General features: G+C 63.6%; 63 protein-coding genes and 1 pseudogene (2 of these 64 cut by a window edge). 43 read left to right on the forward strand and 21 right to left on the reverse strand.

Going from position 1 to position 54406, the window contains the following annotated elements; genetic code table 11:
- From tkt to NKH19_RS04110, 7 genes are all read left to right on the forward strand, one after another.
- Positions 1–1980, forward strand: partial view of a transketolase gene (gene tkt / locus NKH19_RS04080; RefSeq protein WP_352871928.1) — the 3' portion only. Its footprint begins 12 nt before the window's first position; only the last 1980 of its 1992 coding nucleotides appear in the window; the start codon falls outside the window, past its left edge; the stop codon is at positions 1978–1980.
- Between the two features lie 153 nt (positions 1981–2133).
- Positions 2134–3144: a type I glyceraldehyde-3-phosphate dehydrogenase gene (gene gap / locus NKH19_RS04085; RefSeq protein WP_352871930.1), complete on the forward strand. Its 1011-nt coding sequence runs from the start codon at positions 2134–2136 to the stop codon at positions 3142–3144.
- Positions 3145–3361: 217 nt separating this feature from the next.
- Positions 3362–5251 carry a potassium/proton antiporter gene (locus NKH19_RS04090; RefSeq protein ID WP_352871931.1) on the forward strand — a complete coding sequence of 630 codons (1890 nt, stop codon included), beginning with the start codon at positions 3362–3364 and terminating at the stop codon, positions 5249–5251.
- Between the two features lie 144 nt (positions 5252–5395).
- Positions 5396–6592 carry a phosphoglycerate kinase gene (locus NKH19_RS04095; RefSeq protein WP_352871932.1) on the forward strand — a complete coding sequence of 399 codons (1197 nt, stop codon included), beginning with the start codon at positions 5396–5398 and terminating at the stop codon, positions 6590–6592.
- Positions 6593–6754: 162 nt separating this feature from the next.
- On the forward strand, positions 6755–7780 hold the full coding sequence (locus NKH19_RS04100; RefSeq protein WP_352871933.1) for a class I fructose-bisphosphate aldolase: 1026 nt from the start codon (positions 6755–6757) through the stop codon (positions 7778–7780).
- Positions 7781–8030: 250 nt separating this feature from the next.
- On the forward strand, positions 8031–8771 hold the full coding sequence (locus NKH19_RS04105; RefSeq protein ID WP_352871934.1) for a DUF899 domain-containing protein: 741 nt from the start codon (positions 8031–8033) through the stop codon (positions 8769–8771).
- A 59-nt stretch (positions 8772–8830) separates the two neighbouring features.
- A complete protein-coding gene (locus tag NKH19_RS04110; RefSeq protein ID WP_352871936.1) occupies positions 8831–9547 on the forward strand; it encodes an SGNH/GDSL hydrolase family protein in 717 nt (238 codons plus the stop codon).
- A gap of 25 nt (positions 9548–9572) precedes the next feature.
- On the opposite strand, the gene NKH19_RS04115 is transcribed toward NKH19_RS04110, so the two are convergent.
- Positions 9573–9752, reverse strand: a complete 180-nt coding sequence (locus NKH19_RS04115; protein ID WP_352871938.1) for a hypothetical protein — start codon at positions 9750–9752, stop codon at positions 9573–9575.
- A 98-nt stretch (positions 9753–9850) separates the two neighbouring features.
- Positions 9851–10798, reverse strand: a complete 948-nt coding sequence (locus NKH19_RS04120) for a ring-cleaving dioxygenase (protein ID WP_352871937.1) — start codon at positions 10796–10798, stop codon at positions 9851–9853.
- A 310-nt stretch (positions 10799–11108) separates the two neighbouring features.
- Between NKH19_RS04120 and NKH19_RS04125 the strand changes: the two genes are divergently transcribed.
- From NKH19_RS04125 to NKH19_RS04140, 4 genes are all read left to right on the forward strand, one after another.
- Positions 11109–11276 carry a hypothetical protein gene (locus NKH19_RS04125; protein WP_352864666.1) on the forward strand — a complete coding sequence of 56 codons (168 nt, stop codon included), beginning with the start codon at positions 11109–11111 and terminating at the stop codon, positions 11274–11276.
- Positions 11277–11371: 95 nt separating this feature from the next.
- Positions 11372–11962: a DJ-1/PfpI family protein gene (locus NKH19_RS04130; RefSeq protein WP_352864669.1), complete on the forward strand. Its 591-nt coding sequence runs from the start codon at positions 11372–11374 to the stop codon at positions 11960–11962.
- 74 nt (positions 11963–12036) lie between these two features.
- Positions 12037–12438, forward strand: a complete 402-nt coding sequence (locus tag NKH19_RS04135) for a hypothetical protein (RefSeq protein WP_352864672.1) — start codon at positions 12037–12039, stop codon at positions 12436–12438.
- 80 nt (positions 12439–12518) lie between these two features.
- The gene (locus NKH19_RS04140; RefSeq protein ID WP_091578656.1) at positions 12519–13238 is read left to right on the forward strand and encodes a helix-turn-helix transcriptional regulator; all 720 of its coding nucleotides are present in this window, start codon (positions 12519–12521) and stop codon (positions 13236–13238) included.
- Positions 13239–13302: 64 nt separating this feature from the next.
- On the opposite strand, the gene NKH19_RS04145 is transcribed toward NKH19_RS04140, so the two are convergent.
- From NKH19_RS04145 to NKH19_RS04155, 3 genes are all read right to left on the reverse strand, one after another.
- Positions 13303–13998 carry a DUF1013 domain-containing protein gene (locus tag NKH19_RS04145; protein WP_352864675.1) on the reverse strand — a complete coding sequence of 232 codons (696 nt, stop codon included), beginning with the start codon at positions 13996–13998 and terminating at the stop codon, positions 13303–13305.
- A gap of 277 nt (positions 13999–14275) precedes the next feature.
- Complete coding sequence (locus tag NKH19_RS04150; RefSeq protein WP_352864678.1) at positions 14276–14416, reverse strand: DUF1127 domain-containing protein; 141 nt, start codon at positions 14414–14416, stop codon at positions 14276–14278.
- 182 nt (positions 14417–14598) lie between these two features.
- On the reverse strand, positions 14599–15609 hold the full coding sequence (locus NKH19_RS04155) for an NAD(P)H-quinone oxidoreductase (RefSeq protein ID WP_352864680.1): 1011 nt from the start codon (positions 15607–15609) through the stop codon (positions 14599–14601).
- Between the two features lie 113 nt (positions 15610–15722).
- Here NKH19_RS04155 and NKH19_RS04160 point away from each other — a divergent pair, with 113 nt between their 5' ends.
- The 3 genes from NKH19_RS04160 to NKH19_RS04170 all read left to right on the forward strand — a co-directional run bounded on the left by NKH19_RS04160 (position 15723) and on the right by NKH19_RS04170 (position 17547).
- Entirely contained in the window at positions 15723–15914 is a 192-nt protein-coding gene (locus NKH19_RS04160) for a DUF1192 domain-containing protein (protein ID WP_023757432.1), read from the forward strand.
- Between the two features lie 90 nt (positions 15915–16004).
- Positions 16005–17252 carry an MFS transporter gene (locus tag NKH19_RS04165; RefSeq protein WP_136618343.1) on the forward strand — a complete coding sequence of 416 codons (1248 nt, stop codon included), beginning with the start codon at positions 16005–16007 and terminating at the stop codon, positions 17250–17252.
- Between the two features lie 31 nt (positions 17253–17283).
- A complete protein-coding gene (locus NKH19_RS04170; protein ID WP_352864683.1) occupies positions 17284–17547 on the forward strand; it encodes an ArsR/SmtB family transcription factor in 264 nt (87 codons plus the stop codon).
- Positions 17548–17576: 29 nt separating this feature from the next.
- Here NKH19_RS04170 and NKH19_RS04175 read toward each other — a convergent pair.
- The 3 genes and pseudogenes from NKH19_RS04175 to NKH19_RS04185 all read right to left on the reverse strand — a co-directional run.
- Positions 17577–17690, reverse strand: a pseudogene (locus NKH19_RS04175) (transcriptional regulator); the annotation flags it as partial.
- Positions 17691–17695: 5 nt separating this feature from the next.
- Positions 17696–18352 carry a glutathione S-transferase family protein gene (locus NKH19_RS04180; RefSeq protein ID WP_352864685.1) on the reverse strand — a complete coding sequence of 219 codons (657 nt, stop codon included), beginning with the start codon at positions 18350–18352 and terminating at the stop codon, positions 17696–17698.
- Between the two features lie 118 nt (positions 18353–18470).
- On the reverse strand, positions 18471–19307 hold the full coding sequence (locus NKH19_RS04185) for an alpha/beta fold hydrolase (protein ID WP_352864688.1): 837 nt from the start codon (positions 19305–19307) through the stop codon (positions 18471–18473).
- A gap of 99 nt (positions 19308–19406) precedes the next feature.
- Between NKH19_RS04185 and NKH19_RS04190 the strand changes: the two genes are divergently transcribed.
- The 3 genes from NKH19_RS04190 (at position 19407) to NKH19_RS04200 (ending at position 20831) form a co-directional block, all read left to right on the forward strand.
- A complete protein-coding gene (locus tag NKH19_RS04190) occupies positions 19407–19928 on the forward strand; it encodes a winged helix-turn-helix transcriptional regulator (protein ID WP_352864691.1) in 522 nt (173 codons plus the stop codon).
- A gap of 78 nt (positions 19929–20006) precedes the next feature.
- A complete protein-coding gene (locus NKH19_RS04195; protein ID WP_352864693.1) occupies positions 20007–20240 on the forward strand; it encodes a hypothetical protein in 234 nt (77 codons plus the stop codon).
- 159 nt (positions 20241–20399) lie between these two features.
- Complete coding sequence (locus NKH19_RS04200) at positions 20400–20831, forward strand: GlcG/HbpS family heme-binding protein (protein ID WP_352864695.1); 432 nt, start codon at positions 20400–20402, stop codon at positions 20829–20831.
- Positions 20832–20904: 73 nt separating this feature from the next.
- On the opposite strand, the gene NKH19_RS04205 is transcribed toward NKH19_RS04200, so the two are convergent.
- From NKH19_RS04205 to NKH19_RS04215, 3 genes are all read right to left on the reverse strand, one after another.
- Positions 20905–21306, reverse strand: a complete 402-nt coding sequence (locus NKH19_RS04205) for a hypothetical protein (RefSeq protein ID WP_352864698.1) — start codon at positions 21304–21306, stop codon at positions 20905–20907.
- 243 nt (positions 21307–21549) lie between these two features.
- On the reverse strand, positions 21550–21732 hold the full coding sequence (rpmF, locus tag NKH19_RS04210) for a 50S ribosomal protein L32 (RefSeq protein ID WP_008834724.1): 183 nt from the start codon (positions 21730–21732) through the stop codon (positions 21550–21552).
- 140 nt (positions 21733–21872) lie between these two features.
- A complete protein-coding gene (locus NKH19_RS04215) occupies positions 21873–22634 on the reverse strand; it encodes a transglycosylase domain-containing protein (protein WP_352864701.1) in 762 nt (253 codons plus the stop codon).
- Positions 22635–22711: 77 nt separating this feature from the next.
- On the opposite strand from NKH19_RS04215, the gene NKH19_RS04220 reads away from it, so the two are divergent.
- The 3 genes from NKH19_RS04220 (at position 22712) to NKH19_RS04230 (ending at position 27164) form a co-directional block, all read left to right on the forward strand.
- A complete protein-coding gene (locus NKH19_RS04220; RefSeq protein WP_352864703.1) occupies positions 22712–23629 on the forward strand; it encodes a polyprenyl synthetase family protein in 918 nt (305 codons plus the stop codon).
- A gap of 160 nt (positions 23630–23789) precedes the next feature.
- Positions 23790–24596: a class I SAM-dependent methyltransferase gene (locus NKH19_RS04225; RefSeq protein WP_352864705.1), complete on the forward strand. Its 807-nt coding sequence runs from the start codon at positions 23790–23792 to the stop codon at positions 24594–24596.
- 231 nt (positions 24597–24827) lie between these two features.
- Positions 24828–27164, forward strand: coding sequence for a response regulator (locus NKH19_RS04230; RefSeq protein WP_352864708.1), 2337 nt, complete (start codon positions 24828–24830; stop codon positions 27162–27164).
- Here NKH19_RS04230 and NKH19_RS04235 read toward each other — a convergent pair.
- The 5 genes from NKH19_RS04235 to NKH19_RS04255 form a co-directional block, all read right to left on the reverse strand.
- Positions 27133–27507 carry a Stf0 family sulfotransferase gene (locus tag NKH19_RS04235; RefSeq protein WP_352864710.1) on the reverse strand — a complete coding sequence of 125 codons (375 nt, stop codon included), beginning with the start codon at positions 27505–27507 and terminating at the stop codon, positions 27133–27135. The two genes, NKH19_RS04230 and NKH19_RS04235, sit on opposite strands and share 32 nt — an antisense overlap.
- On the reverse strand, positions 27497–28123 hold the full coding sequence (locus NKH19_RS04240; protein ID WP_352981884.1) for a Stf0 family sulfotransferase: 627 nt from the start codon (positions 28121–28123) through the stop codon (positions 27497–27499). Before NKH19_RS04240 ends, NKH19_RS04235 begins: the two co-directional genes overlap by 11 nt.
- A gap of 2 nt (positions 28124–28125) precedes the next feature.
- Positions 28126–28980: a lytic transglycosylase domain-containing protein gene (locus tag NKH19_RS04245; RefSeq protein WP_352864716.1), complete on the reverse strand. Its 855-nt coding sequence runs from the start codon at positions 28978–28980 to the stop codon at positions 28126–28128.
- Between the two features lie 6 nt (positions 28981–28986).
- A complete protein-coding gene (gene ispG, locus NKH19_RS04250) occupies positions 28987–30237 on the reverse strand; it encodes a flavodoxin-dependent (E)-4-hydroxy-3-methylbut-2-enyl-diphosphate synthase (RefSeq protein ID WP_352864718.1) in 1251 nt (416 codons plus the stop codon).
- 333 nt (positions 30238–30570) lie between these two features.
- A complete protein-coding gene (locus tag NKH19_RS04255; protein WP_013529217.1) occupies positions 30571–30750 on the reverse strand; it encodes a YdcH family protein in 180 nt (59 codons plus the stop codon).
- A gap of 240 nt (positions 30751–30990) precedes the next feature.
- Here NKH19_RS04255 and NKH19_RS04260 point away from each other — a divergent pair, with 240 nt between their 5' ends.
- Complete coding sequence (locus tag NKH19_RS04260) at positions 30991–31194, forward strand: YdcH family protein (RefSeq protein ID WP_023757446.1); 204 nt, start codon at positions 30991–30993, stop codon at positions 31192–31194.
- 23 nt (positions 31195–31217) lie between these two features.
- Here NKH19_RS04260 and NKH19_RS04265 read toward each other — a convergent pair whose 3' ends face one another.
- A complete protein-coding gene (locus NKH19_RS04265; protein ID WP_352864721.1) occupies positions 31218–32006 on the reverse strand; it encodes an IclR family transcriptional regulator in 789 nt (262 codons plus the stop codon).
- 121 nt (positions 32007–32127) lie between these two features.
- Between NKH19_RS04265 and NKH19_RS04270 the strand changes: the two genes are divergently transcribed.
- The 14 genes from NKH19_RS04270 (at position 32128) to NKH19_RS04335 (ending at position 45336) form a co-directional block, all read left to right on the forward strand.
- On the forward strand, positions 32128–33000 hold the full coding sequence (locus NKH19_RS04270; RefSeq protein ID WP_292643047.1) for a transporter substrate-binding protein: 873 nt from the start codon (positions 32128–32130) through the stop codon (positions 32998–33000).
- 174 nt (positions 33001–33174) lie between these two features.
- On the forward strand, positions 33175–33840 hold the full coding sequence (locus tag NKH19_RS04275; RefSeq protein ID WP_352864724.1) for an amino acid ABC transporter permease: 666 nt from the start codon (positions 33175–33177) through the stop codon (positions 33838–33840).
- Position 33841: 1 nt separating this feature from the next.
- Positions 33842–34492, forward strand: coding sequence for an amino acid ABC transporter permease (locus NKH19_RS04280; protein ID WP_352864726.1), 651 nt, complete (start codon positions 33842–33844; stop codon positions 34490–34492).
- A gap of 2 nt (positions 34493–34494) precedes the next feature.
- Complete coding sequence (locus NKH19_RS04285; protein WP_352864728.1) at positions 34495–35289, forward strand: amino acid ABC transporter ATP-binding protein; 795 nt, start codon at positions 34495–34497, stop codon at positions 35287–35289.
- A gap of 37 nt (positions 35290–35326) precedes the next feature.
- Entirely contained in the window at positions 35327–35788 is a 462-nt protein-coding gene (locus tag NKH19_RS04290; RefSeq protein ID WP_352605817.1) for a RidA family protein, read from the forward strand.
- Positions 35789–35811: 23 nt separating this feature from the next.
- Positions 35812–37017: an aminotransferase class V-fold PLP-dependent enzyme gene (locus NKH19_RS04295; RefSeq protein ID WP_352864731.1), complete on the forward strand. Its 1206-nt coding sequence runs from the start codon at positions 35812–35814 to the stop codon at positions 37015–37017.
- A gap of 235 nt (positions 37018–37252) precedes the next feature.
- A complete protein-coding gene (locus NKH19_RS04300) occupies positions 37253–38242 on the forward strand; it encodes a sugar phosphate isomerase/epimerase family protein (protein WP_352864733.1) in 990 nt (329 codons plus the stop codon).
- A gap of 44 nt (positions 38243–38286) precedes the next feature.
- Positions 38287–39339: a sugar ABC transporter substrate-binding protein gene (locus NKH19_RS04305; RefSeq protein WP_352864736.1), complete on the forward strand. Its 1053-nt coding sequence runs from the start codon at positions 38287–38289 to the stop codon at positions 39337–39339.
- Positions 39340–39408: 69 nt separating this feature from the next.
- Positions 39409–40923: a sugar ABC transporter ATP-binding protein gene (locus NKH19_RS04310; protein ID WP_352864739.1), complete on the forward strand. Its 1515-nt coding sequence runs from the start codon at positions 39409–39411 to the stop codon at positions 40921–40923.
- Between the two features lie 9 nt (positions 40924–40932).
- Complete coding sequence (locus NKH19_RS04315) at positions 40933–41901, forward strand: ABC transporter permease (protein ID WP_352864741.1); 969 nt, start codon at positions 40933–40935, stop codon at positions 41899–41901.
- Entirely contained in the window at positions 41898–42773 is an 876-nt protein-coding gene (locus tag NKH19_RS04320; RefSeq protein ID WP_352864744.1) for a MurR/RpiR family transcriptional regulator, read from the forward strand. The genes NKH19_RS04315 and NKH19_RS04320 overlap by 4 nt, the downstream gene beginning before the upstream one ends.
- Positions 42770–43663 carry a ribokinase gene (locus NKH19_RS04325; RefSeq protein ID WP_352864748.1) on the forward strand — a complete coding sequence of 298 codons (894 nt, stop codon included), beginning with the start codon at positions 42770–42772 and terminating at the stop codon, positions 43661–43663. Before NKH19_RS04320 ends, NKH19_RS04325 begins: the two co-directional genes overlap by 4 nt.
- 102 nt (positions 43664–43765) lie before the next feature.
- The gene (purE, locus tag NKH19_RS04330; protein WP_352864750.1) at positions 43766–44263 is read left to right on the forward strand and encodes a 5-(carboxyamino)imidazole ribonucleotide mutase; all 498 of its coding nucleotides are present in this window, start codon (positions 43766–43768) and stop codon (positions 44261–44263) included.
- Positions 44260–45336 carry a 5-(carboxyamino)imidazole ribonucleotide synthase gene (locus tag NKH19_RS04335; protein ID WP_352864753.1) on the forward strand — a complete coding sequence of 359 codons (1077 nt, stop codon included), beginning with the start codon at positions 44260–44262 and terminating at the stop codon, positions 45334–45336. Before purE ends, NKH19_RS04335 begins: the two co-directional genes overlap by 4 nt.
- A 14-nt stretch (positions 45337–45350) precedes the next feature.
- On the opposite strand, the gene NKH19_RS04340 is transcribed toward NKH19_RS04335, so the two are convergent.
- A complete protein-coding gene (locus NKH19_RS04340) occupies positions 45351–45773 on the reverse strand; it encodes a lysozyme inhibitor LprI family protein (RefSeq protein WP_352864755.1) in 423 nt (140 codons plus the stop codon).
- Positions 45774–46002: 229 nt separating this feature from the next.
- Between NKH19_RS04340 and ykgO the strand changes: the two genes are divergently transcribed.
- From ykgO to NKH19_RS04355, 3 genes are all read left to right on the forward strand, one after another.
- The gene (gene ykgO, locus NKH19_RS04345; RefSeq protein WP_006327841.1) at positions 46003–46128 is read left to right on the forward strand and encodes a type B 50S ribosomal protein L36; all 126 of its coding nucleotides are present in this window, start codon (positions 46003–46005) and stop codon (positions 46126–46128) included.
- A gap of 111 nt (positions 46129–46239) precedes the next feature.
- The gene (locus NKH19_RS04350) at positions 46240–46845 is read left to right on the forward strand and encodes a tetratricopeptide repeat protein (RefSeq protein WP_352864759.1); all 606 of its coding nucleotides are present in this window, start codon (positions 46240–46242) and stop codon (positions 46843–46845) included.
- A gap of 132 nt (positions 46846–46977) precedes the next feature.
- The gene (locus tag NKH19_RS04355; protein ID WP_352864761.1) at positions 46978–48045 is read left to right on the forward strand and encodes an alpha/beta fold hydrolase; all 1068 of its coding nucleotides are present in this window, start codon (positions 46978–46980) and stop codon (positions 48043–48045) included.
- 27 nt (positions 48046–48072) lie between these two features.
- Here the strand turns inward: NKH19_RS04355 and pyk are convergent, their stop codons facing one another.
- Complete coding sequence (gene pyk, locus NKH19_RS04360; RefSeq protein ID WP_352864763.1) at positions 48073–49509, reverse strand: pyruvate kinase; 1437 nt, start codon at positions 49507–49509, stop codon at positions 48073–48075.
- On the reverse strand, positions 49506–49952 hold the full coding sequence (locus tag NKH19_RS04365) for a DUF1036 domain-containing protein (protein ID WP_352865123.1): 447 nt from the start codon (positions 49950–49952) through the stop codon (positions 49506–49508). Before NKH19_RS04365 ends, pyk begins: the two co-directional genes overlap by 4 nt.
- A gap of 286 nt (positions 49953–50238) precedes the next feature.
- Between NKH19_RS04365 and NKH19_RS04370 the strand changes: the two genes are divergently transcribed.
- From NKH19_RS04370 to NKH19_RS04380, 3 genes are all read left to right on the forward strand, one after another.
- Positions 50239–51036 (forward strand): N-formylglutamate amidohydrolase, encoded by a 798-nt coding sequence (locus NKH19_RS04370; protein WP_352864765.1) that lies wholly within the window; start codon positions 50239–50241, stop codon positions 51034–51036.
- Positions 51037–51046: 10 nt separating this feature from the next.
- Positions 51047–51355 carry a DUF1244 domain-containing protein gene (locus NKH19_RS04375; protein WP_352864767.1) on the forward strand — a complete coding sequence of 103 codons (309 nt, stop codon included), beginning with the start codon at positions 51047–51049 and terminating at the stop codon, positions 51353–51355.
- 99 nt (positions 51356–51454) lie between these two features.
- Entirely contained in the window at positions 51455–52630 is a 1176-nt protein-coding gene (locus NKH19_RS04380) for an MFS transporter (protein ID WP_352864769.1), read from the forward strand.
- Here NKH19_RS04380 and NKH19_RS04385 read toward each other — a convergent pair.
- Positions 52594–53502: a LysR family transcriptional regulator gene (locus NKH19_RS04385; protein ID WP_352864771.1), complete on the reverse strand. Its 909-nt coding sequence runs from the start codon at positions 53500–53502 to the stop codon at positions 52594–52596. The two genes, NKH19_RS04380 and NKH19_RS04385, sit on opposite strands and share 37 nt — an antisense overlap.
- Positions 53503–53616: 114 nt before the next feature.
- Between NKH19_RS04385 and NKH19_RS04390 the strand changes: the two genes are divergently transcribed.
- Both NKH19_RS04390 and NKH19_RS04395 read left to right on the forward strand, forming a co-directional pair.
- Positions 53617–53826 carry a DUF680 domain-containing protein gene (locus NKH19_RS04390; RefSeq protein ID WP_352864773.1) on the forward strand — a complete coding sequence of 70 codons (210 nt, stop codon included), beginning with the start codon at positions 53617–53619 and terminating at the stop codon, positions 53824–53826.
- Between the two features lie 69 nt (positions 53827–53895).
- A protein-coding gene (locus NKH19_RS04395; protein ID WP_352864775.1) for an SDR family oxidoreductase crosses the window boundary here: on the forward strand, positions 53896–54406 show its 5' portion. Its footprint extends 449 nt past the window's final position; 511 of the gene's 960 nt are visible here — the first part of the coding sequence; it begins with the start codon at positions 53896–53898; the stop codon falls past the right edge of the window.

Below are 54406 nucleotides of genomic sequence, written 5' to 3' on the forward strand. Positions count from 1 at the left end.
GAACAACATGACCGGATGGCCAATGCGATCCGCTTTCTCTCCATGGATGCCGTCGAGAAGGCGAATTCCGGCCATCCCGGCCTGCCCATGGGCTGCGCCGACATCGCCACGGTACTGTTCACGCGCTTCCTGAAATATGATCCCAAGGCCCCGCACTGGGCCGACCGCGACCGTTTCATCCTGTCGGCCGGCCATGGCTCGATGCTGCTCTATTCACTGCTGCATCTGACCGGCTACGAAGACATGACCATCGACCAGATCAAGCACTTCCGCCAGTTGGGATCGAAGACCGCCGGACACCCCGAATACGGCCATGCCGCCGGCATCGAGACGACGACCGGCCCGCTCGGCCAGGGCCTCGCCAATTCGGTCGGCTTCGCGCTCGGCGAGCGCATCATGAACGCCGCCTTCGGCAACGACCTCGTCGATCACTACACCTATGTGCTGGCCGGCGACGGCTGCCTGATGGAAGGTGTGTCCCAGGAAGCCATCGCGCTTGCCGGCCACCTCAAGCTCAACAAGCTGATCGTCTTCTGGGACAACAACAACATCTCGATCGACGGTCCGGTGTCGCTGTCCGACAACACCGATCAGGTCGCCCGCTTCCAAGCCTCCGGCTGGAATGCCAGCCATATCGACGGCACCGATCCGGAAGCCATCGCCTATGCCATCGAAGCCGCCCGTCATTCCGACAAGCCGACGATGATCGCCTGCAAGACGACCATCGGCTTCGGTGCGCCAACCAAGGCCGGCACCAACAAGGCGCACGGTTCGCCGCTCGGCGCCGAAGAGATCGCCGGCGCGCGGAAGTTCTTCAACTGGGATTCGCCGCCTTTCGATATCCCGGCCGACATCCTCGACGCCTGGCGCACCGCCGGCAGGGCCGGCGTCAAGGCGCGGACCGACTGGGAAGGCCGCCTGGCCAAGGCCGACGCAAAGCTGAAGGCCGAGTTCGAACGCCGAATCGATGGCAAGCTGCCATCCAATTTCGACGCCGTCATTGCCGACTACAAGAAGAAGCTCGCCGCCGACAAGCCGAAGGTCGCCACCCGCAAATCGTCCGAGATGGCGCTGGAAGTCATCAACGGCGCCGTGCCCGAGACCATCGGCGGTTCCGCCGACCTGACCGGCTCCAACAACACCAAGACCAGCCAGACCAAGAACATCACGTCGGACGATTATGGCCAGCGCTATGTCCACTACGGCGTCCGTGAGCACGGCATGGCGGCCGCGATCAACGGCCTGACGCTGCATGGCGGCCTCATCGCCTATGGCGGCACCTTCCTGTGCTTCTCCGACTATGCCCGTCCGTCGATGCGGCTGGCATCGCTGATGGGCATCCGCTCGATCTTCGTCATGACCCATGATTCCATCGGTCTGGGCGAAGACGGCCCGACCCACCAGCCGGTCGAGCATCTGGCCGCATTGCGCGCCATCCCCAACCACAATGTCTTCCGCCCGGCCGACGCGGTGGAAACCGCCGAGTGCTGGCAGATCGCCCTTGCATCGGAAAAGACGCCGTCGACGCTGGCGCTGACCCGCCAGAACCTGCCGACGGTGCGCAACGAATTTGTCGCTGAGAATCTCAGCAGCCAGGGCGCCTATGAACTGGCCGCGGCCAGCGGCGAGGCGGCGGTGACGATCTTCGCCACCGGCTCCGAGGTCGAGATCGCGCTCGGCGCCCGCGACCTGCTGGAAAAGCATGGCCATCCCACCCGCGTCGTCTCGGTGCCTTGCTTCGAACTGTTCGACCAGCAGAGCGCCGACTATCGCAAGAAGACGATCGGCAACGCACCGATCAAGATGGCGATCGAAGCCGGCATCCGCCAGGGCTGGGATCATCTGATCGGCTCCGACGGCATCTTCATCGGCATGACCGGCTTCGGCGCTTCGGGCACCATCGAACAGCTTTATCCGCATTTTGGCATCACCGCCGAAGCTGCGGCCAAGGCGGCGGAAGCCCGCCTGCATGCCAATTAGGTTCAAAGCCGGCGAAATCGCGCAACGCGGTTTCGCCGGGCTGGCCCAACCTAATCGATTTAAATCCACGTCGCCGCGGCTGGATTCTTTCCGCTTCCGCCGCTATGAAACCGCGGACCCATTGTCTGCCGTCCAGCTCCCAGGGAGAGAATAATGACCGTCAGAGTTGCCATCAACGGATTCGGCCGCATCGGCCGTAACATCCTGCGCGCCATCCATGAATCCGGCCGCAAGGACATCGACGTCGTCGCCGTCAACGACCTCGGCCCGGTCGAGACCAACGCGCACCTCCTGCGCTATGACAGCGTGCACGGCCGTTTCCCGCATGAAGTCTCGGTATCCGGCGACCAGATCACCGTCGGCAAGGAGACGTTCAAGGTCACCGCGATTAAGGATCCGACGCAGCTGCCGTGGAAGGAACTCGGCATCGACATCGCGCTCGAATGCACCGGCATCTTCACCGCCCGCGACAAGGCCGCCGCGCACCTGACCGCCGGCGCCAAGCGCGTGCTGGTCTCGGCGCCCGCTGACGGCGCCGACCTCACCGTGGTCTACGGCATCAACCACGACCAGCTGACCAAGGACCACATCATCATCTCGAATGCGTCGTGCACCACCAACTGCCTGGCGCCGCTGGCCGCCGTGCTGCACGAGACGGTCGGCATCGAAAAAGGCATGATGACGACCATCCATTCCTACACCGGCGATCAGCCGACGCTGGACACCATGCACAAGGATCTCTACCGCGGCCGCGCCGCCGCGCTGTCGCAGATCCCGACCTCGACGGGTGCCGCCAAGGCGATCGGCCTGGTGCTCCCGGACCTCAAGGGCAAGCTCGACGGCATCTCGATCCGCGTGCCGACCCCGAACGTCTCGGTCGTCGATTTCAAGTTCATCGCCAAGCGTGCGACCACGGTGCAGGAGATCAACGACGCGGTGATCGCCGCCTCCAACGGCAAGCTCAAGGGCATCCTCGGCGTCACCCATCACCCGAACGTCTCGATCGACTTCAACCACGATCCGCGGTCCTCGATCGTGGCGCTCGACCAGACCAAGGTGATGGACGGCAACTTCGTTTCGGTGCTGTCCTGGTACGACAATGAATGGGGGTTCTCCAACCGCATGGGCGATACAGCAGTCGCCTTCGGCAAGACCATCGCCTGATCGCGGACCCGTCTTCTCGATACTTGAAACGCCCGGCTTCGTCCGGGCGTTTTTCATGAGCGTGCCTTGCGCCTTCACAATTGGTGTCCTAAGCGCCAAAACATCCAAAAATCAGCGGCATAGAGTAAAAAACCACCCCGCCGCCTTGCACTGGTCATGTCTTCGCCCCACTCTGCCGTAAAGCGAGAGAAAGAGGAATTCGAGGGGCAAATCACGGATGGAGCATGCGATCTATCTCGTCACGCTGGTCGGTACAGCGCTTGTCGTCGCCGCCGCCTTTTCGAGCCTGATCGCCTTCCGCTTCGGCGCCCCTCTTCTGCTCCTGTTTCTTTGCATTGGCTTGGCCACCGGCACCGACGGTCTCGGCATCCATTTCGACAATGCCCGCATCGCCTATTTTGCCGGCTCACTGGCGCTCGCCGTCATCCTGTTCGATTCCGGCTTCGGCACGCCACTCAACGCCTTGCGGCAGGCGGCAGGCCCGGCCCTGTCGCTGGCGACCTTCGGCGTACTTGTCACCACCGGCCTGTTCGGCGCCGCCGCCCACTATCTGCTCCACCTGACCTGGCTGGAATCCTTCCTGCTCGGCGCCGCTGTCGCCTCCACCGATGCCGCGGCCGTGTTCTTCCTGCTGCGCGCGGGCGAGATCAATCTGCGCGAACGCGTGCGCTCTACGCTGGAGGTGGAATCCGGCACCAACGACCCGATCGCCATCTTCCTGACCATCACCTTGGTCGAGGTCATCGCCGCCCACGCCAACCCAGAGACAAATGTCCTGGTCACCAGCCTGTTCCTCGGCTTCCTCCTCAACATGGGTCTCGGCGCCATCGTCGGCGTGCTCGGCGGCCTCGCCATCGTACGCCTCGTCGACCGGCTCAATCTCGACCACGGCCTGCTGCCGATCTTCGTATTGACCTTGTCGCTGATGGTGTTTGCCGCCGCCGGCGCCATTGGCGGCTCGGGCTTCCTGGCGGTCTATATCGCCGGCCTCATCGCCGGCAACTTCGACATCCGCGCCGTCACCATCCTCAAGCGCTTCCAGGACGGTATGTCATGGTTGGCGCAGATCATCATGTTCCTCATCCTTGGCCTGTTCGCGACGCCGTCGCAGTTTCCGGCGATCATGGTGCCGGCGGTGCTGCTCGGCCTGTTCCTGATGTTCGTCGCGCGGCCGATCGCGGTCTGGCTGTGCCTGGTCCCATTCCGCCTGCCGCGTCCCGAGGTCGCCTTCGTTTCCTGGGTCGGCCTGCGCGGCGCGGTGTCGATCCTGCTCGCCATCACCCCGCTGCTCGGCGGCCTGGAAAACGGCCGTGTCATCTTCAACACCGCTTTCATCATCGTGCTGGTGTCGCTGGTCATCCAGGGCTGGACGGTCGGGCCGCTGGCCCGCCGCCTCGGCCTGATCGTGCCGGCGCGCCTTGGACCGCTGGACAAGGTCGAGCTGGAATTGCCGGGCTCGGCCCATCACGAGCTTCTCGCCTATCGCGTCGCACACGGCAGCCCGGTGGCGCGCGGCGAGCGCATCCCGCGCTGGGCACGGCCCTCGCTGGTGCTGCGCGACGGCCGCTCGATGCGCTTCCAGGACATGGGCCGGCTCGCCGCCGGCGACCAGGTCTACATCTTCGTGCCGGATCGCTATCCGCGCCTGCTCGACAAGCTGTTCGCCAGTCGCGCGGTGGTCGATCCCGAGGACGCCGATTTCTTCGGCGCTTTCGCCGTCGATCCGGCACGCTCCGCCGCCGAACTGGAAGTGGCCTATGGGCCCGGCCTCACCGACGCGGAGCAGCAACTGACCGTCGGCGCGCTGGTCACGGCGCGGCTCGGCGGCCATGCCGAATATGCCGACCGAGTGCTCCTCGGCCCGATCGAACTGATCGTTCGCGACGTCGACGACAAGGGCAAGATCACAGGCCTCGGCCTTTCCTTCGAGCCGACCGCGCCGGTGGCGCGGGTGCCGGTTTTCCTCAGCGCCGGCGAAATCGGCGACCGTCTCTCCGCCTTCATCCGCAACTGGCGCAAGCCTACCGAGACGCGGGCGGACGAGGCGCGGGTGGACGAGACGCCGACCCCGGAACCCGCGCCCGAAAAGGCGGCGCCCGGAAACTGACAGCTTCGATTGTCGGCGCTGCCCTTCATCCGGCCACGGCACAAAATCGTGCCGCCTTCAAAAATTCGTTTCGAACCCGGCCTAAGCCTTGCATCGTCGTTGGCGCGGGGTATGGTCCCCCGATTTTTCGCGAAAGGAACCCGAATGGCCGCCTTCAAGACACTCGACGACATCGGCAGCATCAGCGGTAAGCGCGTGCTGGTGCGCGTCGATCTCAACGTGCCCGTCACTGAGGGCAAGGTCACCGACGCCACCCGAATCGAACGCATTGCACCGACAATCGCCGAACTGTCCGGCAAAGGCGCCAAGGTCATCCTGCTTGCCCATTTCGGCCGGCCCAAGGATGGCCCCTCGCCCGAATTCTCGCTGGAGCCGATCGCCAAGGCGACGGCCGACGTGCTCGGCCGCCCCGTTGGCTTCGCCAGTGACTGCGTCGGCGACACGGCGGCAAGCGCCGTCGCCGCCATGAACAAGGGCGATGTGCTGCTGCTTGAAAACACCCGCTTCTACAAGGCCGAGGAAAAGAACGATCCGGCCTTCACCGAACGGCTCGCCGCCAATGGCGACATCTTCGTCAACGATGCCTTTTCCGCAGCGCACCGCGCCCATTCGTCGACCGAGGGGCTGGCGCATCTGTTGCCGGCCTTTGCCGGCCGCACCATGCAGGCCGAACTCGAAGCGCTGGAGAAGGGTCTGGGAAAACCGGTCCGTCCGGTCGTTGCCATCGTCGGTGGCGCCAAGGTTTCGACCAAGATCGACCTGCTGATGAACCTGGTGAAAAAGGTCGACGCGCTGGTCATCGGTGGCGGCATGGCCAACACCTTCCTTGCCGCGCGCGGCACCGATGTCGGCAAATCGCTGTGTGAGCATGATCTCGCCACGACCGCCAAGCAGATCATGATCGAGGCGGCCGAGGCCGGCTGCGCCATCATCCTGCCGGTCGACGGCGTCGTTGCCAAGGAATTCAAGGCGGGCGCGGCCTGCGAGACCGTCGCCATCTCGGATGTGCCGGCGGACGGCATGATCCTTGATGTCGGCGCCAGAACCGTGACGACCATCGGCGAATGGATCGACCGCGCCGCGACGCTGGTGTGGAACGGCCCGCTCGGCGCCTTCGAGATCGCGCCCTTCGACCATGCGACGGTGGCGGCGGCCAGGCACGCTGCTCAACGCACCAGAGCCGGCAAGCTGGTCTCGGTCGCCGGCGGCGGCGATACGGTGGCGGCGCTCAACCATGCCGGTGTCGCCGACGACTTCACCTATGTCTCGACCGCCGGCGGCGCCTTCCTGGAATGGATGGAAGGCAAACCGCTGCCCGGCGTCGATGTGCTCAAACGCTAGACACGCTTGGCGTCGCGGAACGCGGCAAACAAACAAGCCGATCAACACATGGAGAACGGGCGGGATCGTCCGGGACTTTCAATCGATTCGAGCTTTCCGATGCCCTTCCTTTGGCGGTAGACTTCCCTTAAGCGCGGAACGAACCCCTTCAGGAGAAGCAGAATGAGCGAACGTCTCGAAGACATTGCCGCCGCGATCGTCGCCGATGGCAAGGGCCTGCTGGCCGCCGATGAAAGTTCCGGAACCATCAAGAAGCGCTTCGACGTCATCGGCGTCGAATCGACCGCCGACAGCCGCCGCGACTACCGCGAGATGATGTTTCGCGCCAGGGACGCGATGACCCGCTACATTTCCGGCGTCATCCTCTACGACGAGACGATCCGCCAGAAGGCCGCCGACGGCACGCCGCTGGTCGACATCATCAAGGCGGCCGGCGCCATACCCGGCATCAAGGTCGACGCCGGCGCCAAGCCTCTGGCCGGCTTTCCCGGCGACACCATCACCGAGGGCCTCGACGGCCTGCGCGAGCGCCTTGCCGACTATTATAAGCTCGGCGCCCGCTTCGCCAAATGGCGCGCGGTGATCGACATCGATCAGGCCAAGGGCGTGCCCTCGGCCAACTCGATCAACTCGAATGCCCACGCACTCGCCCGCTATGCGGCACTTTGCCAGGAGGCCGGCATCGTGCCGATCGTCGAGCCGGAAGTGCTGATGGACGGAGCCCACGACATCGACACCTGCTATGAAATCTCAAAGGCCACGCTGATCAAGCTCTATGACGAACTCCATGCGGCGCGCGTGGTCCTCGAAGGCACCATCCTGAAGCCCAACATGGTGCTGGCCGGCAAGAAATCGGGCAAGGTGAGCAGCCCTGAAGAAGTCGCGGCAAAGACCATAAAACTGTTTCGTGAGACCGTACCGGCAGCCGTGCCGGGCATCGCCTTCCTCTCCGGCGGCCAGGAGGACGAGGAAGCGACCGCCAACCTCAACGCCATCAACGCCATCGGCCCGCACCCATGGAAGCTGACCTTCTCCTACGGCCGCGCGCTGCAGGCCGCGCCGCAGAAAGCCTGGAGCGGCAAGGCGTCGAACGTCGCCGCCGGCCAGGCCGCCTTCTCCCATCGCGCCCATATGAACCATCTGGCGGCGCTTGGAAAATGGAAGGCGAGCCTCGAACGGGCCGCCTGATCACAGCGCTTCCATATTCCTTCGAACCCGGGCCGATGCGCCCGGGTTTTTATTTGCGGCCTTGCCGGGCTTGGGATGGAGCCTCCCCGTCCCTATCTCCTTTACGGCGCTGGAGCCCGAAAAATGGAATCCGGTTTTCTCGGACAAACGGAAACCGTTTGTCCGAGATCATGCTCAGACAAACAACCGGCGATGTCGGTTTGCGCCCATCCCGAACGTCCTTGGGGGTGGCACGGACACGGAGAGGGTCATGCATCGCAACAAGGTCGTTTCGCGCGAAGACTGGTTCCGGGCGCACAAGGCGCATCTGGCGCGCGAGAAGGAACTGATACGGCTTCGCGAGCGGATCGCGGCTGAGCGGCGTGAACTGCCCTGGCTGAAGATCAGGAAGGACTATGTCTTCGAGACCGAGCAAGGGCCGAAGAAACTGACCGACCTGTTTGCCGGCAACAGCCAACTGATCGTCTACCACTTCATGTTCGGGCCGGGCTGCGACCATCATTGCGAGGGCTGCTCGTTCCTTGCCGACCATATCGACGGCGCCAATCAGCACCTAAGGCATCACGACGTGTCGCTGGTCGTGATCTCGCGCGCGCCGCTGGCGGAACTTCTGCCCTACAAGCGGCGCATGGGCTGGAAGTTCGACTGGCTGTCGTCCTATGCCTCGGATTTCAACTTCGACATGCAGGTCTCGTTCACCGACAGGCAGATCGCCGCCGGCGACACCACCTACAATTTCGAGACCCGTCCCCGGACATCGAAGGAGCTTCCCGGCACCAGCGTTTTCTACAGGAACGAAACCGGCGACATCTTCCTCACCTTCATGTCGCGCGCCCGCGGCGGCGAGGCGCTGATCGGCACATATGACTATCTCGACATGACGCCGAAGGGCCGCAACGAAAACGGCCCCTATCACGGTTTGATGGACTGGGTGCGGTTGCACGACGAATATCAGGACCGGCGGGCGGCAAAGCCGAATTGCTGCGACTGAAGGCTTTCAACCGGGCACAAACTTGCGCTAAGGCTGCCCCGATCGTTAACGGTATTGCCATGCGCTTCCCGGCCCTCCTCACCTGGCTCGCTTACCCGGTATATGTCTGGCAAGGCCTCGGCGTGCGCCGCCGCACGACGCGCATGCTGCCGGCGCAGGGGCCGGTCATGCATGAAATATCGGGCACGGCGCCGGCGATCTCGCTTCTGGTGCTGGGCGATTCCTCCGCCGCTTCGGTCGGCATCGGCAATTCGGAAAACGGACTTGCCGCGCAACTCGCCGTGCTGATTGCGCAAAACACCGGCCGCGCCGTGCGCTGGCGAGCCGCCGGCTTCAATTCGGCGACGTCAGGCCAGATCCGCGACCATGTCCTGTCCAATCTGTCGGCCGATCCATGGACGCACATCGTGCTCGCCATCGGCACCAACGACACCAAGAATTTTCATTCCGTGCCGCGCTTCAAGAAGGAATTCGGCGGCCTGCTCTATGCGCTCCGTGCCAAATGGCCGGAGGCACGGGTGGTGTGGTCGCCGGTGCTGGAGTTCACGCGAGCGCCGGCGATGCCGCCGCTCCTCGGCAAGATCCTCGAGATCCGCGCCACCGAAATGAATCGGATGGGCGAACGCCTCTGCCTGGAGCGCGGTGCGGTGCCGGCGGCGCGCCTGCCCATCACAAATCCCGAGGCGGGCTTTGCCTCCGACGGCTTTCACGCCTCGGAAGCAGGCTACCGCGCCTGGGCCGAGCATCTCGTCGACCCGGTGCTTGCCAGAGGCTGACGCGGCCGCCTTGGCCGGTGCTGGCCTAGGTCCAGTGCCCAAGCACAGCTGTTATGGAAATCGCGGCCATTGCCAGCAGCGCCAGCTTCCAGAAGTCGCCGCGCCGTTTCAGCCCCGGCCAGCCGAGCGGCTTGATCAGTTGGATGACCATGATGCCAACAATGACGAGCGCGAGGAGTTTCGACATGCCGCCTTTGACCAGCAACGCGGCCGGCTGTCAAAGCGCGTCCTTAGTCGCCTGAGAAGAATGGGCGCCGCGATCCCGAACCGGAACGCGGCGCCCACCTTCGACCAGGGAGCGATCTACTTCAGCGGCTTGAGGCCGGCCTCGATCGAGGCGCGTTTCGCTTCGAGGAAAGGCGGCAGGGCGAGGCTTTCGCCCAGCGTTTCCAGCGGCTCGTCGGCGGTGAATCCCGGCCCGTCGGTGGCGATTTCGAACAGGATGCCGTTCGGCTCGCGGAAATAGAGCGAACGGAAGTAATAGCGCTCGACCTCGCCGCTCGACGGCAGACGGAATTCGACCAGCCGGGCAGTCCATCGATGCAGCGTCTCCTGGTCCGGCGCCCTGAAGGCGACATGGTGAACCGCACCCGCACCTTGCCGCGCCGGCGCCAGCCCTGGCTGCACCAGGACATGCAGCTCCGCCGCCGGCCCACCCTCTCCCATTTCGAAGACGTGAACCTGGCCCTCCGGCGACGCATACTTGCGTGCCTCGCGCATGTTCATAACCTTGGTCACCACCGCCTCGGTGTTGGTGATATCAGGAACGCTGATGACGATCGGCCCGAGCCCGCGGATCTGATGCTCGGCCGGCACCGGGCTTTGCGCCCAGGGATGGCTGTCGCCCTTGCCGCCGTCGCTGACGAGCCGAAGGCGCTGGCCTTCGGGATCCTCGAAATCCAGGCTGGGGTAGCCGCCGATGTCGGCGATCTCTCCTGTCGCGATGCCTTCGTCCGCCAAGTGCTGCTTCCACCAGGCAAGGCTGTCCTGGCTGCGGACCCTGAGGCTGGTCCGCACGATGCTGTGCGTGCCGCGCTTCTCGCGTCCGACAGGCCAATCGAAGAAGGTGAGATCGGTGCCCGGTGTGGCTTCGCCATCGGCATAGAAGAGGTGATAGGCCGAGGTGTCGTCCTGGTTCACCGTCTTCTTGACCAGCCGCAGGCCCAGCACCTTCGTGTAGAAGTGAAGATTGCCCGGCGCATTGGCGGTGATGGCGGTCAGATGATGGATTCCTGTCAGTTGCAAGCTCATGGTCGTCTCCCTGTTTTCGGGGAAGAATTTTCTCCCTTCATATCAGAACCGCGGCCACATCGCTGAAGACCATGCGTGCCGACAGTCCGTCGTTGAAAGCTGAACAGCAGCGCCTTGACCAGCACCCTTGCGATGAACGGTCGCCAACCAAGAGCCTGCCGTGGTCTCGGTCTGATGTGGTGAGAAAACGATGCTTTTCCTGCCGGAGGTTCCGGTCGGAACTATTGTCGTGTGCCCTGCCACCCTCCTGACAGACTGCTGTCAGGAGGGGTATGCGATAGTGTCTCCATACACAGAGAGGAGACTAGCCATGAACGGTTTTACCATTCTGCGCGGCATGCAGCACTATGTCGGCAAGATCCGCACGATGCGCAACGAGATCCGCACCCAGCGGTTCATGAACTCGCTGCCGGAGGACATTCGCAAGGATATCGGCTGGCCGGACATGTATGCCGACCGTCGCTTTCGCGGCAATTGAGACGAATTTCGACCCGGCGGCTGGACGTGGGCGCGTCAACGCCCAGATAAAAAGCCCAGCAGCAAGGTTTGGCGCGCGAGGAATGGAGCGAGCTTATGCCTGAACGAAAGACAATCGGCTTTCTTTTCATCGAAGGCTTTGCCGACTGGGAATACGGGCTGCTGGCGGCCTCGGCGGTCGAATGGTTCGGCGCCCGCGCCGTATCGCTGACGCCCGACGGCAAGCCGGTGACCGGGATCAGCGGATTCCGGCTGACGCCCGATCGCTCGGCAGAGGCGGATAAGAATACCGATCTCGACGCCGTCGCCGTCATCGGCTCCGATCAGTGGTTTGGCAAGGCACCGCCGGATGTTACCGACCTGCTCCACGCCGTTGCATCGCGCGACGGCGTGGTCGGCGGTATCTGCGCCGGCACGCTGGCGTTGGCCCGCGCCGGCCTGTTCGAGAAAGCCAGGCACACCAGCAATGGCCGCGACTGGATCTATGGACATGAGGCCGGCTATGCCGGCGACAGCAATTATCAGGATGTGCCGTATGCCGTGGCCGACGGCAAGATTGTTTCCGCGCCCGGTTCGGCGCCAGGCACCTTCGCACTCGCCTTTCTCAACACACTCTATCCGGAAAGAGGCAGCGATCTCGCCCAGATGCGAACGCTGTTCGCCAAGGAGTATGCTGAAGCCTCCTGACAGTATGCTGTCAGGAGGGACGTGCGATGGTGCGAGCCTCAGAGACTGCGCATCGGCGGTCGAAAGGACGATCGATGAAGAGTTGGAGCGACAGGCTGGACACATCAGGCAGCAACGGCGTGAAGCCGACGCCGCCGCGCACGATGGCCGATGTCGTCGAAGGTCAGTCGATGCTGGTGCCGACGCCGCGTCAGGTCGATGATTTCATCCGCTCGATTCCCGAAGGAGTCGAGTTGGACGTGCGTGCGTTGCGCACGGCGCTCGCCATCGAGCATGGTGCCGAAGTGACATGTCCTGTCACCATCGGCTATCATCTGCGCAGGGTTGCGGAGGCCGCCAATGAGGATCTCGAGCGCGGCATGACGCCGAGGGACGTAGCACCCTTCTGGCGCGTGCGTGATGCGAAGACGCCGACAACGAGTAAACTTCCTTCGGCGCGGCATTCGTCGCCACGCAGCGCAAATGCGAAGGGCTGACGCCGTAATGCATGTCGTCTGGAAGTGGACCCGGTCCGGGAGCCACGGCATGCATGGGAACAACACTGGGGAAGCAAACGATGCGCCGCGCCGACAGGCTCTTTCAGATTGTGCAGCATCTGCGTGGTGGCCGTCTGGTCACCGCTCAGAAGCTCGGCACGTGGCTCGAGGTTTCCGAGCGAACCATCTACCGCGATATTGCCGACCTGCAGTCGACCGGCGTGCCGATCGACGGCGAGGCCGGCGTTGGCTACATGATGAGAGAGGGTTTCGACCTTCCGCCGCTGATGTTCACACGTGACGAGATCGTCGCGCTGGTTGCCGGCGCCCGCATGGTGCGTGCCTTTGGCGGCGCCGCCATGGCGCGCGCCGCCGACGAGGCACTGGTCAAGATCGGCGCCGTACTGCCCGACGCCGAAAAGGACCGCATCGCCCGCACCGAGATCCATACGCCGATGTGGGTGGTCAGTGATGCCGCCCGTGAGGCGATCGACCTGATCGAGCGCGCGGTCGAAAAGCGCCAGGTGCTGACCATCGACTACTCGGACGAGGCCGGCCGCGGCACCGCCCGCGATATCCGTCCGCTTGGCTTGTGGTTCTGGGGCAAGGTGTGGACGCTGGTCGCCTGGTGCGAGATGCGCGATGACTTCCGCGCCTTCCGCATCGACCGCATCGCCTCGGTGGTGATCGCCGGCCGCATCTTCAAGCCGGAGCGCGGCAAGCAGCTCGCCGACTTCTACCGGGCCGTGGAGCGCAGCGAGGATTACGGCATGGCGCCGGATCGCGCCGCGCGGACCTGAGACCTGACGCACCCCACAAAAAAGCCCGCTCGAAGCGGGCTTTTTCTTGGAATGTCGGACAATCTTACTCGTCGTCGTCGTTGTCCGTGTTCTTCGACTTCAAGGCCGAGAGCTTGGCGAACACGGCGTTTGCGTCGAGTTCGGCATCCTCGTCCTTCGGCTTCTCGGGAGCCGGCACCAACCGCTCGGTCAGGGCCGCCGGCAGCAGCGTGTCACCGACCGGCTGCGCCTGTTCGCGACCGCGTGAGGCACGGTTGACTTCCATGTCGAGGTCGATCTGCGAGGCAAGGCCCAGCGTCACCGGATCCATCGGCTGCAGATTGGCCGAGTTCCAATGCTTGCGCTCGCGGATCTGCTCGATCGTCGACTTGGTGGTGCCGACGAGGCGCGAGATTTGCGCGTCCTTGAGCTCGGGATGGTTGCGCACCAGCCAGAGAATGGCATTCGGCCGGTCCTGCCGCTTCGACAGCGGCGTGTAGCGCGGACCCTTGCGCTTGGATTCGGGCACCCGCACCTTGGGCTCCGAAAGCTTCAGGCGCTGGTTCGGGTCTTTCTCGGCGCGCGCGATCTCGTCGCGGGTCAGCTGGCCGGTCATGATCGGATCCATGCCCTTGATGCCTTGCGCCGATTCGCCGTCGGCGATCGCCTTGACCTCGAGCGGATGCAGCCCGCAGAACTGCGCGATCTGCTCGAAGGAAAGCGCGGTGTTGTCGACCAGCCAGACGGCGGTCGCCTTGGGCATCAGCAGCGTATTGGCCATTTAAAAATCCTTCTCGTTCGCCCGCGTTCCCGCGCGGGCGGTGGTTTGGAGCCACCAAAATGGGAAATTCGCGGCCTGTATAACCGTTCCATTGTTGTTTCGCAATGTTTTTGGAAGCAATGACTGGATGGCGCTCGCGCCAATGCCGCGAGCGAAACTGCGCCCAAAACGACAAAACCCGCCGGACTGTGTCCAGCGGGCTCGGAACCGCGACGGGAATCCCGTCTGACGCGGCTCTGGCTTGCCAGGCGTGACCTTCGCGGGTCACGCTCGACGGTTAGATGGCCCTGCGGGCGATCTTTTCGATGTCGGCGCGGTTGATGCCGAGGTCGCTGAGCTGACGTGCGTTGAGGCGGTTCAGTTCGCGGACGGTCTCGTTGTACATACGCCAGTTACGGTAAGCGCGGATCGGGTTCATGATAGTCCTCCAAATCGGTGTTCGTTTTCGATGGTGCTCAAATAGGCGTCATCGATGAGGACTTGAATGGCTGATTTTGCATAGCAATGATGCAAATGCTGCATTGCAGCATTAAGCATCTGTTCATCTTGTAGGCAGTGAGGCGCACGCCAGGGACGTATTCGGCTTCAAGTGATGCCGGGTTAGCCGACGTCCAGCACGATCTTGCCGATATTCTCGCCGTCTTCCATGCGCTCATGCGCCCGCCAGGCTTCGCTGAGCGGGAAGATCATGTCCATCACCGGCGCCACCTTGCGCGTGCCGAGCAACGGCCACACCTGCGCTTCCAGCGCCGCCGCGATCGCCGCCTTGAATTCTACGGTGCGCGGCCTCAGCGTCGAACCCGTGTGGACGAGCCGCTTGACCATGATCTTGGAGAAATCGGCGCTCGCCACGGCACCGGCCTGCACGGCAATCTGGACGATACGGCCCTCGACCGCCGCGGCCTCGTAGTTGCGCGCCACATAGTCGCCGCCGACCATGTCGAGGATGACATTGGCGCCCTTGCCGCCCGTTGCCTCCTTCACCGCCGCGACAAAATCCTCCTCGCGATAGTTGATCGCGCGGTCGGCGCCGAGCTTCAGGCAGGCATCGCATTTCTCCTTGCTGCCGGCGGTGGTGATGACATAGGCGCCGAAGGCCGAGGCAAGCTGGATTGCCGTGGTGCCGATGCCGGACGAACCGCCATGGACGAGCAGCATCTCGCCGCGCTTCAGGCCGCCGCGCTCGAACACATTGTGCCAGACGGTGAAGTAGTTTTCCGGCACGGCCGCTGCTTCGGTGTGGGTGAAGCCGGCCGGCAGCGGCAGCACGCTGCCGGCATGAACCTTGACATATTCGGCATAGCCGCCACCGGGTGTGAGCGCGCAGACGCGGTCGCCAATGCGCCAGCGCGATATGTCGTCGCCAACGGCCGCCACTTCGCCCGACGCCTCGAGGCCCGGCAGGTCCGAGGCGCCGGGCGGCGGCGGATAGGCGCCCTTGCGCTGCTGGATATCGGGCCGGTTGACGCCGGCGGCATGCACCTTGATCAGTATCTCGCCGGGGCCGGGCTGCGGCACGTCGCGTGTTTCCGGCTTCAGCACCCTTGGGCCACCCGGCTCCGAGATCGCAATGGCCGTCATTCTTGCCGGAATTTTCTGTCCGCTCGCCATGAGATTTCCCGTCTTTCCTCGCCGTTATCCGATCGGCCGTTTGCATCGACGCCCCTGCCCTATGTATGCTGATTGCCAAATCAGGCAAATGGCCAAATCAGGGAGGAGCGACGATGGCGATCTTCGACGACGAACCCAAGAAGGCGCGCCCGCACGAGATCGGGCAGGACCTGTCGCTGCTTTCCGTCGGTGAATTGTCGGAACGCATCGGCATCCTGCGAGACGAGATCGCCAGGCTGGAGGCCGAGCTCAAGGCCAAGGACACCACCAAATCGGCTGCCGAGGCGCTGTTCCGCCGCGGATAGCAGCGCGGGCGCAAAGGCCCGCCGCCGAAAAGCCCGAATGCGACGGTCTTCAGACCCAGCGCCCCTGTCAAACACGAGCCGGATCAAACAATGTTCGCAACCTACCGCCCGATCCTCTCGCTGCTTCGTGGCACTGCCTTCCTGCTGGCGGCGTCCGGATTGCACGGGCTGCTGCTGCCGCTGCGCGGTCAGTTGGAAGGCTTCTCGACCGCATCGCTCGGCCTGATGGGCACGGCCTGGGCCGGCGGCTTCGTCACCGGCTGCTTCTTCGCGCCGCGCATCGTGCGCCGCGCGGGCCATGTGCGCGCCTTCGGCGCCTTTGCCGCGTCGGGCGCCATCGTGGCGCTGCTCACCGGGCTGATCATCGACGAATATGTCTGGATCCTGCTGCGCGCCTTCACCGGCTTCACCATGGCCGGCGCCTTCATGGTCATCGAAAGCTGGCTGAACGAGAAAGCCACCAACGAGAATCGCGGCACCGTCTTCGGCCTCTACATGATGGTCACCTATGCCTCGATCATGGGCGGGCAGATGATCGTCGCCGGTGGCGATGTGAAATCGGCGTCGCTGTTCATGATCACCGGCATCCTGTTTTGCCTGTCGCTCATTCCGACCGCGGTCTCGAGCGCTTCCCACCCCAAGCCGCTGCAGGATGTCTCGCTCGACGTCAAAGGCCTTTATGCCAATTCGCCGGTGTCGGCGGTCGCTTGCGTGTTGATCGGCATCGCCAACGGCGCCTGGGGCACGCTTGGCGCGGTCTATGGGGCCCGCATCGGCATTTCCACGGCCGAGATCGCCTTGATGATGAGCCTTGTGGTCGTTGCCGGTGCTGCCATGCAGCTTCCGGCCGGGCGTCTGTCCGACAAGACCGACCGGCGTTTCGTGCTGGCGGGGGCGGCTTTCGGCGCGGCCCTGTTCGCGCTCATGATCTTCCTGTTCGAGCCACGCTCCAGCGTCTTCGTCATCGTCTTCACCGCGGCCTATGGCGCCTTCGCCTACACGCTCTATTCGATCGCCGTGGCGCATGCCAACGACCACGCGCGCTCGGAGGATTTCGTCAAGGTGTCGGGCGGCCTGCTGCTGCTCTACGGCTTCGGCACGATGATCGGACCCTTGCTGGCCGCCGCCCTGATGGGCTGGATGCGCCCGGAAGGCCTGTTCCTGGCGACCGCCTTCGCGCATCTCTGCCTGGCCGGCTATACGCTGCTGCGCATCAGCCGCCGCGCGCCGGTGCCGATCGGCGATCGTGACGCCTTCAAGACGCAGCCGGCCGACCGTTCGGTGACGCCGGAAGCATTGCGGCTTGATCCCAGAAGAAAAGCAGAAGCAGACGGTTGAGATTCGAAAGGCTTTGCCCCACAAATAAGGCATGATGTTTTCCGACGCCTTCATGGCGATTGCCGATCCCAACCGGCGCCATCTTCTGGAAGAACTTCGCCGCGGCCCGAAAACCGTCAACGAACTCGCTTCGGGTTTGCCCGTATCGCGGCCAGCCGTTTCGCAGCATTTGAAAGTACTGCTCGATGCCGGGCTGGTCCACGCCAAAGCCGAAGGCACAAGACGCGTCTATACGGTGAGCAATACCGGCTTCCTCAAACTCAACATCTGGCTCGATCAGTTCTGGGAAGCCTGACCCGTTCGGCCGGCCGTGCCGTTGCCCTCGGCCAGCTGGCTGACCGAAGCGGGGCCGCGCGACAGCCGATCAACCATCTGCCGCCGCGCCGGGTCGGCGAGCGCATGGAACATCCGATCAATCTGGGCAGGATCGTGCAGCATCGCGATCAGCCGTCATTGTAGGGGAAGAACTTGAAGTAGGGCTGCGCCTCCTCGATCACCCTGGCGAAGGGAGGCCGTTGCACCAGCCGGTCGTGATAGCGCTTCACGGCCGGGTGGTTGTCGCCGAACGGTTCGACCTTGTTGGCATAGAACAGCGCGGGGGACGCCGCGCAATCGGCCATGGTGAAGGTGTCGCCCATCGCCCAGGTCTTCGACTGCATATCCTGCTCGATGATGGCGTAGGAATTGCGCAGCTGGCCGCGGGCCTGCTCGACGCCGAACGGATCAGTCTTGTCCTGCGGCCGCAACCGGTCACCGACGATCTTCTGCATCGGCTCCTGCACGTGGAAATCATAGAAGCGATCGGCCTGGCGGACTGCCAGCGCCAGATCGATGTCGGCGGGAACGAGGTCGACCGGTCCTGGATAATGCGCGGCCAGATATTCGACGACGATGGTCGACTCCAGCACCGTGCGGTCGCGCGCATCGTCGCGCAGCGCCGGCATCTTGCCGCTCGGCGAAATCTTCAGGAAGGCCGCGCGCGATTGCTCGTCGCCGAGATCGACGATATCAGGCGTAAACGGCGTGGCGTTCTCATAGAGCGCGATCAACGGCTTCCAGCAGAAGGAGGCCAGCGGATGGAAATGAAGCGTCAGGGACATGTCTTGCTCGTCTGTCTCGTGGTTCGGCGATGGCCGGCGCTGTGCTGCCAAGCAGAGGCAAATACTGAAGCATTAACTTTGCGACAGGCGCTGTCCGTCAAGGCCCGCTTTTGTCGCCCTAAGCGGCTTGGGTGTGGGCGACGATAGCGGCGGATATCTCCGTCCAGTCGTCCGGATGCAGTTCATGGCCGCCGCCTTCGATGCGGATGATTTTCGCGCCGGCGACAGCCTTGGCCAGCGCCTCGCCATGCTCGACCGGGAAGATCGGATCCGCCGTGCCATGGATGACCAGCAACGGCGCCGTCATCTCGCGCAGCCGGCCCTTCCATGCGTCACCGCCCCGAAGCATGAAATGGTTGGTCGCGCTCAGGAAGCCGCCGGAACGATCGTAGTCCTGCTCGACGAACGCCCTCATCCGGGCCTCGTCGAATGGGTGTGCGGTGCTGGCGATCGCCCGCGCGTCCCTGACGATGAAATCGATAACCTGGTCACGGTCCGACCAATCGACCTTGGCTCCCTCGGCTGAATGCCCGGCATAGGCATCACTGGTTTGCGGCAGATGCGACGTGTCGATCCCTATCGGCGAGCTGCTGATCACGGTCAGCGATGCGACACGGGACGGGTGCTTGAGCGCCACAAGCTGCGCGATCATACCGCCCATCGACATGCCGGCGACATGCGCCTTGCCGATGCCGTGGTCGTCGAGGACACGCATCGCATCGTCGGCCATATCATCGAAAGTGTAAGGGGGCTCGCCCGGTCTATATTTGGTCGAACGGCCGGTATCGCGATTGTCATAGCGGATCACGAACAGGCCGGAATCGGCCAACTTCCGGCACAGCGCCTCCGGCCACCACAGCATGGAGGCCATCGCGCCCATGATCAGCAACAGTGGCGGGTTCGCCGGATCACCAAAGGCCTCGGACATGATTACGGGACGTTCGATCGTCGTCATGACGCGGTCTCCCCCGTTGTAATACTGATTGTATTTTGCAATCGGTTGCACGATAATAAAACCGATACGATAATGCAACCGGTTTTGGAGAAAAATCTTATGAGCATGGATCGCCGGTCCGGATGTCCGATCAACCTGTCGCTGGAAGTGTTCGGCGACCGCTGGAGCCTGATCATCCTTCGCGACATGATCTTCGGCGGCAGACGCCATTTTTGCGAGCTGCTCAACGGGTCGATGGAAGGCATCGCCTCCAACATCCTCGCCGACCGGCTGAAGCGCCTGATGGAGCTGGGCATGCTGACCAAGGCCGACGACCCCTCGCACAAGCAGAAGGCGATCTACAGCCTGACCGAGATGGCGATCACGCTGGTGCCGATCCTCGCCCATCTCGGCGCCTGGGGCCGCGTATGGCTGCCGGTCAGCGAAGAACTCTCGATCCGCGCCGAGCTCTTGGAAAAGGGCGGACAGCCGATGTGGGACAAGTTCATGGACGAGTTGCGCCACGAACATCTCGGCGTGCCGCTCGACACAGCTTCTGGTCCTTCTGTCCGCGCGACCCTGCAGGCCGCCTATCAGGCGGTGGTTGCCAGCAAGGCACCCGCCGCCAACCCGGCCGCTTGACCAACTTATTTTCCCGTTTTCGGACCGGCTCTGCTACAAGAGGCGGAAAATCAAGATTCACGGGATTGGATAAAGCTCTTGGTTGAGAACTCTAGGGATGCTGCCCGCGCGCGCGCCGAGCTGCGTTTCAAGAAGCAGGAAGAGGCGGCAACCGTCCGCCAGAAGGCGATGGCCGAATACGTCGCCGAGAGCGACGCCCGCCAGGCCAAGACCAACAAGCTGCGGGCGCTCCGTCTCGCCAAGGAAGCCGAAGATCTTGCCAATGCGCCGGCGGCGCCCGCCAAGAAGCCGGCCCGCGCCAAGAAAAAATAGCCATCCCCAGACACGCAAGCGGTAACGCCGTATCCGGATGGTGTCGGCGAAGGCCGCTCCCATCCCGCCTCTTCACGCGAAGCAATTTCAACCGAAACGGGGATGTTATCTCGCCCGTCGACGGTCAATGATCGACGCGTTTTCAAACAGGAGACCGCCATGACCGCACTGCCACTCGAAAAAGCCAGGCAAATCATCGATGCCGCCTTTGCCAAGGGCGCCGATCTCAAGCTCAAGCCGCTCGGCGTCTCGGTGCTCGATGCCGGCGGGCATCTGGTCGCCTTCCAGCGCCAGGACGGCGCCTCGTTCCTGCGCCCGCAAATGTCGGCCGGCAAGGCTTATGGCGCGCTGGCGATCGGCATGGGCTCGCGTAAGGTCGAGGCTTTCGCCAAAGAGCGTCCGCATCTCGTTGCCGGTATTTCGGACGTCTCCGGCGGACGCGTACTGCCGGTGGTGGGCGGCGTGCTGATCCGCGACAAGGCTGGCGCCATCATCGGCGCCGTCGGCATCTCCGGCGACACGTCGGACAATGACGAGGCCGCGGCCATCGCCGGCATCGAGGCAGCCGGTTTCTCCGCCGATCCGGGCTGAACGTCACTCGGCATCGGAACCAGAGTGTGTCGAGATTTAGGTCAGGCCGGCATCACTTGAATGTCAATGCGGCCTAATTCAAATTGATATCCCGGCTGGCCGATCGCATCGACACCGCGAATCCGGCCAGCACATCGAACAGCGCGATGACCATCAGCGTGAAGAAGACGGAATGGGCGGCGCCCTTCACCAGCAGGAACTCGACCAGGAACGCCACGAAGACCAGCGTCGACAGAAGGTGATCCATGATCGATGCATTGGTCGTGCGCACCGACTTCGCCATTTCGAGGAACAGGAAGATCAGCCCGGTCAGCACCATCAGGTCGCCGAGCGTCATCGAGAACACGCCACCCGACATCATGCTGAATGAAAAGACCTCGCTCGCCCACGGATCGTCACCGCTTCCGAATATTCCCAGCAATCCGAGATTGTAGAGCACGAAAGGCACGATCAGCAGCGGAATGGCACCGAACATCTGGCGTCTCCATGTGGGGCAATCCTTTGTAGAATGCGCCACAGGCACGCCGTCAAGATTTTTCGGTGGCAGCGCTGAACACGGTCGAAGACCGCACGCAACAACCATGTCAGCCGGTTGCCCGCCCAGGGAACTGCGCCGATGCCGCCCACGCTTCGAGACGAGCGCTACCTGGCCCCCAAACACAAAAAGACCGGCCACTGGCCGGTCATTTTGTAATTCAAGCTTTTGGAAAAGCTGGTCTCAGCTTTCCTTGGGCGTCAACACCTGACGACCGCGATACATGCCGGTCTTCAGGTCGATGTGGTGCGGACGGCGCATTTCGCCGGAATTCTTGTCCTCGACATAGGTCGGGGCCTTGAGAGCGTCGGCCGAGCGGCGCATGCCGCGCTTGGACGGAGAGGTTTTTCGTTTCGGAACGGCCATGGATATGCTCCACTACATGGTCAAAAGCCCCGCCCGCCCTCGTGAAAGGGCCATGTCGGGGCCTAAATCTGAGAAAGTCGGGTGCCTATACACGCCCTGTGCCGTTTTGGCCAGCACTGCCGCGAATTTTTTTGAGTTGGCTAGCGGAGGCAACCGACATAGGCGCCGGAGCGGCCGGCGCGCCGCTCGATCAAATTGGCCAGCCGTCTCAGGCCCGGTCCGGGTTTGGCCGGATTGCGGGCGATCGGATTTGGCAAGGAGACGGCAAGCAGGGCGGCCTGCCGTCGCGACAGCTGTTTTGCCGAAACGCCGAAATGATGCCGTGCCGCGGCCTCGATACCGTAGATTCCCGGCCCCCACTCGGCGATGTTGAGATAGATTTCCATGATGCGCCGTTTCGACGTCACCGCATCGAAATAGACGGCCAGCGGCAGTTCGACCACCTTGCGCACCGAACCCAGTGGCCGCGACCATAAGAAGAGGTTCTTCACCGTCTGCATGGTGATGGTCGAGGCGCCGCGCGTTGCTTCACCGGCCAGCGCGTCGTCGACGACGCCCCGCAATTCGCCGAGATCGACGCCACGATGGAAGCAGAACTGCCCGTCCTCCGACATGATGACGGAATTGGCCAGCACCGGCGACACCTCATCGATCGATACCCAGCGGCGGTCATAGCCGGAGAATGTCGCCAGGTCCTTCAGCATCAGCGTCGAGACCGGATGCACGAAGAATGGCAGGTAAAGGAGCGTCAGCACCGTCGGTATAAGCACCAGCACCGCGGCCACGACGATACCGCGCCGGACCCAGCGTTTGAGACCACGGCGGTTCACGCCTCGCGATCTCGTCGCCATGTCCAGCTTTTCGGTTTCATGATCGACGATCGGTTCCGCCAAGCCGCCCAATCCGTGCTCTCCCTGCCCCGGCATAATGGCGCTTGGCTTCTTGCGCAACGTCTGAGTGTCGGCTACCGGTCCCGACCATGACGAATGACGACGAAATGGCGTTCGAAATGGCGCTTATCAGACGGGCAGCCGCCGTCGAGGTGCTGCTGCGGCGGCTGCTCGACGACCGCGCGCTTTCGGGCGAGATCGCCCGGCCTGACCGGCTGATGGCGGCGATGCGCCACGGCGTGCTGAACGGTGGCAAGCGCCTGCGCCCCTTCCTGGTCATGGAAAGTGCGGCAATTTTTTCCGCTGACGGCGAGGCGGCGCTGCGCGTCGCGGCAGCCATTGAATGCGTGCATTGCTATTCGCTGATCCACGACGATCTGCCCGCCATGGACGACGATGATTTGCGTCGTGGCCAGCCGACGGTGCACATGGCCTTCGATGAGGCCACCGCCATCCTGGCCGGCGACGCCTTGCTGACGCTTGCCTTCGACATCATCGCGGGCGAGGCGACGGTGCTGCCGGCGGAGCGGCGGGCGGCATTGGTGCTGGCGCTTGCCCGCGCGGCCGGGGCCGGCGGCATGGTCGGCGGCCAGAAGCTCGACCTCGAAGCCGAACAGGCGCCGCCGGACGAGGCCGGCATCATCCGGCTGCAGGCGATGAAGACCGGCGCGCTGATCCGCTTTGCCTGCGAGGCCGGCGCCCTCATCGCCGGCGCTCCCGCCGAGGACCGTGAACGGCTGGCCGAATTCGGCTCCGCGATCGGCCTGGCCTTTCAGCTTGCCGACGACCTGCTTGACCTGACCGCCGATGCCAGCCAGATGGGCAAGGCGACCGGCAAGGATGCCGCCGCCGGCAAGGCGACGCTGGTGGCGCTGCACGGCGCCAATTGGGCGCGCAGCCAGCTTCACGGCCTCGTCGAACAGGCCCATGCGCTGCTTGAGCCCTATGGCGACGACGCCCAGCTGCTGAAGGAAGCGGCGGCATTCGTCGCGACCCGTACCAGTTGAGGTTGGGACAACCAAGACATCGTCCTGACTAAAGCACATGCGTCCTCCGCCGGCCGCTTCAGAGATTGAACTTGAACGGAAGCCTGCCGAAGCAGAGGATCGACATCGCTTTGCCATCCACACGGCAACCACGCGGTGCGGACAGAGTTGGAGGGATGCCATGTCGACCACCGACAACCTGTTCACCGGTTCCATTCCCGAGGTCTACGACCGGGCGATGGTGCCGCTGATCTTCGAGCCATATGCACGAGATCTGGCGGAGCGGGTGTCTAAGCTCGGGCCGCAATCAGTGCTCGAAGTGGCGGCGGGCACCGGTGTGGTGACACGTGCGCTCGCAGCGAGACTGCCGGCGCAAACACGCATCGTGGCCACCGACCTTAACCAGCCGATGCTCGACCACGCGCGCACGCGGATGGCGGACGATCCTCGTATCACCTGGCAGCAGGCCGACGCCCAGGCGCTGCCCTTCGAGGACGCCCGGTTTGATGCCGTGGTCTGCCAATTTGGCGCGATGTTCTTCCCCGATCGAGTGGCCGCCTACGGGCAAGTCCGGCGGGTGATGCGGCCGGGCGGGCATTTCCTGTTCAATGTCTGGAGTGCCATCGAAGAGAATGAGTTCGCCGAGGAAGTGACGCGGGCGCTCGGCACTCTCTTCCCCGCCGATCCACCTCGCTTCATGGCGAGGACGCCGCACGGCTATCACAATGCGGACACCATCCGCGCCGACCTGCATGCCGCTGGCTTTCGCGACGTCACCGTCGAGCCTCTGGGTGCTGTGAGCGCCGCTCCGTCGCCGTATGATGCGGCCGCGGCCTATTGCCAGGGCACGAACCTGCGTGGCGAAATCGAGGCGCGCGGCGGCTCGCTGGAGGAGGCGACGCGACACGTGGCGCATGCCATGGGGAAGCGGTTCGGGGAAGGGCCGGTAAGTGGCCGCATCCGCGCGCTCGTCGTGGTGGCGGCTTGATGCATGTCGCCCAAAAGCGACCTCGGTTTTGAGAGAACGATATGTATAAAAACAAAGACCTGAAGCGGGTCGCCTGAATCCGTTCGGACGCGACACGCTTAGCGACGAAAGGACGTTCAAAAAGCTGTCATCCATCCGGTGGTCCGCATGGTTCGCTATCCACACGAAATTTTAATGTAAATGAAGCGTAATCCCGACCAATAAAATGGTGCGTATGTGTTGGGGTTGCGCATGCCTGAATATTCGTCCTTCATCCGGTCAGTCCGGATTCGCTATATTTCAGGGTTGCTGATCTTCGCGCTGGCTTCCGTGGCAATCGTGGTTGCGCTCGATCGTGTCAATTCCTTTCGCCGTGACATCGATGCGCTGAGCAGCAACCTCGTCGTCTTCACCCGCGACCTGCGCAACGCGACCAGCTTTGCCGAGACGACCGGCACAGCCTGGCGGGCGGAGACACGCGATGCGCTGACCACATCGGCGCGCGGCCATTCGGAACGCCTGACCGGCGAGATCGAGACGCTGACCGCGCAACTCGCGGCGATCAAGCCGCGCCTGTCGGTCAAGACCGCCAACGAGCTCCAGTCCGCTTCCGTCAACGGCGATCTGTTCTGGTCGCCGCGCGACATGGTGCGCAACTTCAACCTGATGTCGGTGGCGCAGAAGGTCGATGAGTGGAGCTATCGCGAGATCCGCAACCAGAACGACCTCTTCGCCCAGCCGATGCTGGTCCGCGTCCGCACCGCCATGGATGATGAGCGCCATCTGGCGGACGCCTCCGGCGACAGGCTGCTGCTGTGGGCAAGCGGTATCCTGTTCGCCGCCCTTGCCATCGTCGCCTTCTGGATCTTCCGCCCGATGGAAGTGGCAATCCGCCGCGCCTTTGCCGAATCCGCGGAATCCCTGTTCAAGGCCGAGGCCGCCGACCGTGCCAAGTCGGAATTCCTGGCCAATATGAGCCATGAAATCCGCACGCCGATGAACGGTGTGCTCGGCATGGCTGAACTGCTGGCCAAGACCGATCTGACGGCGCGCCAAAAGACCTTCACCGAGGTCATCGTCAAATCCGGCAATGCACTGCTCACCATCATCAACGACATCCTCGATTTCTCGAAGATCAATGCCGGGCAACTCACCCTCGACCCCGCTCCCTTCCGTCTCTCCGAGGCGGTCGAGGACGTGGCGACGCTGGTATCGGCGCGCGTCGCCGAAAAGAACCTCGAACTGATCGTGCGTGTCGACCCGCGCCTGCCGGCCCATGTCGTCGGCGACGCCGGCCGGTTCCGGCAGATCGTCACCAACCTCCTCGGCAACGCGGTGAAGTTCACCGAAAAGGGTCATGTGCTGATCGATGTCGGCGGCGAGATCGTCAACGACGTGGTTCAGCTCAAGGTTCGCGTCGAGGACACCGGCATCGGCATACCGGCCGAGAAGCTGCAGAACGTGTTCGAGAAGTTCGCCCAGGTCGACGGTTCGTCGACCCGCCGCCACGAGGGCACCGGCCTTGGCCTCGCCATCGCCGCCCGCCTCGTCGACCTGATGGCGGGCAAGATCGGCGTCGAGAGCGAGATCGGCCGCGGCTCGGTGTTCTGGTTCGCGGTGCCGCTGCCGGCGCATCAGGCCGCGGCTCGCGACGAGATCGTGCCGGTCGACGTCACCGGCGCGCGTGTGCTGGTCATCGACGACAATCCGGTCAACCGCGAAATCCTGCTCGAACAGCTCAGAAGCTGGAGCTTCGATTGTGCCGCCGCCGAAAGCGGCGCCGTGGGCCTGGCCTTCCTCGATCGCGCCTTTCAGCTCGGCGCCGCCGTCGACTGCATCATCCTCGACTACCAGATGCCGGGCATGAACGGCGCCGACGTCGCCAGGGCCATTGCTTCCGACAGTAGGCTGTCCTCCATCCCGGTCGTGTTGCTGACCTCGGTCGACCAGGTCGATTTCGGTAAGATGATCATCGACTTCGGCATTGCCGCGCATCTGACCAAGCCGGCACGCTCCGCGATCCTGCTCGGCACCGTCATCTCGGTCGTGCAGAAGGCCCGCTCGCAGGTCGGCAAGGCGCAGTTCGTCCGCGAACCGATCGTGCGGGCTCCCCCGGCGGCGGCACCTGCCTTCACCGTCATCCGCGGCCCGGCGATGCCGGTCGCGGTGGTGCCGGAATCGGCCACGCCGAACGGACCGATCGACATTCTCATTGCCGAGGACAATGACGTGAACCAACTGGTGTTCGGCCAGATCCTCAATGGGCTGGGCCTCAGCTACCGCATCGCCGGCAACGGCCGCACGGCGGTCGAGATGTACCGGGCGCTGCGCCCCAAGCTGATCCTGATGGACGTTTCGATGCCGGAGATGAACGGCTACGAAGCAACCCGCGCCATCCGGGCGATGGAGGTCTCGGCGGGCACCCGCATACCGATCATCGGCGTCACCGCGCATGCGCTGAAGGGCGATCGCGACAAGTGCATCGAAGCCGGAATGGACGATTATCTGCCGAAGCCGGTTTCGCCCGATCGCCTCGGCACCAAGATCGGCACCTGGCTCAGCGAGACGGTGGTGGCGAAGACGGCATAGCCCGCATCCGCCCGATGCGTCGGACGGCTGCGTCCAGACGATAGCGGCGCATCCAGTCGAGGCTCGTGTCGTCGGAGAGCTTTGCAACGCCGGGGCTTACATCCTCGGCGTCGGGTGCTCGGACCCCCAGGGCTTCGCAGATGCCTGGCAATGTCGCAGCGGGGTTCGCGGCAAGACGCTCATAGCCGACCCGCAGCGGGGATATGCCTTGCTCCGCGAACCAAATGTTCCAGGCTGCATCATAGGTCTCGAGTTCCGTGACCTCACGTCTGATCCGCTCGAAATCATATTGGGGTTCCTTCGGTGGTGCGACCCTTTCGATCTCGGTTCCGTCAGGGAGCAATATGCCAAAGCCCGGTTTGCTCTGCTTTGATCAGGGAGACAGCCTGCGCGAGCTTGTCCTCCCGGGAGAGGTGTATGCAGAGAATGCGGCCAAAGGCCTTTTCAAGACGCGCTCTGTCGGATGGCAGCTGCGGGAAAATCTGGTCGAGGATAGCCGAGACCAGCTGCGGGAAAATCTGGTCGAGGATAGCCGAGAGTTCATCCAGATTTTCGCGCATCAAACGAAGGCCGAAGATGCCGGTCCCACCCTTGCCGGCAGCGATCGCCGCATTGAGATAGGCGGCATTGAATTCGAGCTCGCTCATCGTGTCGCGGTCATGCAGCTTCCACTCTTCAGCCCACTCCGACACGTCCTGCCGCCGATAGAATGAGTGGGGCGTGCCGGCCGTCCTCGCGGACTCCAGAAGCTTGCCGAGCAAAGTGCTTCCGGTCCTCGGCGTGCCGCAGATAATGTATCCATTGAACATGTTGCGGCCCATGCTGGTCGTCAAAGGTAGGGCTGCCGCCCCCTGGTGAAGATGGCCGCCGCTATAGCTGAAATCCTTGCTGGATGCGACGTCTTGGCGGCCACCTTCAAATGCCTCTCTCAGACAAGACACCTTGTCGGCGGTGGACAAAACTACCGGTTGCGCACCACCACGCACGCTCCGCCGACGCTTTGCAATTTCTGGCAGATGACATTGGCGGCGGCACGGTCGTCGACACCGATCCTGACCGCATAGATACCGCGCCGGCCGATCGGCGTGCGTACCCGGCTGACCACCGGATCGTGCCCGTCGAGCAGGGCCGGGAACCGGCTTCTTACCCGCAGCCATTGGTTGATCGCGGCACTGCAGCGGAAGTTGCCGGCCACCTGGATGCCCCATGGTTTTATGTTGATCGAGGCCATCGCCACGGTCCGCGACATGATCACCGGCAGCCTGCGGCAGGCGTCGGCAAAATCCGCCTTTGAGTCGAGCGGCTCGATCCTTCCGGCATAAGCCCGGTCGGTGAACTTGTCCGCCGGCTCGCCCATGATGTCGAAGACATAGCTTTCGGTCTCCATCGGCAGGAAGCCGCCGGAGCTGAGCCAGCGCGACACCCGGCTTTCGCCGGCATTGTAGGCGGCCGCCGCCAGACCGAGATTGCCGTAGCCGGTTTTCATTTCGGCGAGATACTTCGCCGACGCCGGGATCGCCTGGTTGATGTCGAAGGAATTGGCCAGCCCGCGCATCTTGGCGGTGCCGGGCATGAACTGGGCGATGCCTTCGGCGCCGACCGGGCTGACGGCGTCGGGATCGAAACGGCTTTCTTTCCAGATCAGCCGGGCGAAGTAATCCCTGGGCAGGCCGTTCTTGTCGGCATGCGCCTGGATCAGGTTGCAGACCTTGTCGATCAGCCTTTGCTTGGCGGATTGCGGCGGATCAGCCTGAACCAGCGTCGACCAACCCAGGGCGCAAAACAGAACCAGCGTAGCCCTGAGGAAACGCCGCATCGCGCGCTACTCTGCCGCGGCCTTGCCGCGACCAAACCGTTGCTCGATATAGTCGGCGACCATTTTCTCGAAATCCGCCGCGATCGACGGCCCGCGCAGCGTCGCCGCCTTCTTGCCGTCGACGAAGACAGGCGCCGTCGGCGTCTCGCCGGTGCCGGGCAGCGAAATGCCGATGTCGGCATGCTTGGACTCGCCCGGACCGTTGACGATGCAACCCATCACCGCGACCTTGAGGTTCTCGACGCCGGGATATTTTTCGCGCCACACCGGCATGTTCTTGCGCAGATCCGCCTGGATGTTCTGGGCGAGTTCCTGGAACACGGTGGAGGTCGTGCGGCCGCAGCCAGGACATGCGGCAACGATCGGCACGAACTGCCTGAACCCCATGGTCTGCAGCAATTCCTGCGATACCTGCACCTCACGTGTGCGGTCGCCATTCGGCTCCGGCGTCAGCGAAATGCGAATGGTGTCGCCAATGCCTTGCTGGAGCAGGATGCCCATGGCGGCCGACGAAGCCACGATGCCTTTCGAACCCATGCCGGCCTCGGTGAGGCCGAGATGCAGCGCATGGTCGGAGCGGGTGGCGAGTTCGGTATAGACGGCGATCAGATCCTGCACGCCGCTGACCTTGGCCGATAGGATGATTTTCTCGCGACCGAGGCCGATCTCCTCCGCCATCTCGGCCGACAGGATCGCCGACTGCACGATCGCCTCGCGCGTCACTTCCTGCGCCGTCATTGGAAAGCCCTGGGCCTGGTTGTCGTCCATCAGCCGGGTCAGCAGTTCCTGATCGAGCGAGCCCCAGTTGACGCCGATGCGCACCGGCTTGTCGTATCTAATCGCCATCTCGACGATATCAGCGAACTGCCGGTCCTTCTTGTCCTTGAAGCCGACATTGCCCGGGTTGATGCGATATTTGGCCAGCGCCTCGGCGCAGGCCGGATGGTCGGCCAAAAGCTTGTGGCCGATATAGTGGAAATCGCCGACCAGCGGCACGTTGATGCCAAGCCGCTGAAGCCGCTCATGAATGCGCGGCACCGCGGCGGCGCTCTCGTCGCGATCGACGGTGATGCGCACGATCTCGGAGCCGGCCCGGTGGAGTGCCGCGACTTGCGCAACGGTCTGGTCGATATCGGCCGTGTCGGTGTTGGTCATCGACTGCACGACAACGGGCGCACCGCCGCCGACGACCACGCCGCCGACATCGACGCCGACCGAGGTGCGGCGAGGGAAAGGAGAGGAAAAATATCCGGTCATGCCGGCAGCCTTTTGTCTCTGGAGCGCCGAACGTCCCCTTGGACGCACAGAGCGCGCCCCGGGCCGATGCGCTAAAGTCCGGGCATGAGGTGGATGAGCAAAGATGGCTTGTCAATGGCGACAGGTCGCTACTGGCCAGAATCGGCCCGCCGCCAAGGACCAGAAACGATCGATGATCTGGCGAAATCTGGCGACGGCCGAAGCGGAAATTAAGCCGGGTGGAAGTCCAGCTCAGGCCGATGGCCCAGCTCTGGAAATCGAAAACTCCCAGGCCGGCGGCAGTGCCGCCGGGAAAAGAGGCCGCGGATGGTGAGCGGCGATGTCAGGAGGGCATCAATGCGTGGTCGGTTTCCCTCTCAGTTTTTCAATCTCGTCCTTGAGTGCCAGCTTGCGTCGCTTGAGATTCACGATTTCGAGGTCGTCGACCGATGGATGGTTCATCGCGTCATCGATTTCACGTTCGATGTCACCGTGTTTCCGCTGCAACTCATCAAGATGGGATGCAAGAGACATGATTGGTTCTCCCTTTCATGGTTTCCTCGATTGCAGCCGTCATGGCGCGTCCACCGCAGGTTCGCTTCTGTGACGGCATAATGACAGTGTGTCACCTTCCGGCAGCGATGTCGAATGATCCGTGGTAGCATTCCACGACAATGTGAAATGTGATATGGGCTGCGCGCCGGTTGCAAAATCCCACCGGCCCCGCCCAATCAGGCCCATTTTTGGGCGCCGCAGACGTGCAGACGGTAGATAATGTCCGATCAGGAACAGGCTGATATCCGGCTCGAATATTCCCGGCTGAAGCAGGAGCACGCCGATTTCGATGCGGCCATCAACGCGATGATCGCCATGGCCTGCGATCCGCTGCAGATCCAGCGCATGAAGAAGAAAAAACTGTTCCTCAAGGACCGGCTGATGGCGCTGGAAGACAAGATCATTCCCGACATCATTGCCTGAGAGAGCATCCGCTCGTTCGCGTCCTAGGCCGCGGTCGAAAGTCTCGCGGCACGATCACGCAGCAGGCCGATGAGCTCGCCGGTCCGCTCCTCGGACGTATCGATGGGGACCACCAGGCACATCGTAGCCTCGACCTTGCCCGGCGCCGAAAAGACCGGCGCGGCTAGGCATTTCGTATAGGCATCGACCAAGCCCGAGGTGACGCAATAGCCGGCAACTCGCGCCTTTGCGATATCGGTGACAAAATCGTCAAGCCGCAGTTTGCGACCATCGGGCAGCACGAGATCGTCGTCCGACACCATGGCTTCGATTTCAGCCCTCTCCAGCCCCGCCAGAAGCAGCCGTCCCGAGGCCGTCCAGGGCAGCGGTATCTGCAAGCCGGTGGCGGAGCTGATGCGGAAAGGCCTGGTGCCCGGGCTCGCGTGGACGATCGTGTAGCGACCGCTCTGCAGCATGCACAGTTCGGAGGTCTCCCCGGTCTCGCGCGACAGATTGTCGACCTCCTGACGCCCTCGTCTGAGGAGGTCGTTGCCCCGCACATAGTCCATTCCATAGAGATAGAGCTTCTTGCCGAAATAGACGCGATTGCCGTCGCCTCCCATTTCCAGCAGGCCTGCGTCGACCAGCGACCGCACCAGCGTGTAGGTCGTCGAACGGGGCGCATTCACCCCTTTGGCAAGGTCGCCAATGCCGATCGCCCGCTGGGTCGTGTGAAGAAAGTCCAGAATCTCGAGCACTCGGTTGAGCCCCTTTTCACGGGAGCTCGAAATTTTCTCGCCGGCTGAAATCGCGGAAACATTGCCATCTTGCATTGTCGATTCCCGGTGTTAATATCTGTCTTGTACAGGATACACTCGTCCCTTGTAAGAGACAAAATCACGGACGCGTGTCTTGCCTGTGCACAAGGGGAACACAACACGAAAGGAGGTCGCCGTGAACGACACATCCGGAAGACGTGATTTTCTGAAATTGGGAATGGCAGGGCTGGCCACGGCCGGCGTGCTGGCAACCGTCGATGCCCAGAAAGCCGCTGCCCAGGCAGCATCCGACAGCCTGCTGCGCACCGTGCTCGATCGCGGCAAGCTGATCGTCGGCACCGGCAGCACCAATGCACCCTGGCACTTCGAAAACGATGCCGGCGAATTGGTCGGCATGGACATCACCATGGGGCGCATTCTCGCCAAGGGCCTTTTCGACGATCCGACCAAGGTCGAATTCGTCATGCAGGATCCGGCTCAGCGCATTCCGAACGTGACCACCAATAAGGTCGACATCACCATCCAGTTCATGACCATGAGCGCCCAACGCTCGCAGCTGGTCAACTTTTCCCGGCCCTATTATGTCGAGGGCGTTGCCCTGCTGAGCCTGCCGACCGCCGAGAACAAGACTTTCGACAAGCTGCTTGCCGGCGGCGCTGCAACGCGCATCTCGATCCTGCAGAATGTCGATGCCGAGGCGCAGGTGCATTCGGTGCTGCCCGAGTGTCAGGTCATGCAGATCGATACCCAGGCCAACGTGCTGCAAGCGCTGGAATCGAAACGCGTCGACGCCGCCGCAGTCGACCTGTCCACGGTGCGCTGGCTCGCCTCGCGCAATCCGGACAAATACTTCGATGCGGGCAAGAGCTGGCTGAGCATGCTTTATGGCGCGGCTCTGCGGCAAGGCGACCTTGACTGGCTGACCTTCGTCAACTCAACCTTCACCATCGCCATGTTCGGCCACGAGAACGCCCTCTACGATGCCGCGTTCAAGGACTATTTCGGACAGGAGCCGCCGGCGCGCCATCCGGGCTTCCCAGCCATTTGACCTGCATCGGGCGGGAGGGTGTATCCAGCGCCCTTCCGCCTCCCTAGAGCAATTCCAGGAAAAGTGTGAAACGGTTTTCCGTCCGGAATTGCGTCAAAACAAAGAGTTAGAGCGGTTTGCCGTTTCCGTGAAACGGTGAACTGGTCTAAGGCCTGCGGCAACCGAGGCGGACGCATGGGCTATGCCCTCAATTTCAATCTGATCTGGCGGCATTTCGACAAGCTGTGGGGCGGCCTGCTGCTCAGTCTCGAACTCGCCGTCATCTCGATCGCCATCGGCATCGTCATCGGCCTTGTCCTGGCGGTCTGGTACGTGTCTGCCGGGCGTGTGGTGCGCACCATCATCGCCGCCTATGTCGAATTCATCCGCAACGTGCCGCTGATCCTGCTCGTCTATCTCGTCTTCTACGGCCTGCCGACGGTGGTCGATATCGCCTACAGCGCGCCGACCTCGTTTGTCGTCACGCTCTCGCTCTACAGCGGCGCCTATCTGGTCGAAGTGTTCCGCTCCGGGCTCGAGGCGGTTCCGCGCGGACAGCTGGACGCCGGCAAGGCGATCGGCCTAACGCCCTGGCAAAGGCTGCTCAACGTGCGCCTGCCGACGATGCTGCGCATCACGCTGCCGGCATTGTCCAATACCTTCATATCGCTGTTCAAGGACACGTCCGTCGCCTCGGTCATCTCGGTGCCGGAACTGACCTACGGCGCCCAGTGGATCAACTTCAACACGTTCCGGATCGTCGAGGTCTATCTCGTGGTCACGGCGATGTACCTGCTTACCGGCTACATACTGCTTTTCGCGCTTCGGCTTGTCGAACGCCGGTTCAGGGCGGCGCGCTGACATGCTCACCCAGATCGCCTATGCCTTGCCATTCCTTGCCCAGGGCTTTGCCCTGACATTGTGGGTATCCCTGCTGGTCGTGGTGTTCTCCCTGATCGCGGGCGTGATCATGGGCGTCGGTCTCGTCTATGGCCCCGTACCGTTGCGATGGGCGGTGCGCATCTTCAGCGATACCATTCGCGGCATACCGATCCTGGTGCTCATCTTCTTTGTCTATTATGGCCTGCCGGCCGTCGGGCTTCATCTGCCGTCCTTCTGGGCCGCCGTGCTGGCGCTGACCTTGTTCAAGACCGCGCAGGTCGTCGAATATCTCAGGGGTGCGGTCGGATCCATTCCGAAGGGGCAGTCCGAAGCGGCAATGGCGATCGGACTGACCTTTCGCCAGCGCCTGGCCTACGTCATCTTCCCGCAGGCGTTCAGGCGCTTCCTGCCGCCCTGGATCAATGGCGTCACCGACGCGGTCAAGGGCAGCGCGCTGGTGTCGCTGCTCGGCATCACCGATCTGATGCAGGCCATCAACCAGGTCATCGGCCGCACCTATGAGGCGATGCCGCTCTACCTCCTCGGCGCGCTCATCTACTTCGCGATCAACTATGCCCTCTCGCTGGCCAGCCGGCGGCTCGAGCGGCGTTTCTCCTTCATTCGGGATTAGCAATGTCCACAGGTTCGAACGACACCCCGGCGCTTCTCGACATCCGCGACGTCTCCAAAGCCTTTGGAACCGTCCAGGTTCTGCGTTCGGTCAGCCTGCGGGTGGCGCGCGGCGAGGTGGTGACGGTCATCGGCCCCTCCGGCAGCGGCAAGACCACGCTGCTGCGCTGCGTCAACTTCCTCGAAAGCTACGACAGCGGCTCGATCCGCATCGACGGCAAGGAGGTCGGCTTTCGCGAAGCCGGAGCCCGCCAGCGCCGCAGCGAACGCGATCTCGCCGCGATGCGGGCCGAGACCGGCATGGTGTTCCAGAGCTTCAACCTCTTTCCGCACCTGACGGCGGCGGGCAACATCATGCTTGGCCTCACCAAGGTGCGCGGCAAGAGCAGTGCGGAGGCCCGCACCATCGCCGAACACTGGCTCGGCCGGGTCGGCCTTGCCCACAAGGCCGACAGTCTGCCCGCCGAACTGTCCGGCGGCCAGCAGCAGCGTGTCGGCATTGCCCGCGCCGTGGCCATGGGGCCGAAGATCCTGCTTCTCGACGAGATAACCTCCGCGCTCGACCCGGAGTTGGTCGGCGAGGTGCTCGAGGTCGTGCGAAGCCTGGCCGAGGACGGCATGACGATGGTGATGGTCACGCACGAAATGGCCTTTGCACGCGATGCCTCGAGCCGCATCATCTTCATGGCCGATGGCGGCGTCAGCGCGGCGGGTCCACCCGCCGAAATCCTGGCGGCGGACACTGACAATGAGCGTCTGCGCACCTTCCTGGCACGTTTCCGCGCATCGCATTTCTAAACGGGACAGCGAGCGCTGTCGCAAGGAGCCTTCTTTCATGACGCCTTATATCCGGCTCGCCGCGTTGGGCCTGACGCTGCCCGAGCCGCCGACCCCGATCGCCAATTTCGTCACCCATGCCGAAAGCGGCCGGCTGATCTTCCTGTCCGGCCAGGGGCCGCTGCGGACCGACGGCACGCTGTTCACCGGCAAGGTGGGAGATGATGTCACCGTCGAAGAGGCTTATGGCCACGCCCGCCTCACCGGCCTCAACCTGCTCGCCGTGATGCACGCAGCCACTGGCGATCTTGGCCGGATCGTGCGCATCGTCAAGCTGCTCGGCTTCGTCAACGCGATACCGACCTTCAGCGACCACCCGAAAGTGGTCAATGGCTGTTCCGATCTGTTCGCCGATGTGTTCGACACCATTGGCGGCCATGCCCGCTCGGCGATCGGCGTCGGCTCCTTGCCTGGAAACATCACCGTCGAAATCGAGGCGGTCGTCGAGATCGCCGCCTGACCCGTAGAAATGGAATCCGAGAGATGAAAACCACTTCCACCGACGGCTCCAACACCACCATCCGCGAACGGCTCGGCCTTCGCCCGATCATCAACGTCTCCGGCACGATGACGGCGCTCGGCGCGTCTATCATCGTGCCTGAAGCGGTCAGCGCCATGGCGGAAATGGCCTCGCAATGGGTGGAGATGGATGATCTGCAGCGTGCCGCAAGCACGATCGTGGCGCGTCTTACCGGCGGCGAGGCCGGTTTCATCACCGCCTGCTGCGCCAGCGGCATCACCATGGCGATCGCCGGCGCGATGACGGGAACCAACCTGCTCGCCATCGAGCGGCTGCCGGACGACACCGAAGGGCTGAAGTCGGAGGTCATCGTCCAGCTCGGCCACATCGTCAACTACGGCGCGCCAATCGACCAGTCGGTCCGGCTGGCCGGCGCAAAGGTCGTGCCGGCTGGCACCGTCAGCGTTACGCAGGATTACCATGTGCGTGAGGCGATCAACGTTCGCACGGCGGCGGGTCTCTACGTCGTCGCCCATCATACCGTGCAATACGGCATGCTCTCATTGGAGGAATTCTGCGAGATCTGCCACGCCAGGGGCGTCCCGGTGATCGTCGACGCGGCCTCCGAATACGATCTGCGCGGCTTCCTCGCGCGCGGCGCCGACATCGTCATCTACAGCGGACATAAATTCCTGAGCGGGCCGACCAGCGGCATCGTCACCGGGCGCAAGGATCTGGTTCGAACCGCCTACTTGCAGAACCGCGGCGTCGCGCGCGCCATGAAGGTCGGCAAGGAAAGCATCGCCGGCACCATGGCCGCACTGGAAGCCTGGGAAAAGCGCGACCATGCCGGCATCCGCCGGCGCGAAGAAGCGGCACTGAACCTGTGGAAGGACACGTCGCAGGGGCTGCCGGGCATCGTCGCGCAGATCATCCCCGACCCCACCGCCAACCCTCTGGATCGGTTGCAGATCTTTGTGTTGCCTGAAAGCCGGTTCACGGCGGCCGGTCTCGCCTCGGCATTGGCGACAGGTTCGCCGCCGATCATCGTGCGCAACCATGAAGTGGAGCGCGGCCATTTCTTCCTCGACCCCTGCAATCTTCATCCCGGTGAGGCCGAGATCGTCGCCGAACGGCTGCGCGCCATACTGACCGCGGCCGACCGGCCCGCCAATGCCATGAAGCCTGCCCGCAAGGATTCGTCCGGTGTCTTGCGCTGGCCGGATTGAAACGCGAGACGGACCGCTGCTTGAAAATGTGCCGGTCGCGATTAGTGCACGCTATCACGCGACCATCGCCCTGACGGATTCCCAACCTACGGCGTCGGCTAGGAAACTGCCGGCGCGCCTCTACGCGACTTAGCCCAGCCGCAACGGCGGCCTTGCGGCTGTTCACCGTCCCGCAAAACAATAACTTTACAAATATTCGTGTTTATGTGAAGTTATGACTATTGAAGGGTCGATCATGATAGCCAATCGCTTCGCCACGCGCCTGAATTCCTTTGCCTCGCGGCCGCTGGCCGAATGGCCGGACCTTACCGGCAAGCCGTCGCTGCTGCAGATGGCGGCGCGCGCTGCCAAGGTAGCTGGATTGACCGACCTCGATCTGAATTACCCCGACCATGTCGGCGAAAAGCCTGCTGAAATCGCCCGCAGACTCGGCGACCTCGGCCTTTCCATCAATGGCTTTGCCATGCGTTACTACTCCAACCCGGCCTTCAAGCTCGGCGCCTTCACCAATCCGGACCCGGCGGTGCGCCGTGAAGCAATCGACCTGACCAAATCCGGCATCGACGCCGTGCGTGAAGCCGGCGCCAGCCTGATGACGCTTTGGCTCGGCCAGGATGGCTTCGACTACGTCTTCCAGGCCGACTATTCGACGCTCTGGCAACACGAAATCGATGGGATTCGTGAAGTTGCCGCGCATGATCCCGACTGCCAGATCAGCTTGGAATACAAGCCCAACGAGCCGCGCTCCTACAGCCTGATGCCGGACGCGGCGACGACCTTGCTGGCGATCCGCGATGTCGGCCTGCCCAATCTCGGCGTCACGCTTGATTTCGCCCATGTGCTCTATGCCGACGAACAGCCGGCCTTCGCCGCGGCCCTGGTGGCGCGCCACAGCAAGCTGCTCGGCGTGCATCTCAACGACGGCTACGCCAAGCGCGATGATGGCCTGATGGTCGGCGCGGTGCACACGCTGCAGACCATCGAGCTGCTCAGGCAGATCCGCCGCGACGGTTACGCCGGGGCCATCTATTTCGACACGTTCCCCGACATGACCGGGCTCGATCCGGTTCGCGAGTGCGAAGTCAACATCGCCACCGTCAAGCGCATGCTGCGCGTCGTTGACCGGCTGGAGCAGGACAATCGCCTGTCCGCCGCCATGGACAGCCAGGACGCGGTGACATCGCAGGCCATCATCCAGGAAATCATGCTCGGGCCGGATAGCTGAAGCCTCGGCCGGGCCATCACCGTTTTCAACAAGGGAGGAATACAATGAAACTTCTGCTTGCCACCGCTACCGCCGCACTGATGGCGCTGTCCATCGGCTCGGCCTTTTCAACAGATCTCGCGCCGCTGAATTCCGATACGGAAAAGGACCGCATCGATTGGTCGCAGGTCGAGGCCAAGTTCGGCGCTTTCCCCAAACTGCCCGAAGGCACCAAGGCGGGTGCCGTCTCCAAGACGCTAACCAACGAATACTGGCGCTCGCTGGGCGAGGGTTACAAAGCGTTCGGCGACAAAGTCGGCGTTCCCGTCGTCTACCAGGCGGCGCAGAGCGAGGGCGACCAGCTCGGCCAGCTGACCATCGCCGAAGGCCTTGTGACGCAGGGCTACAACGTGCTGCTCGTCTCGCCGCAGACCGACGCCAATCTGCAGCCGATCATGGAGCAGGCCAAGGCCGCCAATGTGCCGGTGGTCAACGTCAACGATGCGGTCATCCCGCAGTCCGAGCACTATGTCGGCAATGTCCAGCGCGACAATGGCGTGCGCGTCGCCAAATGGTTCATCAAGAACCGTCCGGATGGCGGCAAGGTCGCCATCGTCGAAGGCCAGGCCGGCGTCTATGCCGCCGTGCAGCGCACCGACGGCTTCAAGTCCACCATCTCAGAAGGGGGCAAGTTCGAGGTCGTCGCCAGTGTTCCCGGCAACTGGGACCGCCAGACCTCCTATGACGCGGCCACCAACATCCTGCAGCAGCACCCCGACCTGATCGGCTTCTATGCTAACAATGACGGCATGGCGCTGGGCATTGTCGAGGCGGTCAAGGCTGCCGGCCTGCAGGACAAGGTTGCCGTGTTCGGCACTGACGGCATTTCCGACGCCTATGCCTCGATCCGCGCCGGCGAATTGACCGGCACGGTCGATAGCTTCCCAGTGCTGACCGGCGAAGTGGCCCTGGAAACGGCGCTGCGACTGGTGGCCGGACAAAAGCTGCCGCGCGTCGTCGCCACGCCGCAGGCACTGATCACCAAGGACAATGCCGACCGCTATTCCGGCACCGGCGCGCGCAAGGCGCTGCTCGAGGATGCCGCCGCGGGCCAGTAAGGCCAATCGACGAGTGCCGGCCAGGGCAATTCGCTCCCGGCCGGCACCATTGCCCGGAAAGAGAACCCAATGTCACCCCGGCTGCAATTCCAGGGAATTTCCAAGCTGTTTCCGGCGGTGCGGGCGCTCAACGACGTGTCGTTCTCGATCAGCGCCGGTGAAATCCACGGTCTGCTCGGCGAGAACGGCGCCGGCAAGTCGACGCTGCTGCGCATCCTGTCGGGCGTCTACAGACCGACGGCGGGAAGCGTCCTTATCGACGGCAAGCCGGTGACGCTTGCCAATCCGGTCGCGGCGCGCGCCGCGGGCATCGCCATGATCCATCAGGAATTGCAGCAGGTGCCGCGGCTCAGCGTCGCGCAGAACATGTTTCTCGGCCATCCGCTGACGCGCGGCGGTATCTTCGTCGCCCGGGGAGAGCAGGAACGCCGCGCTGCCGAGGCTCTTGCAGCCCTTGATCCGTCCATCGACCCAGCCGCTCCTCTCGGAACCCTGAAGGTGGCGCAGCGCCAGATCGTCGAGATCGCCCGCGCGCTGCTCGATCGCGCCCGCATCGTCGCCATGGACGAGCCGACATCGAGCCTGACGCCGAGCGAATTCGAACGGCTGGCGCAAGTCATCACCGGCCTCGCTCGAGACGGCGTCGCCATCGTCTACGTCTCGCACAAGCTGGACGAGGTGTTCGGCATCTGCCGGCGCGCCACCATCATGCGCGACGGCGTGGTCATCGATACCGTCGACCTGAAAGGCCTGTCGGAAAAGGCGGTCGTGGCGATGATGGTCGGCCGCGAACTGGCGCAGGAACAGCATAACTCCCATGCCTCCGACGAGGTCATGCTGAGCGCGCGTGGCCTCTCCTCGGCAACGAAGGTGCGCAACGTGTCGTTCGATCTGCATCGCGGCGAAGTGCTGGGCATCGCCGGCCTCGTCGGTTCCGGCCGCACTGAATTGCTGCGCCTTCTGGCAGGGGCGGATCGAGCCATCGCAGGTACGATCGCAATCGATGGCAAGGCGACCCGATTTTCAAGCCCGCGCGATGCGATTGCCGCCGGCATCGGCCTGGTGCCGGAAGAGCGCAAGCGTGAGGGCATCGTGCCGCTGCGCTCGATCACCAGCAACATGGCGCTGGCCTCGATGGGCGTATTCGCGCCGCGCGGCGTCATCGATCACGCCAGGTTGAAACAGGTGGCGGCCGACAAGATGGGCCGCGTCAACCTGCGCCCATTCCTGCTCGACCGGCCGATCCGCCTGTTCAGCGGCGGCAACCAGCAGAAGGCGATCATCGGCCGCTGGCTGGCAGCGGGAACGCGCATCCTTTTGTTCGACGAGCCGACGCGCGGCATCGATGTCGGCGCCAAGGCGGAGATCTATCATCTGATTGAGGAGCTCGCCGCCGAAGGCCATGCGGTGATCGTCGTCTCCTCCGAGCTGCCCGAGGTGATCCGGCTCGCCGACCGCGTGCTGGTGATGCGCGACGGCACCATCGCGGCCGAACTCCACAGGGACGATATCAGCGAACAGGCGATCGCGGCACACGCCATCCCCCAGACGCAAACGCCGGCCGCACAGCAGGCAAGACAGTAGGTGACGGATATGTCGGATACCATTCTGGTGCGGCCACGGGCCGAATTCCTGCGCGGTGTTTCCATGCGCGATGCCGGCACGCTGATCGGCCTTGTCGTGATTCTCGCTGTCTTCGGCGCGCTGGTGCCGGGCTTCTTTGCCGAGCGCAACCTGATCAACATCCTGCAGCAGTCGAGCATCAATGCCTGCCTGGCGCTGGGCATGACGCTGGTCATCATCTCCGGCGGCATCGACCTGTCTGTCGGACCGACGGCGGCACTCTCGGCCGTCATCTCGGCCTCGATGATGGTCGCCGGCGTGCCGTTTCCGCTCGCCATCGCCGCCGGCTTCGCCATTGGTCTCGCCTGCGGCCTCGTCAACGGCATCCTCGTCGCCTATGTCGGGCTGCAGCCCTTTATCGTCACATTGGGAACGCTCAGCACCTACCGGGCGCTGGCGCTGATCTACACCGGCGGCAATCCGGTGCTCGGCCTGCCGGCAAGCTTTCGCGCCGTCTTCAACGGCTCGCTGTTCGGGCTGCCGCTGGCGGTTATCATCGTGGCCTTCGTGGCTGTCGTCGCCTGGGTCGTCTTGAAGAAGACGCCGTTCGGCGAATATCTGCTCGCCGTCGGCGGCAATGAGGAGGCTGCCTACATTGCCGGCGTGCCGATCGCCCGCACAAAGATCGCCGCCTACATGATCTCCGGCCTGCTGGCAGCCCTTGCCGCGCAGATCCTGATCGGCCGGCTCGGTGCCGCCGAGCCCATCCTCGGCAATCTCTGGGAACTCGACGCTATCGCAGCTGCCGCCATCGGCGGCGCCTCGCTGATGGGCGGCAAGGGCAGTGTCGTCGGCACCATACTGGGCGCCGTCATCCTCGGCGCCATGCGCAACGGTTTGACGCTGATGAACGTGCAGTCCTTCTATCAGCTTCTGGCAACTGGTCTTATAATCCTCGCCGCGATGCTTATCGATCGCGTGACGAGGGGGCGTGGATGACCTTGAGCGGGCTGGACCTGAAGGCGGTAGGACCGCGCATCCGCATGATGATGCCGCATCTCACCCCGCTGGAGGCGAAGGTGGTGGAAACCGTCTTTGGCCGGCGCGGTTTTGACGAGAGCATCCCGCTGAAGCAGATTGCCGAGGAGGCCGGCGTATCCGAGGCGATGGTGGTCAAGATCGCCAAGAAGCTAGGCTTTTCCGGCTATCGCGATTTCCGCACCGCCGTCTATGAATACAGCCGCCTGCCGACCGCCGAGATGCATCAGGAACTATCATCCGACGACAGTTCGGCCGAGATCGTGCAAAAAGTGTTCCGCACTTCCATCCAGGCACTGGAGGAGACACTGGCGATCCTCGACATCGAGGATTTCGACCGCGCCGCCGATCTTCTCTACCGTGCGAAGAACCGGGATTTCTATGGCGTCGGCGGCTCGGCGCAGATCGCGCGCGACGTCTCCCACAAATTCCTGCGCATCGGCATCCGCGCATCCGTCTACGACGATTCGCATATGATGCTGATGTCGGCCTCGCTGCTCGGCGGCGATGATATCGCCGTCGGCTTCTCACATTCGGGCAACACCTCTGCCGTCATCGACGCCATTCAGCTGGCCCGCAAGAACGGTGCGCGCACGCTGGCCATCACCAATTACGACAACTCGCCGCTGGCCGCCGTTGCCGACATCGTGCTGTGCTCGACCGCGCAGGGCTCGCCGCTGATGGGCGAGAACGCGGCGGCGCGCATTGCCCAGCTCAACATCCTCGACGCGCTGTTCGTCGCCGTGGCGCAGCGCGACTACCAGGCGGCGGAGCGCAACCTCGGCCGCACCATGTCGGCGGTGGCATCGAAGCGAAAAGACCGGGGCTCATGACGACACCGCCGCTGGTCACCGTGTTCGGCAGCCTGCACTACGACATCATGGTCGACGCGCCCGACCGCCCGCGCAAGGGCGAGACGGTGACCGGCCATGCCTGGCACCCGAAATGCGGCGGCAAGGGCGGCAACCAGGCCGTCTCTGCGGCAAGGGCCGGTGTGCGCGCGGCGATGATCGGCGCGGTCGGTGACGATGATTTCGGGCGGGCGTTGCTGGCCAATCTCGATCGCGCCAGCGTCGATCGCCGCTTCGTGCGGGTGGCCGCTGGCGCCGGCTCCGGAATGAGCGTGGCGATCTTCGACCAGGGCGGCGACTATGGCGCGGTGATCGTCTCGGGCAGCAATCTCACTCTGGGCGATGCCGACATTGCCGCCGCTTCTGAAATGATGTCCCAAACGGCGGTGCTCCTGCTGCAGAACGAAGTGCCGGAAGCGGCCAACATCGCCGCCGCGCGCGTGGTGAAGGCGCAGGGCGGCCGCGTCGTGCTCAACGCGGCTCCGGCGCGCAAACTCTCCGGCGATTTGATCGCGATGGTCGACATATTGGTGGTCAACGCCATCGAGGCGGAGTTCCTGGCCAGTACGGCGGTGGTCGAGACGCTTGACGGGGCCTCGCAAGCCGCACGGCTGCTGGCCGATCTTTGCTCAGTCGCGATCGTGACGGCGGGCGGCGAAGGCGTCGCCTGTTGCGATCGGGCCGGCGAGGCCTTCGCGCTGCCTGCCATCCCGGTCAAGGTCGTCAGCACGCATGGCGCCGGCGACGAATTCGTCGGTGCGCTGGCTGCGGGGCTTGCCCGTGGACGGACCCCGCGAGCGGCCGTCACCGCCGCCAACGCGGCTTCGGCCTTGCTGGTCTCGACACCCGAGGCCGAGCGCGACGGCATCTGACTGGCTGGTTTCCACCTTGCCGAACCGCCGCGGCGGCCGCCTATCCTTGCGGCTTGGCGCGAATTCCGCTAAGGCGCGCCTTTGTCGCCGGGGAACACGGACTTGGACGATCAACGCGCCGATGTCGCCATCATCATGGGCAGCCAGTCCGACTGGGCGACGATGCGCCTTGCGGCCGAAACGCTGGAAGCCCTGGGCATTTCGCACAAGCGGCTGATCGTCTCCGCGCATCGCACACCCGACCGGCTCTATGATTTCGCCAAGGGCGCCAAGGCGGCCGGCTACAAGGTGATCATCGCCGGCGCCGGCGGTGCCGCGCACCTGCCCGGCATGACGGCGGCGATGACGCCGCTGCCGGTGTTCGGCGTACCGGTGGAATCGAAGGCGCTTTCCGGGCAGGATTCGCTGCTCTCCATCGTCCAGATGCCCGCCGGGATTCCGGTGGGGACGCTGGCCATAGGCAAGGCCGGTGCCACCAACGCAGCCCTTCTGGCCGCTGCCGTGCTGGCGCTGAACGATGACAAGCTCGCCGTCCGTCTGGATGTCTGGCGCGCCGCGCAGACCGCCAAGGTCGCGACCGAACCGACGGACACGCCGTGAGCCTGCCCGCCGGATCGACCATCGGCATCATTGGCGGCGGCCAGCTCGGCCGCATGCTGGCTGTTGCCGCCTCCCGCCTCGGCTACCGCACGGTGGTGCTGGAGACGCAAGCCGATAGCCCGGCGGCGCAGGTCGCCAACCGGCAGATAACAGGTGCCTATGACGACCAGGCTGCACTTGCGGAACTGGCCGCGTCGAGTTCCGTCGTCACCTACGAGTTCGAGAACGTGCCGGTCGCGGCGGCCAGCGCGCTGGCCGCCAAGGTTCCGGTCTATCCGCCGGCGCACGCGCTGGAAGTAGCGCAGGACCGGGTGGGCGAAAAAACATTCCTCAACGGCATCGGCATTGCCACTGCGGATTTTCACGCCGTCGACAATGATGACGAACTGACGGCAGCGCTGAAAGCGTTCGACGGCAGCGGCATCCTGAAGACCCGCCGCATGGGCTATGACGGCAAGGGCCAGCGCGTCTTCCGCAACATGGAAACGGGTGGTTTCGCCGGCACCTGCGAGGCAATGGGCAATGTGCCGCTGATCCTGGAGTCCTTCGTGCCGTTCGAGCGCGAGATTTCGGTGATCGCGGCGCGTGGGCTGGACGGCGAGGTCGTCGCCTACGATCCGGCCGAGAATATCCACCGCAACGGCATTCTCCACACATCGACCTTGCCGGCCGCCATTATGCCCGAAACCGCGGAAGCGGCACGAATGGCGGCATCGAAGATCCTGTCGGCGCTGAACTATGTCGGCGTCATCGGCGTCGAGTTCTTCGTGCTCGCCGACGGCTCGCTGCTGGCCAACGAAATCGCGCCGCGTGTGCACAATTCCGGCCATTGGACGGAAGCAGCCTGCATCGTTTCGCAGTTCGAACAGCACATCCGCGCCGTTGCCGGCCTGCCGCTGGGGAATCCCCACCGTCATTCCGATTGCGTGATGGAGAACCTGATCGGCGACGATGTGCTGCGTGTTCCGGCCCTGCTCGCCGAGCCGGACCTGATGCTGCACCTCTATGGCAAGGCCGAGGCACGCCCCGGCCGCAAGATGGGCCATTTCACCCGGATCAGCCGTCGCGCCTAACTCCCGAAACAGGCCTACTGCACGTCGTCGCTCTCGTCTTCGTCGGGGCTGGCGCAACTGGCATCGCCTTCCTCGCAATTGGCGGCGGCAGCGAACTGCTCGATGCGATCATTGGTCAGCCTGGCCAGGCATTGCGAAACTTCCATCGGATGGATCGAACCGCCCGCGCTGGCCGCGGTGGAATGCGCGCACTCTGCATCGCGAAAAGCGATCCAGGCGCGTTGCGCCACCTGCAGCAGTCTCTTGTCGTCGGCGTCATCCGCGCTGATGAGGTCTTGGTAGGCCTTGTTGAGCCTGGAGTCGGCTTCCTGGTAATCCTCCCCGGCGCAGATGTTCGTCATCTGCTGGCTGTCGTCACCGCGATCGCATTCCTGCGCGCGGGCAACCGAAGCTCCCGCCAGCACGAGAATGCAGGCAGACAGGAAAATTCGGCGCATATCCATCCCCAAATCACTTCATGATGGCCGCATCATCCCAGCCGGCTGGAGCCCGCGCAATGCCGCAAGGCGGACATGGCGGATATTTGATGATATGGAGAGACGGAGCACGCTTGCGGTTGACACGGACAAGGCTCCTCGTTTATGAGCCACCCACAGTTCAAAGGCGCGTCTTCTGGCGCGCCTTAAAATTTCGACCCAGACCGGGTCCACACCGACAGGCAAGACCATGAAGATCAAGAATTCGCTCAAGGCGCTGAAGGCGCGTCACCGCGACAACCAGCTGGTTCGCCGCAAGGGCCGCGTCTACATCATCAACAAGACCGCCCCGCGCTACAAGGCACGCCAGGGCTGAGTTTTCGGGCTGGAGGCATCGCCTCCGCCAGTTGATGCTTGTCGCCGGCCTGCCGGCCTTCTCACGCTAAAATCACTTTGACGTTCCGCCACCCGGGGCTAGAGTCCCGCGATGCGGATTCTTTTTGCATTTTTGACGTCTCTGCTTGTTTCCGGCGCCATTTATGGCCCGGCACGGGCGGATGATGCTGTCGCGCCGCCAGCCACCCAGGACGCGCCGCCGGTCGCAACGACGAAGCAGGCCCGTCTCGACCAGCTGTTCAACGACCTGAAGCGCGAGCGCAACGAAAAGGCGGCCGAGCGCATTGCCGGCGAAATCTGGAATGAGTGGTCGCAATCCGGCAGCGCCTCGATCGATCTGATGATGCAGTGGTCGCAGAAGGCTGTCGAAGGCCAGAAGTTCGACGTCGCGCTCGATTTCCTCGACCAGGTGGTGACCTTGCAGCCGACCTATGCCGAAGGCTGGAACCGGCGCGCCACCGTGCATTTCATGATGAAAAACTACGGCAAGTCGATGTCCGACATCGACCATACGCTGCAGCTCGAGCCGCGCCATTTCGGCGCGCTGTCCGGCTTGGCGCAGATCATGGCGCTGACCGGCCACAAGCAATCGGCACTCGAGGCCTGGCAGAAAGTGCTGGCCATCTATCCGATGATGCGCAGCGCCCAGGACCAGGTCGGCACGCTTTCGGAAGAGCTTGCCGGAGAAGGCATTTAAGGGAGTAGGCAGTAGGGATTAGGCAGTAGGTGAGATCGCGTTGCGTACATTCCTACTGCCTACTGCCTACTGCCTATTCCCTATTCCCTATTTGCTACTCCACAACTTATCCCCCTCCACCCCCGCATCTCCATGAACCTGATCTACGCCGCTCTTGCCTTCCTGATGACGCTTGCCTTCGGCTTTGTCGGCGTCACCCGCGCCGGTTCATGGCTGATCGAACGCGGCAATCCGTCGATTGGTGAATTCGCCGACATCGATGGCGCCCGCATCCACTATGTCCATATTCCAGGGTCCGTGAACGCCGAGTTGCCGCCGATCGTCTTCATCCACGGCGCTAGCGCCAATCTCAGGGATCAGATGCTGCCGCTGCGGCCATTGCTCGAAGGTCGCGCCGAAATGCTGTTCTTCGACCGACCAGGCCACGGCTGGTCGGGTCGTGGTCCCGGCAACAACGAGGACCCGTCGGCTCAGGCCAACACCATCGCCGCGTTGATGGACCGTCTGGGCATCAGGAAGGCTGTTATCGTCGGTCATTCCTTCGGTGGTGTGGTGACATCGACTTTCGGCCGCGAGCATTCCGACAGGACGCTTGGCCTGGTCTTTCTCGCGCCGGCAACTCATCCGTGGCCGGGCGGCGCAACCTCCTGGTACTACCATCTGACGACCATTCCGGTGATCGGCTGGCTGTTTTCCGAGACGCTGACCTATCCGACGGGAAGGCTGCGGATGGAAGACGCCACGACCTGCGTCTTCTCGCCCAACAAGGTGCCGGACAACTATCTCGCCGCGGCCTCTATCCCGTTGGTACTGCGACCATCGGCCTTTCGTGCCAACGCCGCCGATGTCGCCGGGCTCTATCGCTACGCCCTTGGCGCCGCACCGCACTACAACCAGATCAAGGCGCCAACCGTGGTCATTTCGGGCGATCGCGACAAAGTCGTCTATGCGGAGATTCACTCGATCGGCCTCGCCCGCGACATTGCCGGCGCCGAACTCATCTGGGTGCACAATCTCGGCCACAAGCCGGACTGGATCGCGCCCGACCTGGCCGTCGGCGCCATCGAGAAGGTCGCCGGCAAGAACATCGACCTGCAGGCGATTGCGAAGGCTGTGGAAGCGCGCGTCGCCGGCGACGCTTACGGCGCCGGCGGATGTGCTGATATCAAGGCGCCGCAGGCCGAACTCGCGCCGACCTGATCACGCCTAACGGTTCGGACGGTCGATCTAACGGCTCGTCTGCACGTCCGATCCGACATAGGCGATGCGCAGCATATTGGTCGAGCCCGGCGTCCTCAGCGGCACGCCGGCGGTGATGATGACGCGGTCGCCGGGCTTGCCGAAGCCTTCCTCGAAGGCGATGCGACAGGCGCGGTCGACCATGTCGTCAAGATCGATTGCGTCGGGTGAGACGACGCAATGCGTGCCCCATAGCAGCGACAGCCGCCGCGCCGTGTTGACGATCGGCGACAGCGCGATGATCGGCACTTGCGGACGTTCGCGGGCGGCGCGCAGGCCCGTGGTGCCGGACGCCGTGTAGGTGATGATCGCCGACAGTTTCAGCGTCTCGGCGATCTCGCGGGCGGCCAGCGAAATGGCGTCGGCGCCGGTCGCTTCCGGCTCGGAACGCTGGGCGTTGATGATGCCGGCATAGGTCGGATCGGTTTCAACCTTGGTGGCGATACGGTTCATCATCGCCACGGCTTCGACGGGATAGGCGCCCGCCGCCGATTCCGCCGACAGCATGATGGCATCGGCGCCTTCGAAGACGGCGATCGAAACATCCGACACCTCGGCACGGGTCGGCACCGGTGCTGTGATCATAGATTCCAGCATCTGCGTGGCTACCACCACCGGCTTGCCGGCGCGGCGAGCCGCGCGCGTGATCTGCTTCTGGATGCCGGGCACCGCCTCGAGCGGCATCTCGACGCCGAGATCACCGCGGGCGACCATCAGCGCGTCGGACAGCTCGATGATTTCGGCCAGCCGGGCGACGGCTTGCGGCTTTTCGATCTTGGCCATGATCAGCGCCCGGCCGCGCGCGATCTTGCGCGCCTCGGCAAGATCCTCCGGCCGCTGCACGAAGGACAGCGCGACCCAGTCTACGCCCGTGGCCAGCACGGCATCGAGATCCTTGCGGTCCTTCTCGGTGAGCGCGCCGACCGGCAGGTCGGTGTCGGGCAGGCTGACGCCCTTCTTGTCGGAGATCGTGGTGCCGGCGACGACGGTGCAGACGATCGACTTGCCGTCGCTTCTCACCGCCTTCAGCTCGAGCTTGCCGTCGTCGATCAGCAGGCGATGGCCGGCCTCGACCGAGGTCAGGATTTCGGGATGCGGCAGATAGACCCTGGTCGAGGTGCCGGGCTCGGGATTGTCGTCGAGCGTGAAGGTCTGGCCGACAGTCAGCACTTCCTTGCCATTGGCGAACTTGCCGACGCGCAGTTTTGGTCCTTGCAGATCGGCCAGGATGCCGATCGGCCGGCCGACCGCTTCCTCGACAGTGCGGATGCGTCCGACCAGCGTGCGCATCAGCTCGTGATCGGTGTGGCTCATATTGATGCGGAACACATCGGCGCCAGCTTCGAACAGTTTCTTCAGCATCTCCTCCGACGAGGAGGCCGGACCGATAGTGGCTAGGATCTTGACCTTGCGGCTACGTCTCATTGACTGTTTGTTCCCGGGGCGGCTGGAGCGCCTCCCGTTGTGGACTCATCGGTCAGCTGGACCATCCAGCTTGCCTGTTCGCCCGTGTCATATTCCTGGAATCCGGCGCGCTGGAAGCCCCGGGCGACGCAGTCGGTTACGCCGGCGATCTTGAACTCTTTTTCAGCCACGCACATGTTGATCGGGCCGTCCCAGCGTCCGCCGCGCTCGGCGTCTTCTGCATAAAGATAGTAAAACCTTGATGACAGCGGCCCTTCGATCAGCGTCTTGCAGCTCGATCCCTCGATGTGCCACCAGCCCTCGGTGATCCAGCCGGCCTTGGCGCGATAGCCGATACCGACACCGACCAGGTTCTGCGTGGCGTTGCAGACTCGGAAATCGGCACGCGCCGGCGAGGCCATGACCACCGCCGACAGGCCGACGGCAAGGATCAGGAGCGGCATGGCAAAGGCAGAGCGCATGCGCTGCCTGCCAGCGGAACTCATCCGAAAACCCCTCAAGAACCACATCAGCATCTCTCTGCGCCCCTTTTCGGAAAAGTCCGGGCGCATGTCAACGCACCGTTTTGTTCAATTCCAATCGATTTAGAAGGCTCCGGCGCACGATTCGCCGAGCTCCGCCAGATTTCCCGGGAAACCTTGGCCAAACAACGGCATTGCGCAAGCGTCGTCTTCGTGGAATGACGATAGCACCCTCCCCGGAAGCCAGCGAACAGACCATTTCCCGCCAATGACCCGATCCACAGTTTTCGCGCCTTTCGACGTTGTCGAAGGCGACCGCAAGCGAGGCATCGTGCTCTTGTGCGACCATGCCCGCCGCGACCTACCCGACGATTATGGCAGGCTCGGCCTGCCGGCGGCGGAGTTCGACCGCCACATCGCCTACGACATCGGGGTCGAAACGGTAACGCGCGAACTGGCCGCCTTGCTCGGCGTACCGGCGGTGCTCGCCAATTTTTCGCGGCTGCTGATCGATCCCAATCGCGGCGAGGACGATCCGACGCTTATTCGCCAGCTTTATGACGGCACCGTCGTGCCCGGGAATTACCCCATCGCTCCCGAGGAGCGTGAAAGGCGGCTCGATGGCTTCTACCGGCCCTATCACGACGCTGTCGGCGCCATGATAGCCTCGGTCGCACGGGCTTCCGCGTGGACGCCCTTCATCTTCTCCGTGCATTCCTTCACGCCTGTCATGCAAGGCATACAGCGTCCCTGGCATGTTGGTATCCTGTGGGACCGGGACGACCGGGTGGCACGGCCGCTGATCGACATGCTGGCCGAGGACAAGAGCCTGGCCGTCGGCGACAACGAACCTTACGACGGCGCGCTGCGCGGCGACACCATGTACAAGCACGCCATCGTCAACGGTTTTGCTCATGCGCTGATCGAGATCCGCCAGGATCTGATAGCAGACCAGAAAGGCGCTCTGGCATGGGCCGAACGGTTGGCGCCGATCGTTGACGCGATCAACCGTCGTCCCGATATACATGTCGTCAAGCAATTCGGCTCCCGCACCGGGCCGCTGTAAGGAGGTTTCGATGACCGAACTCAGCGACGAACAGCAACGCGATTTCGAGGCCGCCGCCTTTCGCCGGCTGGTCGGGCATCTGCGCGAGCGCAACGACGTGCAGAACATCGACCTGATGAACCTCGCCGGCTTCTGCCGCAACTGCCTGTCGAACTGGTACCGCGAGGCGGCCAATGCGGAGGGCGTCGACCTGAGCAAGGACCAGTCGCGCGAGATCGTCTACGGCATGCCTTACGCGCAATGGCAGGCACTCAACCAGACCGAGGCCTCCGACGCCAAGAAGGCCGAATTCGAGGCAAGGCGTCCCAAGGACCACTAAGCCCGCTTTGGCCCAAGCGCTTTCGAAATAGAGCGCTTGACTGAAAATTGAATCGATCTAATTTGCCGCGCGAAGCCATTTTCTGACCGGATTCGCCTTATGAACGCGTCAAACGCCATGCAGACTGCCATTCGCGGACGATGGGCCGTCGCGGCCATTTTCCTCGCCAACGGCTTTCTGACCGGCAGCTGGGCGCCGCAGATCCCGGTGTTCCTGACCCGGCTCGACATCTCGAAGTTCACGCTCGGCCTGCTGATCCTGCTGTTTGGCGCCGGCGCCGTCACCGCCATGACCTGGTGCGGCCATTTGATCTCCAGGCATGGTTCGCGCACCGTGCTGCGCTGGTTCGGCCTTTGCGGCAGCCTCGGCCTGCTGGTCGTGGCGCTGGCGCCTAATGTGCCGCTGGCGGCCATCGCCATGTTCATCTTCGGCGGCTCGATCGGCGGCATGGATGTCGCCATGAACGCCAATGCGGTGGTGGTCGAACGGCGGCTCTCCCGCGCCATCATGTCGTCCTCGCATGGCTTCTGGAGCCTCGGCGGTTTCGCCGGCGGCGGCCTCGGCGGCTTTGCCATTCAGACCTACGGCCATCTCGCCCACGCGGCGGTGGTCACCGCTCTCGCCCTCGCGGTGATCGCGGTGGCGGTTCGCCATCTGGTCGGCGAGGATAGGCCGCGGGCGGCCGAGCATCACAAATTCACGCTGCCGGCAAACCCGCTGGTTTATCTGGTCGGCCTGATGGCGCTGCTGACGATGATCTCCGAAGGCGCGGTGCTCGACTGGGCGGCGCTGTATCTCAGGCAGGAACTCGGCGCCGACCTTGCCATCGCCGGCCTCGCTTACGCTGCCTTTTCCGGTGTCATGGCGATCATGCGCTTCTTCGGCGACGGCGTCCGCAATCGCTTCGGCGCGGTCGCGACCCTACGCGGCTCGGCGGTTGTCGCGGCCGCCGGCATGCTGATCGCCGGGCTGTCGCCCTCGCCCTGGCTCGCAATCGCCGCCTTTGCCCTGTGCGGCTTCGGCATCGCCAACATGGTGCCGATCATCTTCTCGGCCGGCGGCAACCAGGAAGGCATGTCGTCGGGCATCGGAATGAGCGTCGTCACCACGATGGGCTATTCCGGCATATTGGTGGCGCCCTCGGCGATCGGCTTCGTTGCCGAGCATTCCAGCTTCGGCCCGATCTTCGTCGCCATGTCGGGGTTGCTGATCGTCGTTCTGCTGATGGCCGGCCTTGCTCACCGCGCGGAGTTCGCCGCCGCGCCGGCCGAATAGCGCTGCAGTTCCTCGTAGAGGAAATCCGCGACGCGGCGGATGCGCACGCTGGTGCGCACGTCGCGATGCATGGCCAGCCACACTGGTAAGACAGGCAGTGGCAGGCCAGGCAGCAGCTTCTCCACCGATGGATCACGGTCGACCAGCGGCTCCTGGCCGAGACCGACGCCGTTTCCCGCCCGCACCGCCTCCCACAAAACGATCTGGTTGTCGGCCCTGAAGCGGAAACTGCTCCGGGTGACAGGGATGCCATACTGGGTAAAGCCTCTAATGATGTCGTCGCTGCGGTCGAAGCCGACCAAATCGTGGTCGACAAGGTCGGCAGGCTCCAGCGGCCGGCCGCGCCGGTCGAGATAGGATTTGGCCGCGCAGGCGCAAAGCGGAATATCGCAGACCTTACGCGCCGTCAGCTCGTTCTGCGCCGGCTTGACCATACGGATGGCGATATCGGCATCGCGGCGCAACAGGTTTTCGACTTGATTCGAGGCAACGATCTCGACCTCGATACCCGGCTCCTCGAGCCCAAGCCGCGCCATCATGGCCGGCAGCACATAGGCAGCCACCACTTCGCTGGCGGCGATGCGCACCGTGCCTTCGATTGCCTCGACCGATCCCAGCGCCAGCAGTGAGAAGGCGCTTGCCTGCTCGCTGACCGCCTTGCCGCGTTCGAACAACGTGCTGCCGGCTTCCGTCAGTTCATAGCCCCTCCGCCCGCGCCGGAACAGCGTGACACCCAGCGCCTGTTCGAGCTCGCCGATGTGACGACCGAGCGTCGGCTGACTTGCCGAGAGTTTTCGCGCCGCGGCCGACAAGCTGCCGGTTTCCGCAACGGTGACGAAGCTCTTGATCAGGTTCCAGTCGATTTCAGTCATTCATTTATGAATAACAAAGCTCCAGCGATAGTCAATTTCCATTCGCATTCGAGGCGACCATATTCCGGCTGCAGACACCAACACGGACTGCAAACACCAACCTGGAGAACTCAAATGACCAAGATCGCTCTCACCGCCGCCGCCATCCTCATTTCCGCCAGCGCTGCTTTTGCCGGCAGCGACAAGTTTGGCTCGAACGACGCCAGCCAGCCGACCGTGGCCAGCATCGACAACACGACCACCACGTCGATCGGCAACCCGGACGCGGCCGTCCAGAAGCCGGCGACGCAAGGCAGCAACCGCGAGATCTTCGGCAACCGCTGATCCGATCGCGCTTGTCGCTGATCGCCCCTCCCCAACGACCACGCAAATTCCAAATCAGGAGTATTTCCAATGACCAAGATCGCAATTCTCGGTGCCAATGGCCGGCTCGGCCGCGTGGTCGCCAAGGCCTTCATCGATGCCGGCTACGATGTCCGCGCAATCACCCGCAGCGGCAAGGTGCCGGCCGAGCTCAACGGCGCCACGGCGGTCGCCGGCGACGCGCTCGACCGTGAAGGCTTGATCCGCGCCACGCAAGGCGTCGACATCATCTTCAACGGCCTCAACCCGATCTACACCGACTGGGGCAAGTGCCTGCCGATGGCCGAGAACGTCATGGCCGCCTGCCATGCGAATGGCACGCTGCACCTCTTCCCCGGCACCGTCTACAATTACGGCTCGCCGATGCCGGCGGTGATCACCGAGAACACGCCCTTTCACCCGACGACCGAGAAGGGCCGCATTCGCACCGCGATGGAAGACCTGTTTCGCCGCGAGGCCGACGCCGGCCGGGTGCGTACCATTCTCTTGCGCGCCGGCGACTTCTTCGGCGGCACCGGCAGCGGTTCATGGTTCGACCTGG

Origin of the sequence: Mesorhizobium sp. M1338 (assembly GCF_040318045.1) — a bacterium.
Lineage (GTDB): Bacteria > Pseudomonadota > Alphaproteobacteria > Rhizobiales > Rhizobiaceae > Mesorhizobium.

What these genes read in the sequence shown, in the direction of transcription:
- gap (WP_352871930.1), top strand. Translation starts at nt 2,134, where the DNA reads ATGACCGTCAGAGTTGCCATCAACGGATTCGGCCGCATCGGCCGTAAC.
- NKH19_RS04090 (WP_352871931.1), top strand. Translation starts at nt 3,362, where the DNA reads ATGGAGCATGCGATCTATCTCGTCACGCTGGTCGGTACAGCGCTTGTC.
- NKH19_RS04095 (WP_352871932.1), top strand. Translation starts at nt 5,396, where the DNA reads ATGGCCGCCTTCAAGACACTCGACGACATCGGCAGCATCAGCGGTAAG.
- NKH19_RS04100 (WP_352871933.1), top strand. Translation starts at nt 6,755, where the DNA reads ATGAGCGAACGTCTCGAAGACATTGCCGCCGCGATCGTCGCCGATGGC.
- NKH19_RS04105 (WP_352871934.1), top strand. Translation starts at nt 8,031, where the DNA reads ATGCATCGCAACAAGGTCGTTTCGCGCGAAGACTGGTTCCGGGCGCAC.
- NKH19_RS04110 (WP_352871936.1), top strand. Translation starts at nt 8,831, where the DNA reads ATGCGCTTCCCGGCCCTCCTCACCTGGCTCGCTTACCCGGTATATGTC.
- NKH19_RS04120 (WP_352871937.1), bottom strand. Translation starts at nt 10,798, where the DNA reads ATGAGCTTGCAACTGACAGGAATCCATCATCTGACCGCCATCACCGCC.
- NKH19_RS04125 (WP_352864666.1), top strand. Translation starts at nt 11,109, where the DNA reads ATGAACGGTTTTACCATTCTGCGCGGCATGCAGCACTATGTCGGCAAG.
- NKH19_RS04130 (WP_352864669.1), top strand. Translation starts at nt 11,372, where the DNA reads ATGCCTGAACGAAAGACAATCGGCTTTCTTTTCATCGAAGGCTTTGCC.
- NKH19_RS04135 (WP_352864672.1), top strand. Translation starts at nt 12,037, where the DNA reads ATGAAGAGTTGGAGCGACAGGCTGGACACATCAGGCAGCAACGGCGTG.
- NKH19_RS04140 (WP_091578656.1), top strand. Translation starts at nt 12,519, where the DNA reads ATGCGCCGCGCCGACAGGCTCTTTCAGATTGTGCAGCATCTGCGTGGT.
- NKH19_RS04145 (WP_352864675.1), bottom strand. Translation starts at nt 13,998, where the DNA reads ATGGCCAATACGCTGCTGATGCCCAAGGCGACCGCCGTCTGGCTGGTC.
- NKH19_RS04150 (WP_352864678.1), bottom strand. Translation starts at nt 14,416, where the DNA reads ATGAACCCGATCCGCGCTTACCGTAACTGGCGTATGTACAACGAGACC.
- NKH19_RS04155 (WP_352864680.1), bottom strand. Translation starts at nt 15,609, where the DNA reads ATGGCGAGCGGACAGAAAATTCCGGCAAGAATGACGGCCATTGCGATC.
- NKH19_RS04160 (WP_023757432.1), top strand. Translation starts at nt 15,723, where the DNA reads ATGGCGATCTTCGACGACGAACCCAAGAAGGCGCGCCCGCACGAGATC.
- NKH19_RS04165 (WP_136618343.1), top strand. Translation starts at nt 16,005, where the DNA reads ATGTTCGCAACCTACCGCCCGATCCTCTCGCTGCTTCGTGGCACTGCC.
- NKH19_RS04170 (WP_352864683.1), top strand. Translation starts at nt 17,284, where the DNA reads ATGATGTTTTCCGACGCCTTCATGGCGATTGCCGATCCCAACCGGCGC.
- NKH19_RS04180 (WP_352864685.1), bottom strand. Translation starts at nt 18,352, where the DNA reads ATGTCCCTGACGCTTCATTTCCATCCGCTGGCCTCCTTCTGCTGGAAG.
- NKH19_RS04185 (WP_352864688.1), bottom strand. Translation starts at nt 19,307, where the DNA reads ATGACGACGATCGAACGTCCCGTAATCATGTCCGAGGCCTTTGGTGAT.
- NKH19_RS04190 (WP_352864691.1), top strand. Translation starts at nt 19,407, where the DNA reads ATGAGCATGGATCGCCGGTCCGGATGTCCGATCAACCTGTCGCTGGAA.
- NKH19_RS04200 (WP_352864695.1), top strand. Translation starts at nt 20,400, where the DNA reads ATGACCGCACTGCCACTCGAAAAAGCCAGGCAAATCATCGATGCCGCC.
- NKH19_RS04205 (WP_352864698.1), bottom strand. Translation starts at nt 21,306, where the DNA reads ATGTTCGGTGCCATTCCGCTGCTGATCGTGCCTTTCGTGCTCTACAAT.
- rpmF (WP_008834724.1), bottom strand. Translation starts at nt 21,732, where the DNA reads ATGGCCGTTCCGAAACGAAAAACCTCTCCGTCCAAGCGCGGCATGCGC.
- NKH19_RS04220 (WP_352864703.1), top strand. Translation starts at nt 22,712, where the DNA reads ATGACGAATGACGACGAAATGGCGTTCGAAATGGCGCTTATCAGACGG.
- NKH19_RS04225 (WP_352864705.1), top strand. Translation starts at nt 23,790, where the DNA reads ATGTCGACCACCGACAACCTGTTCACCGGTTCCATTCCCGAGGTCTAC.
- NKH19_RS04230 (WP_352864708.1), top strand. Translation starts at nt 24,828, where the DNA reads ATGCCTGAATATTCGTCCTTCATCCGGTCAGTCCGGATTCGCTATATT.
- NKH19_RS04245 (WP_352864716.1), bottom strand. Translation starts at nt 28,980, where the DNA reads ATGCGGCGTTTCCTCAGGGCTACGCTGGTTCTGTTTTGCGCCCTGGGT.
- ispG (WP_352864718.1), bottom strand. Translation starts at nt 30,237, where the DNA reads ATGACCGGATATTTTTCCTCTCCTTTCCCTCGCCGCACCTCGGTCGGC.
- NKH19_RS04255 (WP_013529217.1), bottom strand. Translation starts at nt 30,750, where the DNA reads ATGTCTCTTGCATCCCATCTTGATGAGTTGCAGCGGAAACACGGTGAC.
- NKH19_RS04260 (WP_023757446.1), top strand. Translation starts at nt 30,991, where the DNA reads ATGTCCGATCAGGAACAGGCTGATATCCGGCTCGAATATTCCCGGCTG.
- NKH19_RS04265 (WP_352864721.1), bottom strand. Translation starts at nt 32,006, where the DNA reads ATGCAAGATGGCAATGTTTCCGCGATTTCAGCCGGCGAGAAAATTTCG.
- NKH19_RS04275 (WP_352864724.1), top strand. Translation starts at nt 33,175, where the DNA reads ATGGGCTATGCCCTCAATTTCAATCTGATCTGGCGGCATTTCGACAAG.
- NKH19_RS04280 (WP_352864726.1), top strand. Translation starts at nt 33,842, where the DNA reads ATGCTCACCCAGATCGCCTATGCCTTGCCATTCCTTGCCCAGGGCTTT.
- NKH19_RS04285 (WP_352864728.1), top strand. Translation starts at nt 34,495, where the DNA reads ATGTCCACAGGTTCGAACGACACCCCGGCGCTTCTCGACATCCGCGAC.
- NKH19_RS04290 (WP_352605817.1), top strand. Translation starts at nt 35,327, where the DNA reads ATGACGCCTTATATCCGGCTCGCCGCGTTGGGCCTGACGCTGCCCGAG.
- NKH19_RS04295 (WP_352864731.1), top strand. Translation starts at nt 35,812, where the DNA reads ATGAAAACCACTTCCACCGACGGCTCCAACACCACCATCCGCGAACGG.
- NKH19_RS04300 (WP_352864733.1), top strand. Translation starts at nt 37,253, where the DNA reads ATGATAGCCAATCGCTTCGCCACGCGCCTGAATTCCTTTGCCTCGCGG.
- NKH19_RS04305 (WP_352864736.1), top strand. Translation starts at nt 38,287, where the DNA reads ATGAAACTTCTGCTTGCCACCGCTACCGCCGCACTGATGGCGCTGTCC.
- NKH19_RS04310 (WP_352864739.1), top strand. Translation starts at nt 39,409, where the DNA reads ATGTCACCCCGGCTGCAATTCCAGGGAATTTCCAAGCTGTTTCCGGCG.
- NKH19_RS04315 (WP_352864741.1), top strand. Translation starts at nt 40,933, where the DNA reads ATGTCGGATACCATTCTGGTGCGGCCACGGGCCGAATTCCTGCGCGGT.
- NKH19_RS04320 (WP_352864744.1), top strand. Translation starts at nt 41,898, where the DNA reads ATGACCTTGAGCGGGCTGGACCTGAAGGCGGTAGGACCGCGCATCCGC.
- NKH19_RS04325 (WP_352864748.1), top strand. Translation starts at nt 42,770, where the DNA reads ATGACGACACCGCCGCTGGTCACCGTGTTCGGCAGCCTGCACTACGAC.
- NKH19_RS04340 (WP_352864755.1), bottom strand. Translation starts at nt 45,773, where the DNA reads ATGCGCCGAATTTTCCTGTCTGCCTGCATTCTCGTGCTGGCGGGAGCT.
- ykgO (WP_006327841.1), top strand. Translation starts at nt 46,003, where the DNA reads ATGAAGATCAAGAATTCGCTCAAGGCGCTGAAGGCGCGTCACCGCGAC.
- NKH19_RS04350 (WP_352864759.1), top strand. Translation starts at nt 46,240, where the DNA reads ATGCGGATTCTTTTTGCATTTTTGACGTCTCTGCTTGTTTCCGGCGCC.
- NKH19_RS04355 (WP_352864761.1), top strand. Translation starts at nt 46,978, where the DNA reads ATGAACCTGATCTACGCCGCTCTTGCCTTCCTGATGACGCTTGCCTTC.
- pyk (WP_352864763.1), bottom strand. Translation starts at nt 49,509, where the DNA reads ATGAGACGTAGCCGCAAGGTCAAGATCCTAGCCACTATCGGTCCGGCC.
- NKH19_RS04365 (WP_352865123.1), bottom strand. Translation starts at nt 49,952, where the DNA reads ATGCCGCTCCTGATCCTTGCCGTCGGCCTGTCGGCGGTGGTCATGGCC.
- NKH19_RS04370 (WP_352864765.1), top strand. Translation starts at nt 50,239, where the DNA reads ATGACCCGATCCACAGTTTTCGCGCCTTTCGACGTTGTCGAAGGCGAC.
- NKH19_RS04375 (WP_352864767.1), top strand. Translation starts at nt 51,047, where the DNA reads ATGACCGAACTCAGCGACGAACAGCAACGCGATTTCGAGGCCGCCGCC.
- NKH19_RS04380 (WP_352864769.1), top strand. Translation starts at nt 51,455, where the DNA reads ATGAACGCGTCAAACGCCATGCAGACTGCCATTCGCGGACGATGGGCC.
- NKH19_RS04385 (WP_352864771.1), bottom strand. Translation starts at nt 53,502, where the DNA reads ATGACTGAAATCGACTGGAACCTGATCAAGAGCTTCGTCACCGTTGCG.
- NKH19_RS04390 (WP_352864773.1), top strand. Translation starts at nt 53,617, where the DNA reads ATGACCAAGATCGCTCTCACCGCCGCCGCCATCCTCATTTCCGCCAGC.